General features: G+C 59.4%; 53 protein-coding genes (1 of these 53 running past the window's edge). 25 read left to right on the forward strand and 28 right to left on the reverse strand.

Features of this window, described 5'->3' with window-relative positions; all coding sequences use genetic code 11:
- Nucleotides 1-458: 458 nt before the first annotated feature.
- Complete coding sequence (locus tag AC0IW7_RS07690; RefSeq protein WP_471816864.1) at nt 459-752, forward strand: GIY-YIG nuclease family protein; 294 nt, start codon at nt 459-461, stop codon at nt 750-752.
- Here AC0IW7_RS07690 and AC0IW7_RS07695 read toward each other — a convergent pair whose 3' ends face one another.
- On the reverse strand, nt 753-2363 hold the full coding sequence (locus AC0IW7_RS07695) for a methyl-accepting chemotaxis protein (protein ID WP_471816866.1): 1611 nt from the start codon (nt 2361-2363) through the stop codon (nt 753-755).
- An 81-nt stretch (nt 2364-2444) separates the two neighbouring features.
- Complete coding sequence (locus AC0IW7_RS07700; RefSeq protein ID WP_471816868.1) at nt 2445-3677, reverse strand: nucleoside recognition domain-containing protein; 1233 nt, start codon at nt 3675-3677, stop codon at nt 2445-2447.
- Nucleotides 3678-3834: 157 nt separating this feature from the next.
- Between AC0IW7_RS07700 and AC0IW7_RS07705 the strand changes: the two genes are divergently transcribed.
- The gene (locus tag AC0IW7_RS07705) at nt 3835-4491 is read left to right on the forward strand and encodes a DUF3313 domain-containing protein (protein ID WP_471816870.1); all 657 of its coding nucleotides are present in this window, start codon (nt 3835-3837) and stop codon (nt 4489-4491) included.
- 77 nt (nt 4492-4568) lie between these two features.
- On the opposite strand, the gene AC0IW7_RS07710 is transcribed toward AC0IW7_RS07705, so the two are convergent.
- Both AC0IW7_RS07710 and AC0IW7_RS07715 read right to left on the reverse strand, forming a co-directional pair.
- A complete protein-coding gene (locus AC0IW7_RS07710) occupies nt 4569-4733 on the reverse strand; it encodes a DUF1328 family protein (RefSeq protein ID WP_110615871.1) in 165 nt (54 codons plus the stop codon).
- Between the two features lie 204 nt (nt 4734-4937).
- Complete coding sequence (locus tag AC0IW7_RS07715; RefSeq protein WP_122492087.1) at nt 4938-5372, reverse strand: PA2169 family four-helix-bundle protein; 435 nt, start codon at nt 5370-5372, stop codon at nt 4938-4940.
- Between the two features lie 232 nt (nt 5373-5604).
- Between AC0IW7_RS07715 and algB the strand changes: the two genes are divergently transcribed.
- On the forward strand, nt 5605-6951 hold the full coding sequence (gene algB / locus AC0IW7_RS07720; protein ID WP_122492088.1) for a sigma-54-dependent response regulator transcription factor AlgB: 1347 nt from the start codon (nt 5605-5607) through the stop codon (nt 6949-6951).
- A complete protein-coding gene (locus tag AC0IW7_RS07725) occupies nt 6948-8732 on the forward strand; it encodes a KinB sensor domain-containing domain (protein WP_471816873.1) in 1785 nt (594 codons plus the stop codon). Before algB ends, AC0IW7_RS07725 begins: the two co-directional genes overlap by 4 nt.
- 93 nt (nt 8733-8825) lie before the next feature.
- Here AC0IW7_RS07725 and AC0IW7_RS07730 read toward each other — a convergent pair whose 3' ends face one another.
- Entirely contained in the window at nt 8826-10130 is a 1305-nt protein-coding gene (locus AC0IW7_RS07730) for an OprD family porin (RefSeq protein WP_471816875.1), read from the reverse strand.
- 582 nt (nt 10131-10712) lie between these two features.
- On the opposite strand from AC0IW7_RS07730, the gene AC0IW7_RS07735 reads away from it, so the two are divergent.
- Nucleotides 10713-11432 carry a 16S rRNA (uracil(1498)-N(3))-methyltransferase gene (locus AC0IW7_RS07735; RefSeq protein ID WP_471816877.1) on the forward strand — a complete coding sequence of 240 codons (720 nt, stop codon included), beginning with the start codon at nt 10713-10715 and terminating at the stop codon, nt 11430-11432.
- Between the two features lie 135 nt (nt 11433-11567).
- On the opposite strand, the gene AC0IW7_RS07740 is transcribed toward AC0IW7_RS07735, so the two are convergent.
- The 9 genes from AC0IW7_RS07740 to pilG form a co-directional block, all read right to left on the reverse strand.
- Complete coding sequence (locus AC0IW7_RS07740) at nt 11568-12098, reverse strand: ferritin-like domain-containing protein (RefSeq protein ID WP_122492092.1); 531 nt, start codon at nt 12096-12098, stop codon at nt 11568-11570.
- Between the two features lie 153 nt (nt 12099-12251).
- Complete coding sequence (locus AC0IW7_RS07745; RefSeq protein ID WP_122492093.1) at nt 12252-12728, reverse strand: chemotaxis protein CheW; 477 nt, start codon at nt 12726-12728, stop codon at nt 12252-12254.
- A gap of 21 nt (nt 12729-12749) precedes the next feature.
- Nucleotides 12750-13769 (reverse strand): chemotaxis protein CheB, encoded by a 1020-nt coding sequence (locus AC0IW7_RS07750; RefSeq protein WP_471816880.1) that lies wholly within the window; start codon nt 13767-13769, stop codon nt 12750-12752.
- Entirely contained in the window at nt 13766-21574 is a 7809-nt protein-coding gene (locus AC0IW7_RS07755) for an Hpt domain-containing protein (RefSeq protein ID WP_471817014.1), read from the reverse strand. The genes AC0IW7_RS07750 and AC0IW7_RS07755 overlap by 4 nt, the downstream gene beginning before the upstream one ends.
- A 25-nt stretch (nt 21575-21599) precedes the next feature.
- A complete protein-coding gene (locus AC0IW7_RS07760) occupies nt 21600-22508 on the reverse strand; it encodes a CheR family methyltransferase (protein WP_471816882.1) in 909 nt (302 codons plus the stop codon).
- A 44-nt stretch (nt 22509-22552) separates the two neighbouring features.
- Nucleotides 22553-24601, reverse strand: coding sequence for a methyl-accepting chemotaxis protein (locus AC0IW7_RS07765; RefSeq protein ID WP_122452945.1), 2049 nt, complete (start codon nt 24599-24601; stop codon nt 22553-22555).
- Nucleotides 24602-24686: 85 nt separating this feature from the next.
- Complete coding sequence (locus AC0IW7_RS07770) at nt 24687-25223, reverse strand: chemotaxis protein CheW (protein WP_122492097.1); 537 nt, start codon at nt 25221-25223, stop codon at nt 24687-24689.
- A 42-nt stretch (nt 25224-25265) separates the two neighbouring features.
- Nucleotides 25266-25631, reverse strand: a complete 366-nt coding sequence (gene pilH / locus AC0IW7_RS07775) for a twitching motility response regulator PilH (RefSeq protein WP_108094980.1) — start codon at nt 25629-25631, stop codon at nt 25266-25268.
- A gap of 46 nt (nt 25632-25677) precedes the next feature.
- Entirely contained in the window at nt 25678-26085 is a 408-nt protein-coding gene (pilG, locus tag AC0IW7_RS07780) for a twitching motility response regulator PilG (protein ID WP_108094981.1), read from the reverse strand.
- A 245-nt stretch (nt 26086-26330) separates the two neighbouring features.
- Here pilG and gshB point away from each other — a divergent pair, with 245 nt between their 5' ends.
- From gshB to AC0IW7_RS07815, 7 genes are all read left to right on the forward strand, one after another.
- Complete coding sequence (gshB, locus tag AC0IW7_RS07785) at nt 26331-27284, forward strand: glutathione synthase (protein WP_471816886.1); 954 nt, start codon at nt 26331-26333, stop codon at nt 27282-27284.
- A 193-nt stretch (nt 27285-27477) separates the two neighbouring features.
- Nucleotides 27478-28371: an energy transducer TonB gene (locus AC0IW7_RS07790; RefSeq protein ID WP_122492099.1), complete on the forward strand. Its 894-nt coding sequence runs from the start codon at nt 27478-27480 to the stop codon at nt 28369-28371.
- A gap of 93 nt (nt 28372-28464) precedes the next feature.
- Entirely contained in the window at nt 28465-29034 is a 570-nt protein-coding gene (locus tag AC0IW7_RS07795) for a YqgE/AlgH family protein (RefSeq protein WP_463550903.1), read from the forward strand.
- Complete coding sequence (ruvX, locus tag AC0IW7_RS07800) at nt 29031-29468, forward strand: Holliday junction resolvase RuvX (RefSeq protein ID WP_471817016.1); 438 nt, start codon at nt 29031-29033, stop codon at nt 29466-29468. Before AC0IW7_RS07795 ends, ruvX begins: the two co-directional genes overlap by 4 nt.
- Before the next feature lie 33 nt (nt 29469-29501).
- Entirely contained in the window at nt 29502-30017 is a 516-nt protein-coding gene (gene pyrR / locus AC0IW7_RS07805; protein ID WP_122492102.1) for a bifunctional pyr operon transcriptional regulator/uracil phosphoribosyltransferase PyrR, read from the forward strand.
- Between the two features lie 11 nt (nt 30018-30028).
- Nucleotides 30029-31057 carry an aspartate carbamoyltransferase catalytic subunit gene (locus AC0IW7_RS07810; protein WP_463384178.1) on the forward strand — a complete coding sequence of 343 codons (1029 nt, stop codon included), beginning with the start codon at nt 30029-30031 and terminating at the stop codon, nt 31055-31057.
- Nucleotides 31057-32328 (forward strand): dihydroorotase, encoded by a 1272-nt coding sequence (locus tag AC0IW7_RS07815; protein WP_471816889.1) that lies wholly within the window; start codon nt 31057-31059, stop codon nt 32326-32328. The genes AC0IW7_RS07810 and AC0IW7_RS07815 overlap by 1 nt, the downstream gene beginning before the upstream one ends.
- Before the next feature lie 62 nt (nt 32329-32390).
- On the opposite strand, the gene AC0IW7_RS07820 is transcribed toward AC0IW7_RS07815, so the two are convergent.
- Nucleotides 32391-32795, reverse strand: coding sequence for an NINE protein (locus tag AC0IW7_RS07820; RefSeq protein WP_463536855.1), 405 nt, complete (start codon nt 32793-32795; stop codon nt 32391-32393).
- 331 nt (nt 32796-33126) lie between these two features.
- Between AC0IW7_RS07820 and AC0IW7_RS07825 the strand changes: the two genes are divergently transcribed.
- Nucleotides 33127-33726: a C40 family peptidase gene (locus tag AC0IW7_RS07825; RefSeq protein ID WP_471816891.1), complete on the forward strand. Its 600-nt coding sequence runs from the start codon at nt 33127-33129 to the stop codon at nt 33724-33726.
- Between the two features lie 39 nt (nt 33727-33765).
- On the opposite strand, the gene AC0IW7_RS07830 is transcribed toward AC0IW7_RS07825, so the two are convergent.
- Both AC0IW7_RS07830 and AC0IW7_RS07835 read right to left on the reverse strand, forming a co-directional pair.
- Nucleotides 33766-34911 (reverse strand): PilT/PilU family type 4a pilus ATPase, encoded by a 1146-nt coding sequence (locus AC0IW7_RS07830; protein WP_122492107.1) that lies wholly within the window; start codon nt 34909-34911, stop codon nt 33766-33768.
- A 164-nt stretch (nt 34912-35075) separates the two neighbouring features.
- Nucleotides 35076-36110, reverse strand: coding sequence for a type IV pilus twitching motility protein PilT (locus tag AC0IW7_RS07835; RefSeq protein ID WP_110615318.1), 1035 nt, complete (start codon nt 36108-36110; stop codon nt 35076-35078).
- A 92-nt stretch (nt 36111-36202) separates the two neighbouring features.
- Here AC0IW7_RS07835 and AC0IW7_RS07840 point away from each other — a divergent pair, with 92 nt between their 5' ends.
- From AC0IW7_RS07840 to AC0IW7_RS07890, 11 genes are all read left to right on the forward strand, one after another.
- Entirely contained in the window at nt 36203-36910 is a 708-nt protein-coding gene (locus AC0IW7_RS07840) for a YggS family pyridoxal phosphate-dependent enzyme (RefSeq protein ID WP_471816893.1), read from the forward strand.
- Between the two features lie 52 nt (nt 36911-36962).
- Nucleotides 36963-37796: a pyrroline-5-carboxylate reductase gene (proC, locus tag AC0IW7_RS07845; RefSeq protein WP_471816895.1), complete on the forward strand. Its 834-nt coding sequence runs from the start codon at nt 36963-36965 to the stop codon at nt 37794-37796.
- Nucleotides 37797-37806: 10 nt separating this feature from the next.
- Nucleotides 37807-38397, forward strand: coding sequence for a YggT family protein (locus tag AC0IW7_RS07850; RefSeq protein ID WP_471816897.1), 591 nt, complete (start codon nt 37807-37809; stop codon nt 38395-38397).
- Nucleotides 38398-38665: 268 nt separating this feature from the next.
- A complete protein-coding gene (locus AC0IW7_RS07855; protein ID WP_471816899.1) occupies nt 38666-40648 on the forward strand; it encodes a dynamin family protein in 1983 nt (660 codons plus the stop codon).
- 122 nt (nt 40649-40770) lie between these two features.
- Nucleotides 40771-41910 (forward strand): homoserine O-succinyltransferase MetX, encoded by a 1140-nt coding sequence (metX, locus tag AC0IW7_RS07860; protein WP_471816901.1) that lies wholly within the window; start codon nt 40771-40773, stop codon nt 41908-41910.
- 8 nt (nt 41911-41918) lie between these two features.
- Complete coding sequence (gene metW / locus AC0IW7_RS07865; RefSeq protein WP_122492114.1) at nt 41919-42539, forward strand: methionine biosynthesis protein MetW; 621 nt, start codon at nt 41919-41921, stop codon at nt 42537-42539.
- A 26-nt stretch (nt 42540-42565) separates the two neighbouring features.
- Complete coding sequence (locus tag AC0IW7_RS07870; RefSeq protein WP_463384185.1) at nt 42566-42988, forward strand: DUF4426 domain-containing protein; 423 nt, start codon at nt 42566-42568, stop codon at nt 42986-42988.
- Nucleotides 42985-43593 carry an RdgB/HAM1 family non-canonical purine NTP pyrophosphatase gene (gene rdgB, locus AC0IW7_RS07875; RefSeq protein ID WP_471816904.1) on the forward strand — a complete coding sequence of 203 codons (609 nt, stop codon included), beginning with the start codon at nt 42985-42987 and terminating at the stop codon, nt 43591-43593. Before AC0IW7_RS07870 ends, rdgB begins: the two co-directional genes overlap by 4 nt.
- On the forward strand, nt 43590-44798 hold the full coding sequence (gene hemW / locus AC0IW7_RS07880) for a radical SAM family heme chaperone HemW (RefSeq protein WP_471816906.1): 1209 nt from the start codon (nt 43590-43592) through the stop codon (nt 44796-44798). The genes rdgB and hemW overlap by 4 nt, the downstream gene beginning before the upstream one ends.
- Before the next feature lie 31 nt (nt 44799-44829).
- The gene (locus AC0IW7_RS07885) at nt 44830-45153 is read left to right on the forward strand and encodes a DUF3392 domain-containing protein (RefSeq protein ID WP_122492118.1); all 324 of its coding nucleotides are present in this window, start codon (nt 44830-44832) and stop codon (nt 45151-45153) included.
- A 52-nt stretch (nt 45154-45205) separates the two neighbouring features.
- On the forward strand, nt 45206-45460 hold the full coding sequence (locus AC0IW7_RS07890) for a hypothetical protein (protein WP_471816908.1): 255 nt from the start codon (nt 45206-45208) through the stop codon (nt 45458-45460).
- 125 nt (nt 45461-45585) lie between these two features.
- Here the strand turns inward: AC0IW7_RS07890 and AC0IW7_RS07895 are convergent, their stop codons facing one another.
- The 11 genes from AC0IW7_RS07895 to AC0IW7_RS07945 all read right to left on the reverse strand — a co-directional run bounded on the left by AC0IW7_RS07895 (nt 45586) and on the right by AC0IW7_RS07945 (nt 56625).
- Entirely contained in the window at nt 45586-46929 is a 1344-nt protein-coding gene (locus AC0IW7_RS07895; RefSeq protein WP_471816910.1) for a DUF1329 domain-containing protein, read from the reverse strand.
- 185 nt (nt 46930-47114) lie between these two features.
- Nucleotides 47115-47762 (reverse strand): tRNA (guanosine(46)-N7)-methyltransferase TrmB, encoded by a 648-nt coding sequence (gene trmB / locus AC0IW7_RS07900; RefSeq protein WP_471817018.1) that lies wholly within the window; start codon nt 47760-47762, stop codon nt 47115-47117.
- A 95-nt stretch (nt 47763-47857) separates the two neighbouring features.
- Nucleotides 47858-48652: a thiazole synthase gene (locus AC0IW7_RS07905; RefSeq protein WP_122452972.1), complete on the reverse strand. Its 795-nt coding sequence runs from the start codon at nt 48650-48652 to the stop codon at nt 47858-47860.
- Nucleotides 48653-48708: 56 nt separating this feature from the next.
- Nucleotides 48709-48909 carry a sulfur carrier protein ThiS gene (thiS, locus tag AC0IW7_RS07910; RefSeq protein WP_471816912.1) on the reverse strand — a complete coding sequence of 67 codons (201 nt, stop codon included), beginning with the start codon at nt 48907-48909 and terminating at the stop codon, nt 48709-48711.
- Between the two features lie 118 nt (nt 48910-49027).
- On the reverse strand, nt 49028-49402 hold the full coding sequence (locus AC0IW7_RS07915) for a DUF423 domain-containing protein (protein ID WP_471816914.1): 375 nt from the start codon (nt 49400-49402) through the stop codon (nt 49028-49030).
- Nucleotides 49403-49478: 76 nt separating this feature from the next.
- Entirely contained in the window at nt 49479-50642 is a 1164-nt protein-coding gene (locus AC0IW7_RS07920; RefSeq protein ID WP_471816916.1) for a hypothetical protein, read from the reverse strand.
- Nucleotides 50643-50823: 181 nt separating this feature from the next.
- The gene (locus AC0IW7_RS07925; RefSeq protein ID WP_471816918.1) at nt 50824-51930 is read right to left on the reverse strand and encodes a hypothetical protein; all 1107 of its coding nucleotides are present in this window, start codon (nt 51928-51930) and stop codon (nt 50824-50826) included.
- Between the two features lie 170 nt (nt 51931-52100).
- Nucleotides 52101-54680, reverse strand: coding sequence for a fimbria/pilus outer membrane usher protein (locus AC0IW7_RS07930; protein ID WP_471816920.1), 2580 nt, complete (start codon nt 54678-54680; stop codon nt 52101-52103).
- Nucleotides 54681-54698: 18 nt separating this feature from the next.
- A complete protein-coding gene (locus AC0IW7_RS07935) occupies nt 54699-55448 on the reverse strand; it encodes a fimbria/pilus periplasmic chaperone (RefSeq protein WP_471816922.1) in 750 nt (249 codons plus the stop codon).
- A gap of 30 nt (nt 55449-55478) precedes the next feature.
- Nucleotides 55479-56006 (reverse strand): fimbrial protein, encoded by a 528-nt coding sequence (locus tag AC0IW7_RS07940; RefSeq protein ID WP_471816924.1) that lies wholly within the window; start codon nt 56004-56006, stop codon nt 55479-55481.
- A 58-nt stretch (nt 56007-56064) separates the two neighbouring features.
- The gene (locus tag AC0IW7_RS07945) at nt 56065-56625 is read right to left on the reverse strand and encodes a fimbrial protein (protein ID WP_471816926.1); all 561 of its coding nucleotides are present in this window, start codon (nt 56623-56625) and stop codon (nt 56065-56067) included.
- A 371-nt stretch (nt 56626-56996) separates the two neighbouring features.
- Between AC0IW7_RS07945 and mtgA the strand changes: the two genes are divergently transcribed.
- Nucleotides 56997-57071: the start of a monofunctional biosynthetic peptidoglycan transglycosylase gene (gene mtgA, locus AC0IW7_RS07950; RefSeq protein ID WP_471816927.1), read on the forward strand. 636 nt of this gene lie beyond the right edge of the window; the window shows 75 of its 711 coding nt (coding positions 1-75); it begins with the start codon at nt 56997-56999; the stop codon falls past the right edge of the window.

Consider the following 57071-nt stretch of genomic DNA (forward strand, 5'->3'; position numbering starts at 1 on the left):
GGGTTAAAGAAGCCTTGCGTTCATGCCCTTCGCAAACTACCGCGAGCCGGACGCCGCACCCTCCTTCCAAAGACTGGATCCCCGCGTTCGCGAGGATGACGGAGGGTTAAAGAAGCCTTGCGTTCATGCCCTTCGCAAACTACCGCGAGCCGGACGCCGCACCCTCCTTCCAAAGACTGGATCCCCGCGTTCGCGAGGATGACGGAGGGTTAAAGAAGCCTTGCGTTCATGCCCTTCGCAAACTACCGCGAGCCGGACGCCGCACCCTCCTTCCAAAGACTGGATCCCCGCGTTCGCGAGGATGACGGAGGTGTTTGCCCCTTCACCGTCATCCTCGCGAAGGCGGCGGTCCGACGATTCGGGATCCAGAATCTTCCGCCGGACAAAGGGATCTAGCCGATTCCCCATCCCGCGCCGGGCGATAAACCTAAGCGCCCTTCCACACGCGAACAAACCTCATGGAACGGATTCCGACGGTCTATATACTCGCCAGCCAGAAAAACGGCACGCTTTACATCGGCGTCTCCTCAGATCCAGTCAAACGCATATGGCAGCATCGAACCGCAGCCATTCCCGGTTTCAGCAGCGCCTACAATGCTCACCGTCTGGTGTACTTCGAAGTATATGAAGACATGCTCACTGCCATAGCCCGCGAAAAGCAGCTCAAAAAATGGCGACGCGAGTGGAAAATTGAACTCATCGAATCCACCAACCCAACCTGGTCCGACCTCTGGCCCACCCTCCTCCCTTAGCTACAACCGAAACCGCTGCACCATCGCGTTCAAATCACTCGCCAACTTAGCCAGTTGATCACTGGCCACCGACGTCTCATGCGCGCCCGTGGCGTTCTGTTCGGCGATGTCGCGGATGGCGACCAGGTTGCGGTCCACTTCCCGGGCCACGCTGGCTTGTTCTTCTGCCGCGCTGGCGATCACCAGGTTCATGTCGTTGATCTGGTTGACGCGCTCGGCGATCAGTTGCAACGCGCTATCGGCCTGGCTGGCCATGATCTGGCTGCGGCTGGCGTATTCGCTGCTTTGTTCCATCGCACTCACCGACTGCTGGCTGGCGGTTTGGATGGCGCTGATCATGCGCTCAATTTCCTGGGTACTGGTTTGCGTGCGCTGGGCCAGCGCGCGCACTTCGTCTGCCACCACGGCAAAGCCGCGACCCTGATCACCGGCGCGCGCCGCCTCAATGGCAGCGTTCAAGGCCAGCAGGTTGGTTTGTTCAGCAATGGTGCGGATCACTTCCAGCACACGGCCGATGGCGATGGCCTCGTCGGCGAGCGTGGCGATGGTAGTGGAGGTGATGTTCAAGCGGTCTGTCAGTTGCTCGATGGTGTTTCGCGTACTGCTTACCTGCTCGCGCCCGGCCTGGGCGGTCTCCTGGGCTTCGCGTGAGGTGTCGGAGGTGTGGTTGGCGTTGCGCGCCACTTCGTCGACAGCGGCGGACATCTCGGTCACCGCCGTAGCAGCCATCTGAATTTCATCGTTCTGCCGGGTGATGCCGCGTGAAGAATCGTCGGTTACTGCATGCAGCTGCTCGGCCGCCGAGGCGAGCTGAGTGGCGGAGTTCTGGATGTTCAGCAGGGTTTCCCGCAGCGTGCCTTGCATGCCGCTGAGTGACCGCTGCACGTGGGTCACCTCATCGGCGCCTTCAGCCGGCACCGGCTGGCTGAGGTCGCCGGCGGCAATGCGCTCGGCCGATGCCGCCAGAACCGCCAGCGGCCGGGTGATGCTGCGGCTAAGTAGCACGGCGGCAATCACGGTGAAAATGACGCTGGCCAGCAGAATCAGGCTGAAGGTCACGGTGGCGTTGTTGGCACTGGCTTCGGCACGCGACCCCGCTTCAGCCGCGCCCCGGTTGTTGAGGGCGATCAGCGCGTCAAGCGAGGCAATCAAGGCATCGAAGGCTTGCTCGGATTGAGCTGCCACCGCTGGCGTCACACCGCCACTGGCCATGCCTGCCAGCACGGCGTCGAGGGCGTTTTCGTACGCGTCGCTTTTGGTTTCGTAGTCGCCGAACAGGCGCCGGTCTTCATCAAGAATAATCGTGCCTTCGTACTCTTTGTCGTAGCCGTGCACGCGGTCGGTGATGGTGCGGATTTCCGCGCCGAGTGACGTCAACTCGTTGGGCTGAGCGACGATTTCGTTTTCATCCAGGCGCATCAGTTGGCGGTCGGATTTGATCTTGGCCATCAAGTCCAGACCGCCCATCCAGACGTCTTTCACTTCCATCAAATCGGTACGCAGGCTCGACAACTCGGTGAGCGCGACGCCACCTGTGACCAACAAGCACAGCGTCAACACGCCAAAGCCGATGAAGTTACGCAGACCCACACTGACCGAACGTAGAGACATAACCCACTCCAAAGCGCGTTGGCGATGGGCTGAGTTTAGTCAGCGTGCCGTCGCCTGCATGGCGTCTCGTCGTGCGGCCCGTTAGCCGCCGAAAAACCAGTAGCACACCGAAATGGCCGCCACCACGCCGGCAAATTCCGCCAGCAGCGCACAGCCCACGGCGTGCCGCGCGCGCTGAATGCCGACGGCGCCGAAATACACGGCCAGCACGTAGAAGGTGGTTTCCGTACTGCCTTGAATCGTCGCCGCCACCAACGCGGGGAAGCTGTCGACGCCTTGGCTTTGCATGGTTTCAATCAGCATCGCGCGCGCCGCGCTGCCGGAGAACGGTTTCACCATCGCCGTGGGCAAGGCGTCGACAAAGCGGTTATCCCAGCCCAACTGTTCAACCAGCCAACGAATGCCGTCCAGGCCGAAATCCAACGCACCCGAGGCGCGCAACACGCCGACGGCGCAGAGCATGGCGACCAGATACGGCAGCAAGCTTTTGGCGACGTCGAAGCCTTCTTTGGCGCCTTCGACGAAGGTTTCGTACACCGGCACTTTGCGCAGCGCACCGACCAGCACGAACAGCAGAATCAAACCGAACAGCGTCAGGTTGCCCAGCAGCGACGACAAGCCGGCCAACGCCGTGGCCGACAAGCCGGCCAACAGCGCCATAAAGCCGCCAAGCAGCAAGGCGCCCGGAATCAGGTACGCGAGCACCACCGGATCCCACAGGCGCAGGCGCTGCATCACCGCCACCGAGAGCAAACCGACCAGCGTCGAGGCGCTGGTGGCCAACAGAATCGGCAGGAACACCAGGGTCGGGTCGGGCGCGCCTTGCTGGGCGCGGTACATAAAGATGGTCACGGGCAACAGGGTCAGCGACGAGGCGTTGAGGACCAGAAACAGAATCTGCGCATTGCTCGCGGTGGTGCTGCTGGGGTTGAGTTCCTGCAGGGCGCGCATGGCTTTAAGGCCAATGGGTGTGGCGGCGTTGTCCAGGCCCAGGGCGTTGGCGGCGAAGTTCATGGTGATCAGCCCCAAGGCCGGATGGCCCGGCGGCACTTCGGGCATCAGGCGGCGGAACAACGGGCCCAGCATGCGGGCCAGCCAATCGACGATGCCGGCCTTCTCGGCGATGCGCAGAAAGCCGAGCCACAGGGTCAGGGTGCCGAACAGCAACACCATCACCTCGACCGAGAGCTTGGCCATGGCGAACAGGCCTTCGACCATGGCCGCAAACACGCCGGCGTTGCCGCCCACCAACCACTGCGATAACGCCGCAATGGCGGCAACAATGAAAAAGCTCAGCCACAAGCCGTTGAGCATGGTTCGTCCTCTTGATGTGCCGCGGATGATAGCGGCGCCCTTTGCTGCATTGCCACCGACACCCGCACCAGCACGGTCATTTTTCTCAGCTAGGCTCACTTCGCCAGCAGTGCCCGCCGGTGCGCACCGGTTCACGTTTCGCTTAGGAGTTTCAAGGATGACTAAACGCTTGATCGCCAGTTTTGCCTTGAGCAGCGCTTTGCTCATGGCGGGTTGCTCCAGCTCCACCACCCAGCCTGAGCAGTACTCGGGCTTTTTGTCGGACTATTCCATTCTTAAACCGGCCACCTCGGCCAGTGGCGCGCCCGTGCTGCGCTGGATCAAGCCGGGCCTGGACCTCAACCACTACAGCTCCGTGCTGGTGGAAAAGCCGCAGTTCTACCCGGCGCCCAAGCCCAATGAGCAGGTCAGTCAGAAAGCGCTCAATGACATTGCCAACTACCTGCAACAGGCCATGCAACGCGAACTGGCAGGCCGTTTGCGCATCGTCAACCAAGCCGACGCCGACACCTTAGTGCTGCGTTCAGCCATTACCGCCGTCGACACCTCGGCCAAGGGTTTGCAGTTCTATGAAGTCATCCCGATCGCGCTGGCAGTCGCGGCCGCTACGGCGGCAGCGGGCACGCGCGATGAAGACACCACCATCTTTGTAGAAATGCAGGCGCTGGATGGCGCGACGGGCAAGCCGGTCGCCGAAGTGGTCCGCAAGGGCACCGGGCTGCGGCTGGAAAACGACACCACGCAACTGACGGTGAAAGACCTCGCCCCGGTGCTGGACGTCTGGGCCAAAGATGCACGCAACTTCAAGCCTTAAACGCAGGGCTGCGCGCTAAAACGCAGGCATAAAAAAACGCCCTCGAACGAGGGCGTTTTGGTGTGGCGCTGATGGCGTCAGACTCGACCGCGACGGCCGAAGATCAGCGAAACAACGAACATCACCAGGAACACGACAAAGAGAATTTTCGCGATGCCGGTTGCGGTGCCCGCAATACCACCAAAGCCCAACACTGCTGCGACGATGGCGATGATCAGAAAGGTAATGGCCCAACTCAACATGATGTCTCTCCTTACGTTTGGTTCGGGTTCGAAACCCTGTTTGTCAGGAACCCTTACTGGGTTGGAACCACGGCCTTCTGGCTTGGTTCAGGTTCCTTGTTTCGTCTTGCGTTAAAAAATTCGGTACAGCCTGGTTAAAACAAAACCTGCGGTGGCGGGCGGTTGGGCTTCGCTTGGCTCAGCCCAACGCACACGGAAACAGGCTTACTTCAGCGAATGCTTCAGCTCACGCATACGGTCGTGGCACGCACGCACTTTCGGCATTTCTACGGCCAGGGCGGCGCGCAGATCCGGGTCGGCATCTTCCATGGCGTCTTCGAAGGCATGCAGGATGCGGTCTTCGGTATCTTCCAGTTCGGCGACGTAAGCGGCGCCTTCATCTTTGGACATGCTGGCTTTGGTGTCGGCGTAAACCTGACGCAGCTTGCCCATCATGGTGCCGCCCTGAGCGGGGGTTTCATGGTTGGCGGCTACTTTCACGGCCAGGGCCTGAATCACCTGGATTTTGGCTTGCGACATGTCGCGAAACAGGGCCTGCAGCTGCGGGTCTTTGACCTCGGTGCGGGCGTGCTCGTAAAAGCGCTGACCGTCACGGGTGATTTCGATCAGTTCGTTCAGTTGGCTGGTGCGACTGCTCATGATGATTTCCTCTCGGTCTAGGGCCGTTCTTGGCCTGTTGCAAGGGATATCGCAAGCGCTGTGCCAGCTTTTTAAAACTTTTTATTTCGTTTAAAAACAACGGGTTAGTCAGTCCAAGCGAGACGCTCCGCCATGCAGCTTGCAGGATGGGTTTAAATCCACCGTGCAAGTTGCACGAACTTGCCCGTACTTTCCGTGACTAACGCTCACTGCAACCGATCTGAGAACACACATGGAAGCTCCCAGCCCGAAAAATGGCCGCATTTTATTGGTCGATGATGAGTCGGCAATTCTTCGTACGTTCCGCTATTGCCTGGAAGACGAGGGCTACACCGTAGCCACCGCGACCAGCGCCATGCAGGCTGACACCCTGCTGCAACGCCAGGTGTTCGACCTGTGCCTGCTGGACCTGCGCCTGGGTGAGGACAACGGCCTGGAAGTGCTGGCGCAGATGCGCCTGCAAGCGCCGTGGATGCGCGTGATCATCGTCACCGCGCACTCGGCCATCGACACCGCCGTGGACGCCATGCAAGCCGGCGCCAGCGACTACCTCGTCAAGCCGTGCAGCCCGGACCAACTGCGCATGGTCGCCGCCAAGCAGTTGGAAATCCGTTCCCTGGCCGCGCGCCTTGAACAGTTGGAAGGCCAAGCGCGCAAGCCAGGCGACGACCTCGACTCCCACAGCCCGGCAATGATGGCCGTGCTGGAAACCGCCCGGCAGGTGGCCGGCACCGACGCCAACATTCTGATCCTTGGCGAATCCGGTACCGGTAAAGGTGAATTGGCCCGCGCCATTCACGGCTGGAGCCAACGCTCGAAGAAAGGCTCGGTCACCATCAACTGCCCCTCGCTCACTGCCGAGTTAATGGAAAGCGAGCTGTTCGGTCACAGCCGTGGCGCGTTTACCGGCGCCAGCGAAAGCACCCTCGGCCGCGTCAGCCAGGCCGATGGCGGCACCCTGTTCCTGGACGAAATCGGCGACTTCCCCCTGAGCCTGCAACCCAAGTTGCTGCGCTTTATTCAGGACAAAGAATACGAACGGGTCGGCGACCCGGTGACCCGTCGCGCCGACGTGCGCATCGTCGCGGCCACCAACCTCGACCTCGACGCCATGGTGCGCGAAGGCAAGTTTCGTGAAGACCTGCTCTATCGCCTGAACGTCATCACCCTCAAGCTGCCGCCGCTGCGCGAGCGCGCCGACGACGTGCTGATGCTGGCCGAGCGGTTCCTCGCCCGCTTTGTGAAAGACTACGCGCGCCCTGCCCGCGCCTTTACCGAAGAAGCACGCAACGCCCTGCTCGACTATCAATGGCCGGGCAACATTCGCGAGCTGCGCAACGTCATCGAGCGGGCAAGCATCATCTGCCCGCAAGAGTTGGTGGATGTCAGCCACCTCGGCCTGGTCGCGCCCACCAGCAGCAACGCGCCACGGGTCGGCGCCGACCTGAGCCTGGAAGACCTGGAAAAAGCCCACATCGCCGCCGTGTTGGCCACCAGCGACACCCTTGACCAAGCCGCCAAAACCCTGGGCATCGACGCCTCGACGCTCTATCGCAAACGCAAACAGTACAACCTATGAAGCCAGCCATGACCCTGCGAACGCGGTTCTTCCTGAGCTTCTCAGCGTTGATCACCGTCGCGCTGTTGGGCTTGCTGCTGGGGGTGGTCAGCGTGTTGCGCATGGCCCAAACCCAGGAAGGCCTGATCCAGAACAGCTTCGCCACCATCGACCTCAGCCAACGCCTGCGCACCAGCTTTGGCGACCAGTTGACCATCATGCTCAGCGTTAAACCGGACATGAAGGCACTGCGCGCTTCTCAGGCTCAATTTCGCAATCTGCTGGAAGAAAGCCTGGACCTGGAAAACCGCCACGACCGTGAAGGGTTTGAGCGCATTGAGAAAGCCTACAGCGAGTTTCAGGTAACGCTCGACAAGGCCGACCCGGCCAACGGCGGCGTCAACGACGACAACACCGTCAGCCAGGCCTTCAACGACGTGCGCAAGCAAATGCTCGAAGTGCAGCAGGTCGCCATTAACAACGTGACCATGGCCGAAGCCCAGGCACGCGATCGGGCCAGGCTGATCGCCCTGCTCCTGAGCCTGTTGGGCGGTGCCGTGCTGCTCATTGGGCTGCTGACGGCACAAAGCATCGCCCGCCGTTTTGGCGGCCCCATCGAAGCGCTCGCCACTGCGGCCGACAAAATCAGCCAGGGCGATTTCGACGTGGCGTTACCGGTGTCTTCGGTCAGCGAAATGGCCCTGCTCAGCCGCCGTTTCGGGCTGATGGCGGATGCCCTGCGCCAGCTCAAGGAAACCAACGTCGAGGCCTTGCTAGCCAGCCAGAAACGCCTGCAAGCCGTGCTCGACAGCATCGACGACGGCCTGGTGATCATCGACGTCAACGGCGACATCGAGCACGCCAATCCGGTTGCTATCCGCCAGTTGTTCTGGGAGCACGACCTGCTGGGCAAAAGCTTCGGCTCGGTGATCAACCGCCCGGAGCTGGACGAAGCCGTAAGCCTGGTGCTTAGCGGCAAACAACTGGAGCAGGTGCCGGAAGATTTACTGATTGAAACCGCCGGTGAAAAACGCCTGCTGGCGTGGGCGCTGACCCCGGTGCATCACATCGACGGCCGAACCGTGGGCGCCGTGATGGTGCTGCGCGATGTCACCGAACAGCGCGCGTTCGAGCGCATTCGCATGGAGTTTGTGCTGCGTGCTTCCCACGAGCTGCGCACGCCGGTGACGGGCATGCACATGGCCTTCAGTCTGTTGCAGGAACGGTTGAAGTTCGGCGAGGAATCGCGCGAAGCAGACTTGATCCGCACCGTGGACGAAGAGATGGCGCGCCTGGTGCAGCTCATCACCGACTTGCTGAACTTCTCGCGCTACCAGAACGGCCTGCAAAAATTGGAGCGCGCCCCGTGCGACCTGCACGAGCTGATCGGCCAAACGCAACAACGCTTCGCCGCCAAAGCCAGCGAGCGCGACATCAATATCGTGGTGGAAGTGCTGGAACCGCTGACGCAGGTGAATATCGATCGCCAGCAGATCGAGCGCGTGCTCGATAACCTGATTGCCAACGCCCTGCGCCACAGCATCAGCGGCAGCGAAATTCAGGTGCAAGCGCGGCGTCACGGTGAACGCCTGATTATCAGCGTGCAGGACTTCGGCGAAGGCATCGACTTCAGCCAGCAGGCGCGAATTTTCGAGCCGTTTGTGCAGATCGGCAAACGCAAAGGCGGCGCCGGGTTGGGCTTGGCCTTGTGCAAGGAAATCGTGCAGTTGCATGGCGGGCGAATCAGCGTGTATTCGCGGCCCGGCAAAGGTTCGCAGTTTTATATGGCGTTGCCGATTTAAGCGCCATTCACCGTGGAAAGATCGAGGCTGAAGCCTCTCCTACAGAAAACGTGAACCTGTAGGAGAGGCTTCAGCCTCGATGCTTTTCAGCCCTTACAAAATGCTCAACGGGTACTCGATGATCAGCCGAACCTGATCGGAATCCACATCCGAAGTCCCGGAAATACGGTGCGTGGCTTGCCGCACGCGAAAGGACAAGTCTTTCGCCGGCCCGTCCTGCACCACGTATTTCACCGAGATATCCCGCTCCCAGTGCTTCTCGTTGTCGGCGTAGTAGTTGTAAGGACTGCTGGCATCCATGTGGCTGCCGTCAACATTGTCGCCACGGGTATAGCCGGCGTAGAAGGTCAGCCCCGGCACGCCGTAGGTGGCCATGTTCAGGTTGTACCCCAGGCGCCAGGACTCTTCGCGCGGGCCGTTGAAGTCGACCAGTTGCATGGAGTTGGCCAGGTAGATGGAGTCCTGGAAAATTCCGCCGCCCAGTACCAGATAATCGAACGGCTGATCGCCGTGGTTTTTCTGAAAGGCCAGCGTCACTGTGTGGGCGCCAATGGTGTAGCCGGTGGCGAACGACCAGGCGGTGGTATCGATGGTGCCCGCCAGCGATTTGCCCTCGTCGAGGGTGCGGTAAATGTTGAAGTCGAAGCTCAGCGACTGGTCGTCGCTCAGCGCCATCACGTAGTTGGCGTTGCCGTAGTACTGCTTCCACAGGTCTTCATATTCGGAGCCGTAGCCGGTGACGCTGAGGGTGTCGGTGATGCTGTACGTGGCGCCGAGAAAGGTGACATCGCCGCCTTCCTTGCCGGCATAGCCCGCATAGAAACCGTCGTGGCTGCCGGACTGATTGTTGTCTTTGGACGAGGTGAAGTGACCGGCGTCGACTTTCAGGCCTTTAACTTCGGCGCTGTCCAGTTGAAAGCCGGTTGCAGTGGCCGGGACCAAGCGCGCATCGGCCATGGCGATAACCGGGTTGTACGGGCGCAGGTCGCCGTATTTCAGCGTGGTGTTGGAGAGGCGAACTTTCACCGCGCCGCCCAGGGACGAGAAGTCGTCTTCGGAATTGCCGTCGGAATCCTGCGGGAACATTTTCGAGCCGGCACGGCCGCCGCCGCTGTCGAGCTTAATGCCGGCGTAGGCGCTCATGTCGACGCCAAAACCTACGGTGCCCTGGGTGAAGCCGGACACGTAGTCCAACTGAAAGCCTTGGCCCCACTCGCGGTTATCGCCGGTGCCCCGGTCGTGGCGGTCCATGTTCCAGTAGAGGTTGCGTGAAATCAGATCGAGCGTGCTGTCTTCCACGAATCCCTTGGAGTCGGCCTGCCCCGCCTGCGCTGCCGACAAGGTGAAAACGCTGGCGCTGGCCACAGCCAGTGCCACTGCGGTGTGTTTCAGTCTCATTGTGTTGTCCCCATGAAGTGAATGTGTCGGCATGCACCCGCACCAGCGCCCGGGCGTCATTCAAATGGGTTGAGCGTGGCGGCCACCTGATGCACCCAGCGATGGCCGCCCGCTCGCTCAGTCTTCGCGGTGGGAGATGCAATCCGCGCCGCTGGCCGAGTTACCCATGGGCCTAACAAAAGCCCCATTCATTGCCCCATGTTCGCGCGTTACGCCCTGTTCAATTCACGACACATTGACGTGCTATTACGCCAACGCTCGTGGCGCGGAAAGTTGACGACCGAGATGTAATTTGTCGGGTCGGACAAGTCATAAAACGGCACTTTTTAGCGCACCGAAAGCGATCTATACAGCTGATAAACAAGTGTTTTCCTATTAAATCGTGTGCACGCTTTCGACATTCAGTTAATCAACTTTCGTAGACTTCAAAACACTTACATTAGTTAGCGTTATCCGAAGTATTACCGGAGCATCGATGAACTTTTCCCGGCTATTTGAAGCGCGCACCGCGTGCGCGAACGAGAATTTCAAACACGCTCTGGGCTATGCTTGCCGCCCCTATCGCCGACTGCCGTTTTCGCCATGCGCCTCTCCCGATTCTTTATTGATGCCCCCCTTTCCATCGGCCAGCACGACCTGCCAGAAACCCAGGCGCACTACATCGGCCGCGTGCTGCGCCATGCCGTTGGCGATGCGGTGCAACTGTTTGACGGCAGCGGCCAGGAGTTTCTTGGCGAGCTGATTGAAGTAGGCAAGAAGAACGTGCGCGTGGAACTGCGCGAGGCGCTGCCGGGGCAAGCGCCATCGCCGCTGCATATTCATTTGGGTCAGGGGTTGTCTCGCGGCGAGCGCATGGACTGGGCGATTCAGAAAGCCACCGAATTGGGCGCCAACGAGATCACGCCCATCGTCAGCGAACGCTGCGAAGTGCGCCTTAAAGGCGAGCGCGAAGACAAACGCCTGGAGCACTGGCGGCAGGTGGCGATCAGTGCGTGCGAGCAGTGTGGGCGTTCGGTGTTGCCGGTGATTCATTCGCCGGTTGTTTTAGCGCAGTGGCTCGAGCAGGCCCAGGCCGACTTGAAACTCGTGCTGCACCCGGTGGCAGAGCCCCTGACCAGCCATGACAAACCGCAGTCACTGGCGTTTCTGATTGGGCCCGAAGGTGGGTTGTCGGATGCTGAAGTGGCGCAGGCGCAAGGGCGCGGATTTCACGCGGCGCGGTTAGGGCCAAGGGTGTTGCGCACGGAGACGGCGCCGGTGGTGGCGTTGAGTGTGGCGCAGCAGTTGTGGGGGGATTTTTAGTTCTACGTTTGCCCCGGCCCTCTCCCCTAGCCCCTCTCCCAAAGGGAGAGGGGAATCGAGCAGCGACTCGGTTAGCTCCCCTCGCCCGCTTGCGGGAGAGGGGCTGGGGGAGAGGGCCGGGCGAAACGCCTATCCTCAAGAATCCTTCAACAAATCCGCCAAATCATCGGCATGCTCTTCTTCCTGCGCCAGAATCTCTTCAAACAGGCGGCGCGAAGTCGGGTCGTCGTTGCCCAGGTAGTTGATGATTTCTCGGTAGCTGTCGATGGCGATACGTTCGGCCACCAGGTCTTCGGTAATCATCTCTTTCAGCGTCGCGCCTTCCACGTATTCGGCGTGGGAGCGCTCGGTCAGGCTTGCTGGGTTGAAGTCCGGCTCGCCGCCCAGCTGCATGATGCGTTCGGCCAACTGGTCCGAATGCGCCAGCTCTTGTTGAGCGTGCTCAAGGAACTCGGCGGCAGCGGCACTGGCTTTCAGGCCGGTTGCCATGAAGTAGTGGCGTTTGTAACGCAGGTAGCACACCAGCTCGGTGGCCAGCGCGGTGTTAAGCAGCTTGATCACTTCTTCGCGGTTGGCCGAGTAGCCCTCGGTAATCGCGCCTTCTTCAATGTGCTGGCGCGCGCGTTGACGCAGCGTGGCCACGTCGGTCATCAGAACAACAGTCATTTTTCACTCTCCATCAGCAGAACGGTCGGTAGCGCAGGCTCTAGCGGCCGGCGTCTCGGTGTACTGAGGTGTGAGTGGCGAGGCGGGGAAAAGTTTGAAGTTTTGTCAAAGGCAAGCGGTGGGCTTAGCGGCGCGAAGCCCAGCGAACGGGCATCAGATCAAACCGGCATCGGCAAGCATCTGCTCCAGGGCCAGCAGGTCGGGAATCTTGGCTACCGCTTCACCGAAGCTCACGGCATCCAGTTCCAGCGGCGCCAACGGCACGTCGGCGCGGGCCAGCTCGGTGCCCACTTTCAGCGAGCGCGGAATGCCTTGCACCAGCAGCGCAAGGAATTTCACGTTGGGGCGCCCGCCCAGGGCGTTGATTACCGCCACGCGTGCGCCGGGGCGAATCTGGGGTTGGCCGTCAGACGCCGCTTCAAACGACAGCAACGGCAAACTCAAGTCACGCCACGCCATTTGCCCGAGGAACCAGGCCGGCATGCCGGGCGTTACTTGCGGCGCGCGATAGGGAATCAGCTCGGCCACCGCCACGTTCGGCAGCAGCAAGGTGCGGTCGGCCAGGGGCACTAGCAACCCGGTGATGCTGGTGGCGGTTGAGGCGGTGGTTGGGGTGACGGCTTGGCTCATGGGGAAATCCTGTCGGCGCTATCAGGCGCACTGCGACGCTAAATGGTTGACCAGCGTTTCCGCCAGTTCGCGCGGGTCGCCACTGTAGGCGCTGTAGCCGCCCTCGCGCAGGCTGTCGGGCATGCTCGCGCAGGCGCAACTGTCGGCGCGCTGGGTCCAGATGGCGCCACCCTGGCGGCGCACATAGGCGGCGGCGGCACTGCCATCGCTGCCCATGCCGCTAAAGGCGATCACACCGCTCATGGCGCCGAAATGCTGGGCGAGGTTGAGCATCATCTGGTCAATCGACGGGCTGTACGGTTCCGGCCAGCCACGGTCGGCAATCTTCATGGCGCCGTCTTCGGCAAAGCCGAGTTCGTATTGAATGGGCGCCACCACCACTTCGCCACAGCGCACGGCATCGCCCTGGCGTGCAGGGTTAACGTGCCATTGGCTGTGTCGGCCGACGGCTTGCGGCAAGGTGGCTTCGAAACTGGCGTCGATATGCTGGGCGTAGACAAACCCAATCGGCAGCCCGCCTGGCAACGCGTCGAGGAAGGCTTTGACCGCCGCCGGACCGCCCAATGAAGCGGCCAGCAGCCACACCTGACGCGCCGGCGCACCCGCGGCCAGCGGCGTGTTAGCCAGCGCTGACGGCAGGTCCAGCCGCGCCGGGCGCTGCGATTCATCCAACAGGGCTTGCAGGCTCGGGCCGACCGCTTGCGTGGGGTCGCCCACCAGGCGCTTGAGCTTGCCGACCAGGCGGCGTTCCCAGCGTGGGTAATTCTCCGAATGCCGCTCCGGCGCATGACCTTCGCCAAACAGCACCGGCACGTCTGCATGCTCCAGCAGGGTGTCGATCAACGGCGAGTCTTCGGACTGAGCCAGGTCCACCAACCACAAATCCGCTTCGCAGGCGGCCAGCGCCTCGGCATCGAGCCGCGCGGGGTCGGTGTTGAGCACCACGTTATAGCCGCTGCCCGTCAGCGCCTGTTGCAGCACGTGGCGCTGCAACGAGGTGTCGGCGAGCACGGCGATGCGTGCGCTGTTTTTCTCGGTCATGTGCGTTTAACCGGGTGTTCGGCCACCAACTTGGTGATGGTCTCCAGCAACAACGACTCTTGGTACGGCTTGCCGAGGTAGTCGTTGACGCCGATGTTCATCGCCCGCTCCCGGTGTTTATCACCGGTACGCGAGGTGATCATGATGATCGGCAGGTCTTGCAGGTTCTGATCGTGACGCACCAGGTTGGCCACTTCGAAACCGTCCATGCGCGGCATTTCGATGTCCAGCAGCATGATGTCCGGCTTGTGCTCTTGCAGCAGCGAGATGGCGTCCACACCGTCTTTGGCGGTGAGCACGTTCATGCCGTTACGCTCCAGCAGACGGCTGGTGACCTTACGCACGGTAACCGAGTCGTCGACTACCATAACCAGCGTCGGACGTTCCACTTCCACCTCGGCGGGCAGCGCGGTACGGCTGACGGTGCGGGTTTGCAGCTGGTTGAGCAGATGCGCGTGACGCACCCGAATGGTCGCCAGCAGGTCGAGAATCACCACCACGCGACCGTCCCCGAGAATGGTCGCACCGGAAATGCCATGCACGCCGGCGAACTGCGGGCCGAGGCTCTTCACCACGATCTCGCGCGAACCGGCCAGCGAGTCCACTTGCACGGCGACGGCGTGGTCGCTGGAGCGCACCAGAATCACCGGCAGTGGCAGGCTCTGGCCCACCAGTTTCGGTTGCTGGCCGTTGTTCAACAGGTCGCCCAGGTAGCGCAGTTCGTAGGCTTGGCCGGCGTATTCGAAACGCGGCGCGTCCGGTGCGTAATAGGCTTCCAGCTCGTACGGCGAAACCCGCACGATACCTTCGATGGTGTTCAACGGAATGGCGTACAGGTCTTCACCGGAAAGCACCATCAACGCGCGGTTTACCGACACGGTGAATGGCAGACGGATGCGGAAGGTGGTGCCCTCGCCCGGTACCGAGTCAATGCTCATGGAACCGCCGAGTTGTTTCACCTCGGAGTGCACCACGTCCATGCCCACGCCCCGGCCGGAGATCTGTGTGACCTTCTCGGCGGTGGAGAAACCGGCTTCCAGAATGAATTGCAGGATTTCGTAATCGGTCAGGTCCGAGGCGCTGTCCATCATGCCGCGCTCAAGCGCTTTGCGGCGCACGGCTTCCAGCTTGATGCCGCCACCGTCGTCGGCCAGGGTCAACACGATGTCGCCACCCTCGCGGCCGAGGCTCAGGCGAATGGTGCCCTGCTCGCTCTTGCCGGCCGCGCGACGTACATCGCTCGGTTCAATACCGTGGTCGACGGCGTTGCGCAGCATGTGTTCCAGCGGCGCGACGATACGCTCCAGAACCGTACGGTCCATCTCGCCGTCGGCGTTGCCGACGATGAAGTCGACCTGTTTGCCCAGCTCGCTCGCCACCTGGCGAACGATTCGGCGCAGACGCGGCACCAAGCGGTCGAACGGCACCATGCGCGTACGCATCAGGCCTTCTTGCAGCTCGGTGTTGACCCGCGCTTGTTGCAGCAACAGGGTTTCAGCATCGCGGTTACGCGCGGCCAGGGTTTCTTTCAGTTCCAGCAAGTCGGAGGCCGACTCGAACAGCGCGCGGGAAAGCTGCTGCAGCTGCGAGTGTCGGTCCATTTCCAGCGGGTCGAAATCTTCGTAGCCCACGCGCTCGGCTTCGGCCTGGAAGCGGCTGATGATTTGCGACTGGGTTTCGATGTCGAGGCGGCGCAACTGGTCGCGCACCCGGTCAATGGTCGCTTCCATCTCGCCGAGGGTGAAACCGAAGTCGCTCACCTGCTGTTCGACGCGACCCCGGAAAATGGAAGTTTCACCGGCCAGGTTAACCAGGCCTTCCAGCAACTCGGCCGGTACTTTCACCAGTTCTTGCGGGGCGCGGCGCGCGGCGGCGTCCAGCGCTGCCTCTTGGGCGCGGCGTACAAACGGCAGCACCTTGGAAGCCACCGGCGCCGACGAGAACTCGCTGGCAGCCACGATCGGATTGGCCAACGTATGCACGGCTGGCAAGGTGCTCGGCTGCGGCGCCGGCACGTGCGGTTCGGCAGGCTCGTGACTGGCTTGGGCCAGGTCGGCCGCCATGCTGTCGTTGACGCGCTGACGCAGTTGATCGAGTTCGCCTTGCAGCGCTTCGAAGCCTGATTGCACATCGAGGAACAGACTCTCTGGCCACGGCGCGCCTTGCTGCTGCGCCTCGGTCAGGTGCTGTTCGAGGTTGTGGGTCAGGTCGCCAAGGGCTTTCTGACCGGCCAGGCGCGCACCGCCTTTAAGGGTGTGCAGAATGCGCAGCATGTCGTCGACGGCATCGCTGTCGTCACGCTTCTCTTCCCAACGGCCGATGGCGCTTTCCATGCTTTCCAGCAGGTCGTCGGCCTCTTCGAGGAAGATGTCGAGGATGTCGTCATCTTCGGCATCGTCCGCGGTGGGCTCCTCGACGGCGGCAACCAGGTGCACGCTCGACGGCATGCTCAGTTGTTCGTCGGGGTTGGCGCGAAAGCGTTTGATGGTTTCGATCAGGTCGTCGCCCTTGGGCACGTGACGCTTGTCGCGCACGGCTTCGAGCATCTCGGCCAGACGGTCGTGGCAGCTTTGCAGCAGCACGAACAACCCTGGGCTGGCGCGCAAACGGCCATCGCCCAAGCCTTCGTAAAGGAATTCCAGTTCGTGGGCCAGGTCGCCAATTTCGCGAATCTCGGCCATGCGTGCGCCACCCTTGAGGGTGTGCAAATCGCGCTGCAACGATTCCAGCTCAAGGCTGTTATCGAGGTCATCTTTCCAACGCTGCAAGGCGGCGCTGGAGCTGTCGATGATGTCGAAACCTTCCTCAAGGAAGATTTCCACCAGTTCCGGATCGCGCTCGTCATCGAAGGCGGTCGGGGCTGGCGCTTCGTACGCGACAGGCTGCGGTGCGGGCGCGGGCGCGGGCTCAGGCAGCTCAGAAACCTCGGCAACCGGGGCGAGGTCTTCAACGCGTGGCTCGTCAATCGCCAGCGCTTCTGGCTCAAGCTCAACGAGCTCGGGCTCAGGCAGCACGTCGTGCAGTTCTTCAGCGCTCAGCTCGGTGGTGGCTGTCACGTCGTCGAAGTCGATAGCGTCCGGCTCAAGCTCAGCGTCCACCGGCTCCACCAGCGGCAGCTCTTCCAGCTCGTCTTCGGCAGCAACCAATTGCGCTTCTGGGCTCGGCAGCTCGACGTCCATGATCGGATCGACCAGCGCCGGGTCAATGTCGCTCAGCTCGACCGGTTCAGCGAGGTCCTGCTCATCGAGCATGACGGCTGCGGCGGAGAGGCTCTGCCCGCCACCTTGGCGAAAGCTGCGGATGTCGTGTACCAAGTCTGCCGGATCGTGCAGCGGCTGGTTAGCCTGCAACTGATCCAACAGCACGGCGAGTTTGTCGTGACTGCGTTGCAGCAGGCCGGCTAGCGCAGGCGAATAGCTGTAACGGCGGTCGACCAATCCTTCGTAAAGGGTTTCCAGCTCGTGGGCCAGGTCGCCAATTGGGCGAATGGCCGCCATGCGCGCGCCACCCTTAAGGGTGTGCAAGTCGCGCAACAGGGAAGACAAGGCCAAGTGGTTGTCTGGCTCGCCGAGCCAACGGTCCAGGGCCTGGCCCGAGCTTTCGAGAATATCCACCGCCTCTTCGAGGAAAATTTCCACCATCTCGGCGTCGAGCGGGTCGGCCTCGGCAACCACTGCCGGAGCGGGCGCCAACGGTTCTGGCGCAGGCTCAATCAATGCCAACTCTTCAACGGCTGGCATCACATCTGCGGTGGGCAGTATTTCTACGGTCGACGGCTGCTCCGGCACATCATCTACAACCGGCTCGGCCGCGAGCGCTTCGACATCCGGCAACGCGTCGAACGCCGACAGGTCGTATTCCTGCACCGGTTCTTCGCTGGTGTCGTTACTCCACTCGGCCATTTGCAGGTCGGCGGTGGCTTCGTCCAACTCGACAATATTCAGCCCCGCTTCACCGCCGGGGCTCAACAGCGCCAGGGTCTGGGGGTCGAGTGCCTCGCCCAGCAACTGACGCAAGGCTTCGACGCGTTGCGGCTCGGCGCTTACCTGCAGGCCGGCAGCCACCTGATCCATCATGCTGATCAGCGCTTCGTGGGCGCTTTCCGCTTCACTGAAGAAGCGCTCGCTCACCGCCAGGCTGCCTTCTTCGACGGCACCGTAGAGGTCCAACAGGGCCTCGCACAGCTCATCGATTTGCGGCAGTTCGGCCATCTCGGCGCCACGGCCTAGGGTGGTCAGCTCGTCAAGCAGCGCACTCAGTTCCTGACGCTCGGAAGGATGCTCGCGCCATTTGCGCAGCAGATCCTCGGCGTCCAGCAGAATGTCCATGCCTTCGGAGAGGAAAATGCCGATCAGTTGCGGGTCGCGCTTGTCGCTGCCTTGCAGGTCTTCGCGGGCCGCCTGGGCGGTTTCCAGGCGTTCCTGGTGCAGCTTGGCAACGCGTTCGAGGAACTCGGGAGCCCCTTCGATTGGCGCCAGCGGATGGGTTTCGAGCTGTTCCAGACCCTGACGGAACAGCTGTTCGGCGGTGTGCAGCAATTCCGCTTCGGCCAGGTCCATGGGGATCAGGTTGGTTTTGAATTCTTTGGCCAGCTTTTCCAGCGGCGTGGCAATTTCTGCAATCGGCAGAATGCCAGCCATGTGCGCGCTGCCCTTGAGGGTGTGCAAGGCGCGTTGCAGGTTATCGGTGATTTCCTGCGGCAACTGCTGGGCGCAATCGGCGAGGAAGCCCACCAACGTGTCGAGGTGGGTTTCCGCTTCATTACGGAAAATCTCGATCAGCTGCGGGTCCAGCGCTTCGATTTCTGGCGAGGTGACAGCCGCCGTTTCGCCCACGGCGTCGGCTGCCTGCACGGGCGCCGGGGCTTCAGGTTTTGGGCGGCGCTGCCCCCGGGCCAAGGCGTGGGCGGTGGCGGCCAGTGCATCGACGTCGTCGCGCTGGCGCTGGGCCTTGGCGGCAAACTCATCGACCAGCGCGGGCATCAGCGCAACCACGTCGGCAATCACTTGCTGCACGTCTTCGTCAGGCTGAATGCTGCGGTCGAGCACGCGGTTAAGCAGGTTTTCGATGGACCAGCCCAGCTCGCCGATAATCAGCGCACGCACCATGCGACCACTGCCCTTAAGGGTATGGAAGGCGCGGCGCACTTCGGTGAGCGCGGTTTTGTTGTCGGTGTCAGCACGCCACTGCGGCAGGTATTCGGCGATGGTTTCCAGCACCTCGCCGACTTCTTCGATAAAGACTTCAAGCAAGTCTTCATCAATCGGCTCTTCGCCTTCGGGCGGCGGCAGCAGGCTCGGCGGTACGTCTTGCGCAGGCGGGTTGATGGCCTGCACCGGGGTGGCCATGACGTCGGCCATCGACATCGGCTTTTCAGCCGGTGCTGCCGCCACAGGCACTTGCGGCTCGGCAACTGGCAGCTCGACTTCGGGCAGATCCAGTTCAGCCAGTTCGGCTTCGTTCCAGTCGGCCGGATTGTCGTCCAGCGCGTCCAGGCTCAACTCTTCCAGACCGCCATCTTCCAACGAGAACACCGGCGCCTCGGGGGCATCGAGTTCGAGGTCGCGGTGCTCAAGGCTGTCGCTGTTCCATTCGCTCGACACGTCGCCAAGGGTCAGCGGTTCGTCGTTGAGGTCCAGCGTTGGCAGCTCTTCAAACGAACTCAGCTCAACCACTTCGCCCGGCGCGGCGGGAAGGTCTTCGAGGGTCCAGCTGTCTTCGAGCGGCAGCAGGTCCGGCTCGGCGATTTCCAGATCAGTGCTTTCCAGTTCGCTGCTTTGCAGTTCACTGAAGTCCAGGCTCAGCTCGTCGTCGTCCAACTGTGCAGTCGGCTCCGGCGCTTGCAGATCTTCCAGAGAGAATTCGATACCGCCGGCGTCGCCGCTGGCGGGTGCACTCGCCGTCTCGACAACCGGCAGGTCTTCGAGGCTGAAGCTTTCTTCGATAACGCCAAAGTCCGATTCAAACGACGACGGTTCAGCCTCAAACGGCGCGGGAGCCGGCTCGGCTTCTTCGGCAAACTCAGGCGCTTGCTCCAGCACGTCGATGTCGTGCATCGGGTCGGCCAGGGGCGCGAATGTTTCCGGCGCAGGCTCAACGCGATCAAGGATCGACGGCTTCTCTTTAAGCGGATAGCCCAGGGCTTCCAGGCTTTCCTCGGCGACATCGAGAATCAGGTCGCCTTGGGCGGCATGGTCTTCGCTCAAGCGTTCGAGGTAGTACTCAACGCTGGTGATGGCGTCGGCCAGCGTGTCGAGGCTCTGCCAGTTCGGCACGGCTTTGCGCGCCAGCAGTTGCTCCTGGATATAACGGTTGCACGCCTGCAGCAACGCGGCGGCACGCTCCAGCGGAATCATGGCCAGGCCGCCACGGGCCTGGGTCAGCAGCTCTGGCACACGGGCCAGGTGCTCGTGGTTCCACTGCGAGGCGATGAATTCGATGATCGCGTCTTTCGCCTGTTCCAGGCCGTTGCGCGCTTCCTTAATCACCAACTGGTGAATCTGGCCAACGTCGGTGGTGGGCAGATGGCTTTCTTCGCGGCGGCCGTCTTCGGCGGGGCCGACCATGCCGGCCAGGGTCGCTTCCACGTACAGCAGTGCCCCGGCGACATCCATCAACACCGCATCGCTAGGTTCACGCTGGCCGAGGGACAGGCCATGCACCACATCGATCTGGTCGAGAATGACTTTGCGCGGCTGGCCGAAACCCAATACAGCCAAGGTGTCGGCGATTTGCTTGAGCGGCGCCAACTGGCCGTCCAGCTCGGCGACCTTGCTGCGGTCGCTGCGCACGAACAGGTCGAGGCTGTCTTTGACCCGCACCAGTTCTTCGCACAGCGCGGCGACCACCGAGCGCATGGCGTCACGGTCCGGGCCGGCGAGGCGGGCGCGCTCTTCGTCGACGATGTCGTCGTCGGGCAGCGCTTCGTCGAGGCGGTACTGTTCTTTGAGCTGGCGAATGCGCGGCGATTGCGGGCTGGACTTGGCGACGTAGAACAGCAGGTTCTTGGTCAGTTCGTCCGGGGCCGGCTGGTTGATGCCGTCGGCACCTTGCTCCAGCAGACGCTTGAGTTCTTTGTCGACCTGGCGCAGCAAGGTGCGCACGGAGCTGCCGTTGAGCACGCTGCCGTTGGACAGACCTTCGACGATGCCCGAGGCGATTTGCCAGAGCGGGCCCAGCGGCGCGTCTTTGCACAGCACTTCGAGGCGCGCGAAAACGCGGGCCATATAGCCGAGGTTGGTGCCCAGGTCTTGATTGCGGATGACGCCAATCAGCGCCATTTGCAGCATTTGGCGCAGTTTGCGCAGCAGCACCGGCAAGTCGGCGGTGCGCAGCTGGGCCAGCGAATCTGCCGAGAGCGCCGGTTGGCGCACGGTCATGTCAGGGGAGAACAGGCTGGTTTCGGACAGCAGCTTTTCGCCACGGGCCGAGCGCAGATCGTTCAGCAGCGGCAGCACGACCATCGGCAGGTCGCGGCGAGCGGTTTGAATGCGGTCGAGGTAAACCGGCAGTTGCAGGATGGCCTGCATCAGCACTTCCAGGGCTTCACCCTGGTTGCTGACGCGGTTTTCCATCAGGGCCTGGGCGAGGTGCTCCATCTCTTCGGCGAGCAAGGCTGCGCCGTAGAACTCCACCATTTGCAGAGTGCCGTGAACCTGGTGCGCATAGGTCAGGCAGAACCGCATGCGCGTCGAGTCCTCGGGGTTCTCTACGAACGCCTCAAGGGCCTGCCGTGCCTGTTTCAGGGTTTCTGCGATCTCGCCTTTAACCCACTCCAGGGCGACATAATCGTGCCGATCACCCATAGCAACTCCACTCATAAACCGCTCGTTACCCCTTTCGGGTAAAAGCCAGAACTCGCTCGTCGGCCACCGGCTCCAGGTCCGGGTGCTGCCAACCGACCACTTCACCAACGCCGACTACCAACAGACCACCTGGCGCAAGGCGTTCAGCCAGGCGGTTGAGGATCTCGCGGCGACGCCAGCGACGAAAATAGATCAGCAAGTTCTGACAGAAAATGACATCCATGCCGGTCATCGGCGCTTTCGCCAACTCCAGCACGTTGAGCCTTGCACAACACACGCGTGCGGCCAGGCTCGGTATTACCTTCAAACGACCATCGTCCTGCACGTCGAAGTAGCGTTCGCACAGGTCTATATCCATCTGCTCGAACTTGCGCGCGGCGTATTCCCCGTCACGCGCCTTGCTCAAGGCGTTCATGCTGATATCGGTGCCCGTTACGCCAAAGTGGTCGGGCATCTCGCTATCACGCAGCACCTCCGCAGCGCTAATCGCCATGGAGTACGGTTCTTCTCCGCTGGAGCAACCCACGCTCCATAACGCCCATGGCTGTTGCCCCGGCTGGGCCTGCGCCAGGCGCAACGCCAGGTATTGCTCAAGCACTTCAAACGAAGGGCGATGGCGGAAAAAACGGGTTTCTTGAACGGTCAGGCGGTCCAGCAGGGTTGACCATTCCACGGCGCCACGCGGACCCGCCGTGACTTGCCGGTAGTAGCTGGCGTAGTCGGGCACATCCAGCTCACGCATGCGCGCGCTGAGGTTGGTCTGCAGAAATGCCTGGCGCTGTTCGTTGATCACCACACCGGTGCGCTCTTCTAGCAGCGCTTGCCAGTCGTGGAATTCGGCAGGCGTCATGTCGACCAGGGGTTTGAGAACCCAGGTTCCACTTGACGCCCCGCCCGGCGCCCCGCTCGGTTGCATGCCGTCTCCCTCGCTCATGGCCCAGTGACGATGACCTTTTCAGGTCATCGCGCTTTCCTCGATCAGGCCTGGTCCGCTGCTTCTGGCAGGGTAAAACCAGAAACCGAACGACGCATCTCACTGGCCATTTTGGCCAAGTTACCAATGCTCTTGGCAGTAGCGGTGGTACCCGAGGAGGTCTGCGAGGTGATCTCCTGAATCACGTTCATGGTGTTGGAGATGTGGCCCGCAGAGGACGCTTGCTGACGGGCGGCGTTGGAGATGTTCTGGATCAAGGCCGCGAGGGTCTTGGATACCTTTTCAATCTCTTCCAGTGCCACACCGGCGTCTTGCGCCAGACGCGCACCGCGTACTACTTCGGAAGTGGTTTGCTCCATGGAGATAACCGCTTCGTTGGTGTCGGTCTGAATCGTTTTAACCAGCGCCTCGATCTGCTTGGTTGCAGCGGAGGAACGTTCAGCGAGGCGTTGTACCTCGTCCGCTACCACGGCGAAGCCTCGACCGGCGTCACCGGCCATGGAGGCCTGGATCGCGGCGTTTAGTGCGAGGATGTTGGTCTGGTCGGCAATGTCGTTAATCAGGCTAACGATGTCACCAATCTCCTGGGACGATTCACCCAGACGTTTAATACGTTTGGAGGTGTCCTGGATCTGCTCACGGATGTTATCCATGCCGGTGATGGTGTTATGCACCACCTCGTTGCCTTTGTTGGCGATGGCTACGGACCGTTCCGCTACCGCGGACGATTCCGAGGCGTTCGCCGATACCTGGTCAATGGACACGGCCATTTCGTTGATCGCCGCCGATGCACCGGCAATTTCTTGCGCTTGGTGTTCGGATGCTTCGGCCAGGTGCATTGCCGTTGCCTGGGTTTCCTGGGCGGCGGCGGCCACCTGTACGGCTGTCAGGTTGATCGTGGCAACGAGGTCGCGCAGCTGGTCGATCGAGTAGTTGATCGAGTCCGCGATGGCGCCGGTGAAGTCTTCGGTTACGGTCGCCGCTACGGTCAAGTCACCGTCCGCGAGGTCGGCAATTTCATCGAGCAGTCGCAGAATCGCCGCCTGGTTACGTTCGTTTTTCTCGGCGGTTTCAGCCAGTCGGCTGCGGGTGCTCTGAACCATTACCAGACCGATCAATACGATCGAGGCGATAGCCAGCAGACCCAGCACGTAGCCGGCCAGGGTGTTCATGGAACGCGCGCCCACCAGGTTTTCAAAGCCGCCGGCGAGTTTCGAGGCTTTATCCAACAGGGTTTGCGACACGGTAAAGATGCTGCTCGCCGATTCACGAACCTGGAACAGTTCAGGCGAGGTTTCGAGAATTTCGTCTACCGAACCGGATACGAACTCGAAGAGCTCAGAAATCTCGGACAGACGCTCCAGGGCTTCCTGGTCGCTGACCTTGGTGATCTTCATGGCGGCGTTGCCTTCGATCATCGCCTTGAGTACGCGACCGAACAGGCTGGCATCGCGACCGAACATGTCGGCGGCTTGTACCGAGTCTTCGTCACCGGCCAGTACCTTGTTCACCGAACCAAGGATACGTTCGGCCAACAGCGACTGACGCTGGGCAACCGATACCTGGGCAGCGGTCGCGCCGCTTTCCAGCAGGATGTCGACCACTTCTTCGTACTCGACCTGCAGCTGCGGAATGGTTTCGGCCAAGGTGGCAGCAACCTGGTGCAGAGACAGTACGGTTTGTTCGCTGGCGAGAATGGCGTCGGCGTTTTTACGCAGGCTGTCCCAGTCTTGCTGCACCGCGTCCATTTCTGGCTTCACGATGGCAGGCGCTGGCGGCAGGCCGGTGTTGTTGTCACCGGAAACCAGGAAGCTCCAACGCTTTTCGAAGTCGTTGCGCGCGTCTTTCAACAGGGCGAAGGCCTCTGTCTTACCGGCCGCAGCTTCCGTAGCGTTTTTCGCGATACGTTGGGAAAGCACACGCAGCTCACCGGAGTGGCTGATGTATTCCTTGTCGTAGTTCGACTGGGTGTTGATGTAGGCGAAGTTGGCGAAGAGCAGCACGATCGATACGATCAGGACGATAAACAGTCCCGCGATCAACGAGCTACTACGCACTCCAGCCAATAGATTGCCTGCGTTAAGTTTTTTCATTGTATGGCCCCCGCCTGGACCCACCGCACTACGTTTTCCCGTGTAACGCCAAAGGGCCGGCAAACGCCGACCCAACCTGATTTATTCAATACGCAACGTCGAGAAAGCCCGGATGCTGTGCCAGCGCGTGAGGGCTGAACACAAGCCATGGCTGTTCGCGTTGAAAAACCCCATGTATGAAGGGCTCAATAGCCGCTTCGAGCGCTGGCAACTGCTCGGTAAAGCTGTCCACCGGGAAGTGCTGCATACCAAACACTTCGTCGACGGTCAGGCCAGCGAAAACATCTTGGTGGTCTACGACCAACACCCGGCGTTGCTTGCGCAGCGCAGAGAGCTCGGTACCGAAGTAGCCACACATATCCATTACCGGCAGCAAGCGCCCACGCACGTTGGCCACACCTTTCACCCAGCTTTTAACGCCGGGCAACAAGGTGAACCGTGGCTCGTGAAGCACTTCGCCGATTTCGCCCATCGGTGCTACAAACAGGCGGTCGCCCATGCGAAAGCCGATTCCACTCCAGGTCTGCACCACGGCCCGCTGCGACGGCAAGCCGGCAGCCAGCAGTCGACAACGCTGGTCGATTTCGAGGAGAAGTTGAAAGGGAGTCTGCACGTCCGACATGTCGGCCTTAACCTTCTAGTTTTTATAGGTGTGGTGGCGGTGTTAGCCCGCCAGCACCGCATTCAAGGTTTTCAGCAGCGTGTCTTCGTCCACCGGTTTGGTCAGGTAGTCACGCGCGCCTTGGCGCTTGCCCCAGACCTTATCGGTTTCCTGGTCTTTGGTGGTGACGATAATTACCGGAATGTGATTGGTATCAGCATCTTTGGTCAGTTGACGGGTGGCCTGGAAGCCATTGAGGCCCGGCATCACGATATCCATCAACACGGCGTCGGGCTTTTCCTGACGGGCAAGCGCCACGCCATCAGCACCGTTTTCCGCCTTGAGTACCTGGTGACCATGCTTTTCGAGCATGGCGGTCAGCTTGTACATCTCGGTGGGAGAGTCATCAACAATCAGAATTCGAGCCATGGTGTTTCCCTATGGAAGGTTGCGTCACCGCCCTAGCGGTCGAACGTCAAGATGCTTGTTCCACCGGGGTGAAATCTGGGACATGTGCCTTGATGGCGCCGAGCAACTCTTCCTTACTGAAAGGCTTGGTGAGGTACTGATCGGAACCCACGATTCGGCCTTTGGCCTTATCGAACAGACCGTCCTTGGAGGACAACATGATTACCGGGGTGGACTTGAAAGCACTGTTATTTTTGATCAGGGCGCAGGTCTGATAGCCATCTAACCGCGGCATCATGATGTCGACAAAAATGATATTGGGGTGTGTGTCAGCGATTTTGGCCAACGCATCGAAACCATCGACGGCGGTAATCACCTCACAACCCACTTTTTTCAGCAGGGTCTCAGCGGTGCGACGAATCGTTTTCGAATCGTCGATGACCATGACCCTTAATCCTTCGGAATGCTGTTCCATGTTCGCCCTACCATCGCCTCGATGAGTCGTTATTTTTCTACGTTTTCAGTGCGCCTGAGGCCTACCAGCTACGGGCTGCGACCCAATCGTAGGCCTTTTTAGCACACTCTCTAGAAGCAATCTATAAGCCCCAGAAGCGTAAGGTTTTTCCTTGACCGAAGTGGTCGCCATCGCCACTCTGGCGCCACACAGTCTAGTCGCGACACATTTCAACTGTCGCATTCGTTTCGCGGAGGATTCACCCCATGAGCGTTCGCCTCGGCATAGTCATGGATCCAATTTCGGGCATCTCCTATAAGAAGGACAGCTCGCTGGCCATGCTACTGGCCGCTCAGGCCCGTGGTTGGTCATTGTTCTATATGGAACAGCACGACCTTTATCAGGTGGCCGGAGAAGCCAAGGCGCGCATGCGTGCCCTTAAAGTCTTCGCCGATCCGCAGCATTGGTTCGAGCTGGGCGATGAAACCGACGCGCCTCTGAGTGAGCTGGATGTGATCCTGATGCGCAAGGATCCGCCCTTCGACATGGAGTTCGTCTACAGCACCTACCTGCTGGAGCAAGCCGAGCGGGCCGGGGTGCTGGTGGTTAACCGCCCTCAGAGCCTGCGCGACTGCAACGAAAAGTTGTTTGCCACGCAATTCCCACACTGCACGCCACCGACACTGGTCAGCCGCCGCGCCGACATTCTGCGCGAGTTTGCCGTCGAGCACCGTGACATCATTCTCAAACCCTTGGATGGCATGGGCGGCGCCTCGATCTTTCGCCACCGCGAAGACGACCCGAATCTATCGGTAATTCTCGAAACCCTCACCCAGCACGGCCAGCAGCAGATCATGGCGCAGGCGTACCTGCCGGCGATCAAGGACGGCGACAAACGCATCCTGATGATCAACGGCGAGCCGGTGCCGTACTGCCTGGCGCGCATTCCGGCGGCCGGCGAAACGCGCGGCAACCTGGCCGCTGGCGGCCGGGGCGAAGCGCGACCACTGAGCGAGCGCGACCGCTGGATTGCCGCCCAGGTGGGCCCGACGTTGCGCGAGAAAGGCTTGCTGTTCGTGGGCCTGGACGTGATTGGTGACTACCTCACCGAAATCAACGTCACCAGCCCGACCTGCATCCGCGAAATCGACAACGCCTTCAACACCGGCATTGGCGAGCAGTTGATGGCCGCCATTCAGGCTCAGCTGGACGCGCGCTGACCACTCGCGGAAGAAATGTGCTACCGCGCGCCGATTTGTCCTCAGCATTAGGGGAACAGAGCGACGCGTCGGTGCGACACGAGACCCACAGCGCATAAATGCCCAGTGCTTCACCAAGCCGCGCAGTGCTTCATGGACTTTTCACCGAGCCCTCGGCAGACTGCGCGGCAACCTGAATTGACCCCGTTGCGCGATGAAATCACCCGCCCTGCTGCCCGAACTTCCTGACTACGGCGTCCGCCCTGCGGACCGGCTGGGCTTTACCTTGTTTCTCGCGGTGGCGCTGCACGCGGCGTTGATCCTTGGCGTCAGCTTCACCCTGGCGCCGCCTAGCCAGATCAGCAAAACCCTGGAAATCACCCTGTCCACCTTCAAGAGCAAGGAAAAGCCCAAAGAGGCTGATTTCCTCGCTCAGGACAACCAACAGGGCAGCGGCACGCTGGATAAAAAAGCGGCACCCAAGACCACGGAACAAGCGCTGTTCCAAGACAAAGAAATCAAGCGCATCACGCTGCCCACTGCGCCAGCGCCGGCCACCAAGCAACAAGCGCCGAAAGCCGCCGTGGCCACCACAGCGCCCAAACAAGCGAAAACTCCGGTCAAGCGTGAAGAGGCCAAGCCACAGCCCGACGCCCGCAAAGCGCCCGCTTTTGACACCGAGCAGCTGTCTGCCGAAATCGCCGGGCTGGAAGCGGAGCTGGCCAAAGAACAACAGCTGTATGCCAAACGCCCGAAAATCCATCGCCTGAACGCCGCATCGACCATGCGTGACAAGGGCGCTTGGTATAAGGACGACTGGCGCAAAAAGGTCGAACGCGTCGGCAACCTCAACTACCCCGAAGAAGCCCGCAAGCAACGGGTTTACGGCAGCCTCCGGCTGCTGGTGTCGATCAACCGGGACGGCAGCCTCTACGAAGTCCAGGTACTGGAATCGTCGGGCCAGCCGCTGCTGGACCAGGCGGCGCTGCGCATCGTGCGGCTGTCGGCACCCTTCGCACCCTTCACCGGCGATCTGGCTGACATTGACCGCCTGGAAATCATCCGCACCTGGCGCTTCGAGCGCGGCGACAAGCTTTCCAGCAAGTAATACGGTCCTGCGCCGACCAGCGACGACTCGTCGCCCGAGCAAATCGCCCCCTCAGCTTGTCATCGCCACCAGCCAGCGGCGACACTACGCGCCATGAAAGCAGCCAACCCCAGCTACCTCAAAAATCATCTTCTGATCGCCATGCCGCACATGGCCGATCCGAATTTCGCGCACACCGTCACCTACTTGGTGGAACACAACGAACAGGGCGCCATGGGCTTGGTGATCAACCGCCCCAACGGCCTAAACCTCGCCGACGTGCTCGAACAATTGCGCCCCGAAACCCTGCCGCCCGCCATTTGCCAAAGCCTGCCGATTTTTTCCGGCGGTCCGGTGCAAACCGATCGGGGTTTCGTGCTGCACCCCAGCGGCCCGCAGTTTCAGGCCACCGTCGAATTGGGCGAGCTGGCGCTGACCACTTCGCAAGATGTGTTGTTCGCCATCGCCGACGGTTTCGGGCCGGACAAACACATCATCGTGCTCGGTTACGCGGGCTGGGAAGCCGGGCAGTTGGAAAGCGAGCTGATCGGCAACACCTGGCTAACGTGTGCGGCCGATCCGAACATCCTGTTCGATGTGCCTTACGACAAACGCCTGGAAGCCGCAGCCGCTCGCTTGGGCATCAACCTGAACCTCCTCACTTCTCAAGCCGGGCACGCCTGATGGCCGACAAGCCCCTACGCCTGCTGCTCGGCTTCGACTACGGTACTAAGCAGATCGGCGTCGCCGTCGGCCAGGTGATTACCGGCCAGGCGCGCGAGCTCTGCGTGCTAAAAGCTCAAAACGGTGTGCCGGACTGGCAGAAAGTCGAAGCGCTGGTGCGCGAGTGGCAGCCAGACGCCATTGTGGTTGGCCTGCCCCTGAACATGGACGGCACGCCAAGCGACATGAGCGAGCGAGCCGAGAAGTTCGCCCGCCGCCTCAATGGCCGTTTCAATTTGCCGGTGCACACCCACGACGAGCGCCTGACCACCTACGCTGCCAAAGGCGAGCGACTTCAACAGGGCCAGCGCGGCGGTTATCGCGACAACCCGGTCGACGCCCTCGCCGCCGCCTTGCTGCTTGAGGGCTGGCTGGCCGAACACAGCGGCGCCTGAAGCTCTGCGTTTTTTGCGATTCAAGGAGAGACCATGAAGCTACCCAACCCCGCCGAGCTGCTGCCGCAAATGGCCAGCGCGCTCACCGATCACCTGCTCAAGCGAAACATCACCGAGCCGCGCTTTATCGGCATTCACACCGGTGGCGTGTGGGTGGCGCAGGCGCTGCTGCAAGCAATGGGGCGCGACACCGAGCTGGGCATTCTCGACGTGTCGTTCTACCGCGATGACTTCACCCAGAATGGCCTGCATCCGCAGGTGCGCCCCTCGGCGCTGCCGTTCGAAATTGAAGGTCAGCACCTGGTCCTGGTGGACGACGTATTGATGAGCGGACGCACCATTCGTGCGGCGCTCAACGAGCTGTTCGACTACGGCCGCCCGGCCAGCGTAACGCTGGTCAACCTGCTGGACCTCAACTCTCGCGAACTGCCGATTCGCCCTGACGTGGTCGGCGCCACCTTGTCGCTGGCACCCAACGAGCGCGTAAAAGTGCTCGGCCCCGCCCCGCTCACCCTCGAGCACCAGGCTCCCGCCTCCGCCGCCCACTGAGACTTCTTCCGATGACGCCAACAGACGCCAAGCGCCCGCTGCAGCTCAACGACTTGGGCCAGCTGCGCCACTTCCTCTCGCTCGACGGCTTGCCTCGCGAGTTGCTAACCGAAATTCTCGACACCGCCGACTCCTTCCTCGAAGTCGGCGCACGCGCGGTCAAAAAGGTGCCGCTGTTACGCGGCAAGACCGTGTGCAACGTGTTCTTCGAAAACTCCACCCGCACGCGCACCACCTTTGAACTGGCGGCGCAGCGATTGTCGGCAGATGTGATCACCCTGAACGTGTCGACATCGTCGACCAGCAAGGGCGAAACCCTGCTCGATACCCTGCGCAACCTTGAAGCCATGGCGGCCGATATCTTCGTGGTACGCCACGCCGACTCGGGCGCCGCGCACTTTATTGCCGAGCACGTGTGCCCGGACATGGCGATCATCAACGGTGGCGACGGCCGCCATTCGCACCCGACCCAGGGCATGCTCGACATGCTCACCATTCGCCGGCACAAGGGCAGCTTTGAAAACCTGTCCGTGGCAATCGTCGGCGACATCCTGCACTCGCGCGTCGCCCGCTCGAACATGTTGGCTTTGAAGACGTTGGGCTGCCCGGACATCCGCGTCATCGGCCCGAAAACCTTGCTGCCCGTTGGCATCGAACAGTACGGCGTGAATATTTACACCGACCTGGCCGAAGGCCTGAAAGACGTCGATGTGGTGATCATGTTGCGCCTGCAGCGCGAGCGCATGACCGGCGGCCTGTTGCCCAGCGAAGGCGAGTTTTACCGCCTGTACGGCCTGACCAGCGAACGCTTGAAGTTGGCCAAGCCCGATGCGTTGGTGATGCACCCCGGCCCCATTAACCGAGGCGTCGAAATCGAATCGGCAGTGGCCGACGGCCCGCAATCGGTGATCCTCAACCAGGTCACCTACGGCATCGCCATTCGCATGGCCGTGCTGTCCATGGCCATGAGCGGACAAACCACGCAGCGACTGCTCAATCAGGAAGCCCAAGCCAACCCAGCAACTGAGGAGCACAACTGATGCGTATTGAAATCCTCGGTGCTCGCGTAATCGATCCGAACAGCGGTCTGGATAAAGTCGCCGACCTGTTTATTGCCGACGGCAAGATTGCCGGCATCGGCGCTCAGCCGGCCGGTTTCAAAGCGGATAAAAGCATCGACGCCACGGGCCTTATCGCCAGCCCCGGACTGGTTGATCTGAACGTCGCCCTGCGCGAGCCGGGCTACAGCCGCAAAGGCAGCATCGCCAGCGAAACCCTCGCGGCGGCGGCCGGCGGTGTCACCAGCCTGTGCTGCCCGCCGTTCACCAAACCGATTCTCGACACCCCGGCAGTGGCCGAGCTGATCCTCGATCGCGCCCGCAGTGCCGGGCACACCAAAGTGTTTCCAATCGGCGCCTTGAGTAAAGGCCTGGCGGGCGAGCAGTTGGCCGAACTGGTTGCCCTGCGCGATGCAGGCTGCGTCGCGTTCGGCAACGGCCTGGATAGCTTTCGCAACAACCGCACGCTGCGCCGTGCGCTGGAATATGCGGCCACGTTCGATTTGACTGTCGTGTTCCATTCGCAAGATCACGACTTGGCCGAAGGCGGCCTCGCCCACGAAGGCGCCACGGCCAGCTTCCTCGGCCTGCCGGGTATTCCGGAAACGGCGGAAACCGTCGCGCTGGCGCGGGATTTGTTGCTGGTCGAACAGACTGGCGTGCGCGCGCACTTCAGCCAGCTCACCAGTGCCCGTGGCGCCCATCTGATCGCCGACGCCCAGGCGCGCGGCCTGCCGGTGACGGCGGACGTGGCGCTGTATCAGCTGATTCTCACTGACGAGGCGCTGATCGACTTCTCCAGCCTTTACCACGTGCAACCGCCGCTGCGCACCAGCGCCGACCGCGACGGCCTGCGTGCCGCCGTGAAGGCCGGCGTGATCCAAGCGATCGCCAGCCACCACCAACCACACGAAGCCGACGCCAAGCTGGCGCCGTTTGGTGCTACCGAACCGGGCATCAGCAGCGTTGAATTGCTGCTGCCGCTGGCGATGAGCTTGGTGCAAGACGGCCTGTTGGATGTGCCGACCTTGCTTGCGCGACTGAGCGCTGGCCCTGCTGCGGCACTGCGACTGCCTGCCGGTGGGCTGGCAGTGGGCAGCCCGGCCGACGTGCTGCTGTTTGACCCGCAAGCCTCGACCGTTGCAGGCGAGCGCTGGTTTTCCAAAGGTCAGAACAGTCCGTTCATGGGCCATTGCCTGCCTGGCGCCGTGCGGTACACGCTAGTGGATGGGCATATCAGCTATCAGGCCTAACGGGTGCGCCCAACAAAACAAAAAGCCCGCCAATTTGGCGGGCTTTTTTGTGCGCGGTCCAACTAGAGGCGCTGCGCCACATTGCGCACCGACACCTGGTCGTTGAGCGTCCAGAAGTCGTACAGCACGCCCACAAAAAACAAACCGCCGGTGCACAGGTAGATCAGCCCGGTAATCCATTTGCCTTGGTACATGCGGTGCACGCCGAACACACCGAGAAACGTCAGCAGAATCCAGGCGACGTTGTAGTCCAGCCCGCCCGCGTTGAAACGCAGGTCCGCTTCCCGGTCCATCGAGGGAATCAGAAAAAAATCGATGATCCAGCCAATGAAAAACAAACCGAAGGTGAAAAACCAGATCGTGCCGGTGACCGGCTTGCCGTAATAAAAGCGGTGGGCGCCGAGAAAGCCAAAAATCCACAGCAGATAGCCAATAACTTTGCTGTGGGTGTCTCGCTGCATGTTCATGTATGGGTTCCTCAAGTGAGTCGCGACGTTGGACCTAGGCTACGGCAAAGGGTTGCGGATTCAACTGCTGCGCTCGCGTGTATACGAAGAACGAGGTGCCCGGGATGTTTCCAGCAGTTTCTGGATCCCCGCTTTCGCAAGGATGACGGTGCGTGCATAGGGATATGGACCTGGTGAGAGGTCCAGGATTTGTCCCTAGAAACTAAAAAAAAGCAGGGTTTAATCACTACCTTTCGCGCGAAGGACCAGAGTTCCAATCGACCAATGGTTAAAAAATGAGCAAAAAAGCTGTTATAAAGTTGCGCTTCCGTGAAACCAAGAGCTTTGCCGTATGCGTTTTTTCCATCAAACCTGGCTATCTGTCTGCCTGTGTTTCCCGCTTGCTGCTGCCCTGAACCCTGCCGAGGCCAGCAACCGGTATCAACCGTTACCCGCCCATTCCACCGGGCACACCGCGACGACTTCTTCACCGTCCACCCAGACCACCAGCACCTCTCCTGCCGCCACTGAGGCCGCTAAAAACAGCAGCTCGGTATTGGGGCGCGCCGTAAACACGCTGGGCGTTCGTTATCGCTGGGGCGGCAGTTCTCCGGAGAAAGGTTTCGATTGCAGCGGCCTGGTGCGCTATGCCTTTAACGATATCGACTCGGTAGACCTGCCCCGAACCTCCAACGCCATGGCCCGCGCCGAAGGCAAGAAAGTGGCGCGCAATGACCTGAAACCTGGCGACCTGCTGTTTTTCAATCTGCGCGGTGCTCGGGTCAATCACGTCGCTATCTATTTAGGCAACGACCGCTTTATTCATGCGCCACGACGCGGCAAGGCCGTCACCATCGACACCTTGAACAAACCGTATTGGAAGAATCGCTACGCCCTGGCTAAGCGCGTGCTGCCGAGCAGCGAGCCGCAGCTGCGGGTTACGTCGAGATAAAAAGCGAAGCCCCGGAAGGGGCTTCACTCTATGGGCCAATCAGCGGAAGCGGCGCCCGCTGTCTTCGTCGCTGGTTTCCAGCGACAGGCCTTGCGACATGGTGGTCAGGTGATCGCCATCGGTTTCCGACCCCAGCTTGATCATCAAGCGCAGGTCGTTCGCCGAGTCGGCATAGGCCAACGCGTCTTCGTAGGTAATTTCGCCCTGGCTGTAGAGCTGATACAGCGCCTGGTCGAATGTCTGCATGCCCTGCTCGGTCGAGCGCTTCATCAGCGCTTTGAGCTCGTGCACTTCCCCTTTACGAATCAGGTCGGCGGCAAGCGGGGTGTTGATCAACACCTCGATCACCGCGCGGCGACCTTTGCCGTCCGGGGTTGGGATCAGTTGCTGGGCGACGATGGCCTTGAGGTTCAAGGACAAGTCCATCCACACCTGTTGCTGACGGTCGGCGGGGAAGAAGTTGATGATGCGGTCCAACGCCTGGTTGGCGTTGTTGGCGTGCAGTGTGGCCAGGCACAAGTGACCGGTTTCAGCGAAGGCCACGGCGTGGTCCATGGTTTCGCGGGTTCGCACCTCACCAATCAGAATCACGTCCGGCGCCTGGCGCAGGGTGTTTTTCAGGGCCACCTCGAACGACTCGGTATCGATGCCCACTTCGCGCTGCGTGACGATGCAGCTCTGGTGCTGGTGGATGTACTCGATGGGGTCTTCGATGGAAATGATGTGGCCGCTGCTGTTCTTGTTGCGGTAGCCAATCATGGCCGCCAGCGACGTCGACTTACCGGTACCAGTGGCGCCCACGAACAGCACCAGCCCACGCTTGGTCAGTGCCAACTTCTTCAGCACTTCAGGAAGCTTGAGGTCTTCAAGCGTCGGAATATTGGTCTCGATGCGACGCAGCACCATGCCCGCCAGGTTGCGCTGGTAGAAGGCACTGACGCGGAAACGGCCGATGCCCCGGGCGCTGATGGCGAAGTTGCATTCGTGGTTTTCGGCGAAATCGCGGCGCTGCTGCTCGTTCATCACCGCGTGCACGGTTTCGCGGGCTTGCTCCGGCGACATGGGCGTTTTGGTGATCGGCATGATCTTGCCGTTGACCTTCATCGACGGCGGCACGCCGGCGGTAATAAAGAGGTCAGAACCGCCCTTTTCGACCATCAAACGCAGCAGCTTTTCAAATTCCATCGAGGTTCTCGCCTATCACGCAGCTGGGCGACGGCGATTGCCGTCAGCCAATAGGACGAATCGGCAGCGCGCGTGTACCGCCACCGAGACAAATAAAGATCCACGCATAGTCTGCTGTCTGGCCCACAGTTCCAAGACAGCAGTGACGCAGGATGGGATATGCGTCAGAAATTTTCCGGGGTTTTCGCTTTTTCTTTTGCTGCATCTCGGGAAACCAGGCCTTTGGCGACCAGGCCCTTGAGGCACGAGTCGAGGGTCTGCATGCCCAGCGCGCCGCCGGTCTGAATGGCCGAATACATTTGCGCCACTTTGTCTTCACGGATCAGGTTTCGAATCGCCGGGGTGCCGATCATGATTTCGTGCGCGGCTACCCGACCGCCGCCGATTTTCTTCAGCAGGGTTTGCGAGATAACCGATTGCAGCGACTCGGATAGCATCGAACGCACCATCGACTTCTCTTCCGCCGGGAACACGTCGACCACGCGGTCGATGGTTTTTGCCGCGGATGTGGTGTGCAGCGTACCGAATACCAAGTGACCAGTTTCCGCAGCGGTCAGCGCCAGGCGGATGGTTTCAAGGTCGCGCATCTCGCCGACCAGAATGATGTCCGGGTCTTCCCGCAAAGCCGAGCGCAATGCTTCGCTGAAGCCGAGCGTATCGCGGTGCACTTCACGCTGGTTGATCAGGCATTTCTTCGACTCGTGAACGAATTCGATCGGGTCTTCCACGGTCAGGATGTGGTGATATTTGTTGCTGTTGATGTAGTCGAGCATGGCCGCCAGGGTGGTGGATTTGCCCGAACCGGTCGGCCCGGTTACCAACACCAGACCGCGCGGCACATCGGAAATCTTCTTGAAGATTTCGCCCATGCCCAGATCTTCCATGGACAAAACCTTGGAGGGAATGGTCCGGAATACCGCACCGGCACCACGGTTCTGGTTAAAGGCGTTTACCCGGAAACGCGCCACGCCCGGCACTTCGAACGAGAAGTCGGTCTCCAGGAATTCTTCGAAATCTTTGCGCTGCTTGTCGTTCATGATGTCGTAAATCAGCGCATGCACTTGCTTGTGGTCCAGCGCCGGCAAATTGATGCGGCGGACATCGCCGTCAACCCGGATCATCGGCGGCAAACCCGCCGAGAGGTGCAGGTCCGAAGCGCCCTGTTTCGCGCTGAAGGCGAGCAGCTCAGTGATATCCATGGAATTCCCTAATTAAGTGCGTCTAATGACGAGCATCAAATGACAAGCAAGCAGGTAGAATGCCGCTGAACCACTGGCGGCTGGTGTAGGTAATGTCCACGATAGCAGAGAATATTGCAAAGCTCGGTGAGCGTATCCGTGAGGCGGCGCAAGCCTCGCAGCGAGATTTTTCACAGGTCGGCCTGCTGGCCGTGAGCAAAACCAAACCCGCAGACGCCATTCGCGAAGCACACGCCGCCGGCCTTCGCGATTTCGGCGAAAACTACCTGCAAGAAGCCCTGAGCAAACAGGCCGAGTTGACCGATTTACCCTTGATTTGGCACTTCATCGGCCCCATCCAGTCGAACAAGACCAAAGCCATAGCCGAGCATTTCGACTGGGTACATTCGGTGGACCGCCTGAAAATCGCTCAACGCCTCTCTGAACAACGCCCCGTGCACCTGCCGCCGCTGAATATCTGCCTACAGGTAAATGTCAGCGGCGAAGCGAGCAAGTCGGGCTGCACGCCGCAAGACCTTTCCGCCCTCGCCGCCGCCGTCGCGCAATTGCCGCGATTGAAACTGCGCGGGCTGATGGCCATCCCCGAGCCGACCGACGACTACTGCGCCCAGCACGAAGCCTTCGCCACGGTGCGCACCTTGCAAGCCGCCTTGAACATGCCCGCGCTGAACACCTTGTCGATGGGCATGAGCCACGACCTGGAAGCCGCCGTCGCCGAAGGCGCCACCTGGGTGCGTATCGGCACCGCGCTGTTTGGCGCGCGCGACTACGGTCAGGCCGCCGGCACCGCCACTCCATGAATCTGACCGGCATGAACGGTCACAACCCATGCCTCTATAAAGGAAGCGTTTTATGAGCAACCCCCGTATTGCCTTTATTGGTGCCGGCAACATGGCCGCCAGTTTGATTGGCGGCTTGCGCGCCCAGGGCATGGACAGCAAGCAGCTCTGTGCCAGCGACCCGGGCGCCGAGCAGCGCAGCAAAATTGCCGGCGAGCACGGCATCGATGTGTTCGCCGACAACGCCGACGCGGTGAAAGGCGCCAATGTGGTGGTGTTGTCGATCAAACCGCAGGCCATGAAGAGCGTGTGCCTGGCCTTGGCGCCGCACCTTAAGAGCGAGCAATTGGTCGTCTCGATTGCCGCCGGCATCACCTGCGCGAGCATGCAAACCTGGTTGAGCACGCCGACAATCCCGACGCGACCTATCGTGCGCTGCATGCCCAACACCCCGGCGCTGCTGCGCCAAGGCGTGAGCGGCCTGTTCGCCAACCCCGACGTTTCCGGCGACCAACGCGCCCAGGCCGAGCAACTGCTGTCGGCAGTCGGCGTAGCGTTGTGGCTGGATGAAGAGCACCTGATTGACGCCGTGACCGCCGTGTCGGGCAGCGGCCCCGCCTATTTCTTCCTGCTGATCGAAGCGATGACCGCCGCCGGTGAAAAACTCGGCCTGCCCGCCGCGACTGCCGCTCAACTGACGCTACAGACTGCGTTGGGCGCCGCGCGCATGGCAGTGGCCAGCGACGTGGACGCCGCCGAACTGCGCCGCCGCGTGACCTCGCCCGCCGGCACCACCGAAGCGGCGATCAAAAGTTTCCAGGCCGGCGGCTTTGAAGCGCTGGTCGAACAAGCACTCAACGCCGCGGCGCATCGCTCGGCGGAACTGGCCGAGCAATTGGGCCAATAAGGAGCTGACGATGATTGGATTGAACACCGCTGCCGTTTACATCCTGCAAACGCTGGGCAGCCTGTACCTGTTGATCGTGCTGTTGCGCTTCATTCTGCAACTGGTGCGCGCCAACTTTTATAACCCGCTGTGCCAGTTCATTGTTCGCGCCACCCAGCCGCTGCTTAAACCGCTGCGAAAGATCATTCCAGGCTTCGGCGGGCTGGATATCGCCTCGCTGGTGCTGGCAATCGTGCTGCAGTTCATCCTGATCGCGCTGACCTTGCTGCTGACCTACGGCATCATCGCCAACCCGCTGCAAATGCTGATCTGGTCGTTGATTGGCATCACCGCGCTGTTCCTCAAAGTGTTCTTCTTCGCCCTGATTATCAGCGTGATTCTGTCGTGGGTCGCCCAAGGCAGCCACAACCCAGGCGTGGAGCTGGTGAACCAGATTTGCGAGCCGGTGCTGTCGCCGATCCGCCGCATCATGCCGAACCTGGGCGGTCTGGATATTTCGCCCATCTTTGCGTTCCTGGCGTTGAAGCTGCTCGACATGCTGGTCATTCAAAACCTGATGATCATGAGCGGCATGCCGGACGTGCTGCGCATGTTGCTGTAATGCGTACGTGGGCGCTGGGTGGCAAACCCAGCGCCCATGCACCCCGGCCGGCACGACCGCTCGGTCACGCTCGTCGACCTTAAGGCGGGCTGCCATCCAAGGCCGATTGACGCGTAGGATGCTTCCCGCATAATGCCCCGCAGTGGCAACCTGCCACTCTAGCGTGCACCCGTCACAGCGTGCCGCCTGGGCGCTTGCCGCCACTGCTGACCACGCCGATCATCGCTAAAAACCAGTCGCAGGATGCGTTGCCCACAGGAGTGCAGGAATGAGCATGGAACGTCTCAGCCAACAAGTCAGTGCATACGTAGGCTGGAAGCGCGAACTGGTTCGGGAAATCACCCGCTACCGCAGTTGGCTCGCCACTAACCGCCTCATCACCGACGCCGTTGAAGCCAAGCTCGACCGCGCCCTGCGCACACTGCGCACCGATCACATCACCCTGGCCTTTGTCGGCGAGTTTTCGCGCGGCAAAACCGAGCTGATCAACAGCCTGTTTTTCTCCGAATACGGCCAGCGCATGCTGCCGTCTCACGCCGGGCGCACCACCATGTGCCCGACCGAGTTGTTCTTTGACCCACGCTCGGAGCGTTCTTACATCCGCCTGCTGCCGATTGAAACGCGCATGACGGATGCCAGCGTCGCGCAGTTCAAGCGCATCCCACGGCATTGGGTAAATATTCCGCTAGACATCACCGACCCCGACAACATGGTGCAAGCCTTCACCCAAGTGGCGAAGACCAAACCCATGGCGGTCGAGCAGGCCATTCAGTTGGGCTTCCACCCGGACATGCTCGAAAGCGCCGGCAAACCCGGCCAGGTTCTGGTGCCGGCCTGGCGCCACGCCATCGTCAACTTCGACCATCCGCTGCTGCGCCAGGGCCTGCGCATTCTCGACACGCCTGGGCTCAACGCCTTGGGCAGCGAGCCCGAACTGACCCTGTCGATGCTGCCGAGCGCGCAGGCGATCATCTTCCTGCTCTCGGCAGACACCGGCGTCACCGCCAGCGACATGGCCGTGTGGCAAACCCACATCCGCCAGCTCGACGAAGAAACTCAAAGCAGCCTGTTCGCCGTGCTGAACAAAATTGATGTGCTGTGGGATGACCTCGCCGGTGAGGCGTTTGTGCAGAACGCCATCAGCCAGATTCAGAGCGCCACGGCCAAACAACTCGGCATCGGCATAGAAGATGTGCTGCCGCTGTCGGCCAAGCAGGCACTGCTGGCCAAAGTGCGCAAAGACCAACCGCTGCTGGAACGCAGCCAGTTGGGCCACTTGGAAAACCTGCTGTGCGAACGCATCGTGGCGCAGAAAGAGCGGCTGCTTGAAGATCGCGTGGTCAACCAGGTGCTGGCCCTGCTGCAAAACAGCCAACACGTGCTCAACCTGCGTTTGGAGAAAGTGCGCGAGCAGCAAGCGCTGCTGGCCAACCATCAGCACGACAACGGCCAATTACTGTTCGAACTGACGGCCAAAACCAAAGACGACCACAGTCAACACCACCGTCGCCTGCTCGGGTTGAAAACCAACCAGCGCTTGCTCAAGCGCCAAGGCGACCTGCTGCGCAACGCGGCCCGCTCCGAGCGCCTGGAAGAGCACCTGAACAAGGTGCGCACCAACCTCACCGGAAGCTGGACCACGCTGGGCATCAACCAGGCGATTTTGCATTTCTTCCGCTCCGTGGACCACGACCTCGCCAACCTCGGCCAGGAAGTTGAGATGGCCAACAAGATGGTCTCGGCCATCTACCGTCGCCATAACGAAGAGAACCCGCTGAACGGCGTGGACGCACCGCAGTTCAACGTGAAGCGTTACCAACGCGAGCTCAAAGGACTACAAGGCAAAGCCGACCAGTTCCGCCTTCACCTGCGCACCCTGCTCACCGAACAACGCACCCTGACCCGCCGCTTCTTCGCTACCTTGGTACAGGAAGTGATCGGCCTGCACCAACGCCTGCGCCGCGATGTGGAACAGTGGGCCGCCGATGCACTGATGCCGCTGATGCAGCACACGCTGGAACACAAACAGCTGCTGGAAACCCACATGCTGCGGCTTAAATCGTTGGCCCAGAACACCCAACAGGCCCGCGCCCGCAGCCAGCAAATGCTGAGCTATATGAAAGGGCTGGAGGTGCAACTGAGTCAGGCCAACGAAATGCTGCGCACCCTGCGCCGGCCCGCGCCGATTTCGCGCCAAGGCAAAGTGGTGACGCTGCCCTCCTCGGCTCGTCAGGCGCAGACGAGCGAGTAATCACCGGCGCTCAGCCGCCGGTTTTGCCATGACAATTCAGGGGCTTAGCCGGCCGCCACGCTGCTTGCCGCACGGGACGGTGCTCTTTAGACTGGCGCCTCCTTTTTGCGAGAGCAGGGTCGATGCCCACCGCCTTTCCCGAAGACTCCGTTGGTTTGGTTACGCCGCAAGTCGAGCACTTTGCCGAGCCCTTGGCCTTGGCGTGCGGGCGCAGCCTGGGTCAGTACCAATTGGTGTACGAGACCTACGGCGAACTGAACGCAGCCCGCAGCAATGCCGTGCTTATTTGTCATGCCTTGTCGGGGCACCACCACGCCGCCGGCTACCACAACGTCGATGAGCGCAAGCCCGGCTGGTGGGACAGCTGCATCGGCCCAGGCAAGGCCATCGACACCAACCGTTTTTTTGTCGTCAGCCTCAACAACCTCGGCGGTTGCAACGGCTCTACCGGCCCATCGAGCATTAACCCGGCCACCGACAAGCCTTACGGTGCCGACTTTCCCGTATTAACAGTGGAAGACTGGGTCAACAGCCAGGCGCTGCTGGCAGATCGGCTCGGCATCGCGCAGTGGGCAGCAGTGGTGGGCGGCAGCCTCGGCGGCATGCAGGCGATGCAATGGGCTATCAGCTACCCGGATCGCATTCGTCACTGCCTGGCCATTGCCTCGGCGCCCAAGCTCTCGGCACAAAACATCGCCTTTAACGAAGTGGCGCGTCAGGCCATTTTGTCCGACCCGGAATTCCACGGCGGACATTTCCAGGAGCACAGCGTCATCCCCAAACGCGGGCTGATGCTGGCACGCATGGTCGGCCACATCACCTACCTGTCCGATGACGCCATGGGCGAAAAATTCGGCCGTGGGCTCAAAAGCGAAAAGCTCAATTACGACTTCCACAGCGTTGAGTTTCAGGTGGAAAGCTACCTGCGCTATCAGGGCGAAGAGTTCTCTGGACGCTTCGACGCCAACACGTATTTGCTAATGACCAAGGCGCTGGACTATTTCGACCCTGCCGCCGTACACGATGGCGATCTGGCAAAAACCCTGGCCGGCGTCAAAGCAGACTTCTGCGTGATTTCCTTCACCACCGACTGGCGCTTCTCGCCAGCCCGCTCGCGGGAAATCGTCGATGCGCTGATGGCGGCACGCAAAAACGTTTGCTACCTGGAAGTGGACGCGCCGCAAGGCCATGACGCCTTCCTGATGCCCATCCCGCGTTACCTGCAAGCATTCAGCGGTTACATGAACCGCATCAGCCTCTGAGGATTGTCGTGAGAGCCGATCTTGAAATCATCCAGGACTGGATACCCGCCGGTAGCCGCGTGCTCGACCTGGGCTGCGGTAACGGCGAACTGCTGGCCTGGCTGCGCGACCATAAACAGGTAACAGGCTACGGCCTGGAGATCGACCCCGACAACATCGCTCAGTGCGTAACCAAGGGCGTGAACGTCATTGAGCAAAACCTCGACCTGGGGCTGGGCAACTTTGCCAGCAACAGCTTCGATGTGGTGGTCATGACCCAGGCGCTGCAAGCGGTGCAGTACCCGGACAAAATTCTGGAAGAAATGCTGCGCGTCGGTCGCCAATGCATCATCACCTTCCCGAACTTCGGCCACTGGCGCTGCCGCTATTACCTGGCGCGCAACGGTCGCATGCCGGTGTCGGACTTCATGCCGTACACCTGGTACAACACGCCGAACATTCACTTCTGCACGTTTAAAGACTTCGAGGCTTTGTGCCTGGAGCGCAGCGTCAAGGTGCTCGACCGCCTGGCCGTCGACCACTTACATCGACACAGCTGGGCCAGCCGTATGTGGCCTAATCTATTGGGTGAAATCGGCATCTATCGCGTCAGCGGGCCTGGCGTTCAGGAACACCGCATCGCCGTTTGATCCGCCCTCGTTTCAGGAGAATTCCCATGCGTCGTCTCGCCCTTTTTCTTCTCAGTATCTGCCTGGCCTTGCCGGTGCTGGCCGAGCGTAAAGTCAGCTTTGGTGAGCTGGATGTGCACTACAACGCCTTCAACTCCGGCTTTTTGCAGCCCGACATCGCCGCCGCCGCTGGCCTGACCCGCAGCAAAACCCTGGGCGTGCTCAACGTCGCCGTACTGAAGGCTGGCAAAGCCAGCGCCGCCAACGTCACCGGTACGGTCACCGACCTGCTGGGCAAAGCGCGGCCGCTGGAGTTCAAGCAGGTTACTGAGAGCGGTGCCATTTACTACCTGGCGCAATTCCCCTTTGAACAACGGGAAGTGCTGCGTTTCAAACTGACGGTACAAGTCGGCGAAGGCGCGGCGAACAGCCTCGATTTCAACCAAGAATTTTTCCCGGACGACAAATGAGCAACGCCACGTTTGACCTCAGCCAACTGGTTCTGGCCAGCCACAACGCCGGCAAGCTGAAGGAACTGCAAGCTATGCTCGGCGACGCCGTACAGGTGCGCTCGGTGGGCGAATTCAGTGAAATCGAGCCGGAAGAAACCGGCTTGTCGTTTATCGAAAACGCCATCCTCAAGGCCCGCAACGCCGCGCGAGTTTCCGGCCTGCCGGCATTGGCCGACGACTCCGGCCTGGCGGTGGATGCCCTGGGCGGTGCGCCGGGCATTTACTCGGCACGCTATGCCGACGGCCAGGGCGATGCGGCGAACAACGCCAAATTGCTACTCGCCCTTCAAGGCCTGCCGGCCGAAAAACGAACCGCGCAGTTCGTGTGCTGCCTGGCATTGGTACGCCACGCCGACGACCCGTTGCCGATCATCTGCGAAGGACTCTGGCACGGGCGCATTCTTGAGCAAGCCGAGGGCGAACATGGCTTCGGCTATGACCCGCTGTTCTGGGTGCCGGAGCGCAACTGCTCTAGCGCCGTGCTGAGCCCTGCCGAGAAAAACCAATTGAGCCATCGCGCCCGCGCCATGGCGTTGCTACGCGAGCGTCTGGGTCTGAAATGAACGACACCAAAGGCGGGCTGATCTTTCCGCGCGCCGCTGCTCAGGGCTTGGTAGGCGAAGGCAATTTGCTGCAACTGCCGCCCCTGGCGTTGTACATCCACATTCCCTGGTGCGTGCGCAAATGCCCGTATTGCGACTTCAACTCTCACATGGCGAGCCCGGATTTGCCGGAAGTCGCCTACGTCGACGCGCTGCTGGCAGACCTGGAGCGTGATTTACCGCTGGCCCACGGCCGTGAGCTGACCTCGATTTTCTTCGGCGGCGGTACGCCCAGTTTGTTTAGCGCCGAGGCGCTAGGGCGATTGTTGGAAGGCGTCGAGCGACGCATCCGCTTTGCCAGCGACATTGAAATCACCCTGGAAGCCAACCCTGGCACGTTCGAACAGAACAAGTTTCGCGCCTATCGCCAGCTCGGTATCAACCGGCTCTCCATCGGCGTGCAAAGCTTCCAGCAGACCAAGTTGCAAGCGCTCGGCCGTATCCACAACGGCGATGAAGCCATGCGCGCCGCCGACATGGCGCGCGATGCCGGCTTCGATAACTTCAACCTCGACTTGATGCACGGCTTGCCCGATCAGTCTCTGGACGATGCCTTGGGCGATCTGCGCCAGGCCATTGCGCTGTCGCCGACGCATTTGTCCTGGTACCAGCTAACGCTGGAGCCGAACACGGTGTTTTGGAATCAGCCGCCAACGCTCCCCGAAGACGACACGCTGTGGGATATCCAGGAAGCCGGCCTGGCGCTGCTGGCCGAACATGGCTTCGCGCAGTACGAAGTGTCGGCGTATGCCCGAGACGGCAAGCGTGCGCGGCACAACCTGAACTACTGGAGCTTTGGCGATTTCCTCGGCATCGGTGCGGGCGCCCACGCCAAACTGAGCAGCCCGGACGGGCAAATTTTGCGCACCTGGAAAACACGATTGCCCAAGGATTACCTCGACCCGACAAAAAATTTCCAGGCCGGTGCCAAGGCGCTAACCGCCGAGGAACTGCCGTTCGAGTTCTTGATGAACGCACTGCGCCTGACCGATGGCGTAGCGGCAGAGCTGTTCAGCCAGCGCACCGGTTTGCCGCTGGCTGCATTAGCGCGCGCCCGTGAACAAGCGCAACAGCGCGGCTTGCTAGTGGCCGATCCAGATCGGCTGGTGGCGACGCCTGAAGGCCAGTTGTTTCTCAATGACCTGCTGCAGTATTTTTTGCCCTGACTTCGATGCCCGGCTGGGCTAAGGACACCAGATGGACCTGATTCTCGACCTGATCGCCACCGTCTCGCGCTGGACTCGTGGCCATCTTTACGACATTTCGCTGGCGATTATGGCCACCGTCTTGGTGCTGTTTGGTCCAGGGATCAACACCTGGATTCAACAACGTATCGGCGGCCTAAATTTTATTTTCCGTACGTTGCTGTTCGTGCTCATCTGCGCGGTCGGTTACGGCCTGGCGATGATCTTCCTCACGCCGTGGGTGGCCAAGGGTCTTGGCTACTTCAATAACTACACCCTGGCGCCGGTTCTGCTACTAGTCTTCTTCCTGATCGGCGTGATCGCCGACCGCAACTAAGCCGCGGCTTCCGCCTGGCGGCCCATGCGGCAGCCAGCAGAGGAGCAGGGCTATGAAAGCGCTCAAACATCTTTATCTGTACTTCCAGGACGGCCAGCGCTTGATCATGCGCTTCCCCGAACAAAGCGACGATCCGGTGGTGATTGCTCGCGCCTTGCGGAAGCAACTTGAATCACCGTTCCTGAGCATCGCCGTTAACGGCGACCTGTTGATGATTCCGCGTGAGAGCATCAAGTACCTGCAAATCAGCCCGGCGCCGTCGTCGCTGCCGGAGCCAACCCTGGTGGGCGCGGTCCTGGTGGATTAACGGTCACCCATAAAAAATCGCGGCTGACCCCGCCCCCACACAATCCAGCCTCGGTGGGAGCGGTTTCAGCCGCGATTCTTTTCAACGTCACGCTATTTCAGAGCGGGCTGCGAGCAGCCCATCAATCAATTCCCTTCGCGGCGCAGCGCCTGCGGCGTGAAGTCACCTGGGCCCAGCTTGGCGTTGAAGTCGTACATGATTTCGTTGTTATCCAGACCATCGGCGAAGTAGCGCTTGCCGGCGAAGTCGTAGATGGTTTCCAACGTGCTGCCGAACATTGGCACATCGTAATAGCTGATGGGGTGGCTTTCCTGCAGGCCGACCAACTTGTCGTCCTTGTCGTACAGGTCTACCGCCAGGATCTGCCAGCTATCTTCATCGAGGTAGAAGCGACGTTTGGCGTACGGGTGGCTGAAGCCTTTGCGCAGCGACGCTTCGACGATCCACACGCGGTGTAGCTCGTAGCGCAACAGCTCAGGGTTGACGCTCTTGGCTTGCAGAATGGTGTCGTACGGAATGCCTTTCTGGTGCACGGCATAGCTGTTGTACGGCACGAGCATTTCTTTCTTGCCCACCAGCGTCCAGTCGTAGCGGTCCGGCGCGCCGTTGTAGGAGTCGACCATGTCGGCGGTGGCCATGCCGTTGGTGTCTGGCTGCAACGTGTCGAAGGCCAGCATCGGCAGACGACGCACGCGGCGCTCGCCCCGGTTGAAACGCCACGCTTTACGGATGGACAACACCTGATCAAGGGTTTCCTGCACTACCAGCGCCGAACCGGCGAGCTTGGCCGGGGCGACCACGCTGTATTTGTAGAAGAACAACGTGTTGTCCAAGTCCGACGGGGTCACGCCTTCACGGCCGTAGCGGAAGTAGATGTCACGGTCGAGCTTGAGCAGGTTGTACGCACCGTTGGACAGCACCGCTGCCTGGTTGGTGACGAAGTGGATTTGCTCGCCCCGGTAACGCATCACGTGGTTCCAGATCGCTTCCTGGCCGGTTTGTGGCAACGGGAAAGGGATGCCAGAGGCCGCGCCTTGAACGCCGTTACCGCCAGAGATCAGGTCGGCGTTTGTAGCGTTATAGCGAGTCGCGTCGTAGATGCGTTGCGGCGCCGCAGCACTGCGGTGGGTCGGGAAAACGCGCAGGTAATAATCCGGATTGGTTTCCAGCAACGTCTTCAGGCCGATTGGCAGTTGCGCCTGGTATTGCGCGACGTTTTTGCTGTTAACCGTGTACTGCACAGACTCGTTGGCATAGGGGTCTGGGTGGTGCATGCCGGGCTTATAGCCAGGGATCGGCTGCGCTATACCGCCGTCCCACTCGGGAATCGTGCCGGCGGCATTACCTTTGCGTTCGCCGCCCAGCGGAGTGAGGTCGCCATTCAGCCGGTTGGCCTGAACCGCGTCGACTTTGGCGTATGCATTCACTGCACACATCGCGAGCAGCAGTACTCCAATACTTCTCAACACAGACTTTCTCCTTGGGGCGAGTCGGTAACGCGCCACCTTTATTATTTATCCAGCCAGTCATGCGTATTGCTGTGGTGAGGTAGCCGGCTTGAGCCGGTCTGATTTAGTAACGGTGCAGCACGCTTTCAACATGTTCCAGGCCGTCCGGACAGCGTTGACTGCCAACGGCCATGGGCATTTATCGATCAGTCTAGACGCTCAAATTTAAGATCCCACACGCCGTGGCCCAAACGCTCGCCGCGGCGCTCGAACTTGGTGATCGGACGCTCTTCGGGACGCGGCACATAGGTGCCGTCTGCAGCCTGGTTGCGATAACCCGGAGCTGCCTGCATCACTTCCAACATCACTTCAGCGTAAGGCTGCCAATCGGTGGCCATGTGCAACACGCCGCCGACCTTCAGCTTTTGACGTACCAACTCAGCAAACTCGGGCTGCACGATACGGCGCTTATGGTGACGCGCCTTGTGCCAGGGATCCGGGAAGAACAGCAGCAGGCGGTCCAGGCTGGCATCGGCGACACAGCGCTTGAGCACCTCGATCGCGTCGCAGTCATACACGCGCAGGTTTTTCAGATCCTGGGTCAGCACGCCGTTGAGCAGCGCGCCAACACCCGGTCGATGTACTTCAACACCAATAAAGTCTTGCTCGGGCGCAGCGGCGGCCATCTCCAGCAGCGAGTGGCCCATGCCAAAACCGATTTCCAGAGTGCGCGGCGCCGAACGGCCAAACACTTGGTCGAAGTCCACGAACTCCTCCGCAAGCGGCAGCACGAACAACGGCTTGCCAATGTCCAGGCCGCGCTGCTGTCCTTCCGTCATGCGTCCGGCGCGCATCACGAAACTTTTAATCGCGCGGTGCTTGCGGGTGTCGGTGCGGGTTTCGTCCTGGGCGTCAGCCTGGATATCTAGCGGTTCAGTCATGGTGGCTCTTACTTGATCAGACCATCCAGCGGCGAGGACGCGCTGGCATACAGTTTTTTCGGCATGCGCCCGGCGAGATACGCCATGCGCCCAGCCACAATGGCGTGCTTCATGGCTTCAGCCATTAGCACCGGGTTTTGCGCGTGAGCGATGGCGCTGTTCATCAGCACGGCTTCGCAACCGAGCTCCATGGCAATGGTGGCGTCTGAAGCCGTACCAACGCCGGCATCTACCAGCACCGGAACCTTCGCTTCTTCAAGGATAATGCGCAGGTTGTAGGGGTTGCAGATACCCAGCCCCGTGCCAATCAGCCCCGCGAGCGGCATGACCGCGATGCAGCCCATCTCAGCCAACTGGCGCGCAATGATCGGGTCGTCGCTGGTGTAAACCATCACGTCAAAACCATCTTTAACGAGCACTTCAGCGGCTTTAAGCGTTTCGATGACATTGGGGAACAGCGTTTTCTGATCAGCCAATACTTCGAGCTTTACCAGCTTGTGGCCGTCCAACAGCTCGCGCGCCAGGCGGCAGGTGCGCACGGCCTCCGCGGCGTCGTAGCAGCCGGCGGTGTTGGGAAGAATGGTGTAACGATCTGGCGGAATGACATCGAGCAGATTCGGCTCATCCGGATTCTGGCCAATGTTGGTGCGGCGCACGGCCACAGTCACGATCTCGGCGCCTGAAGCTTCGATGGCGCGGCGGGTTTCGTCGAGGTCTTGATACTTGCCAGTGCCCACCAACAGGCGAGACTGATAAGTGCGTCCGGCCAGGGTAAACGGCTTATCGGTGCGAGATTGGCTCATCGAAAATCCTCATGCAGTAACGCTAATCGGGTGGGCGACAGTCGGATGCGAACGTGTTAACCGCCGCCTATGGCGTGCACGACTTCCAGCGTGTCGCCTTCGTGCAGAACAGTTTCGCCGTGCTGACTACGGGGCACGATGTCGAGATTGAGCTCGACCGCGACGCGCCGACCGGTAAGGTCCAAGCGTACCAGCAGGTCCGCAACGGTCTGGCCGTCAGCCATTTCGAAAGGTTCACCGTTCAACTGAATGCGCATAACAGGCAATCACAAAAGTGAGGGGGCCGGCATTCTAGCCTCAACGCAAGCGCCGACCAAGGCAAAGGCGCGCCATTCGTCTCACAATTGACGCCGCGGTCAGGTTGTTTCGTTTTCCTCAATGACCCGGTTTGCGCCAGGCCGAGAGCCCGAGGCAAAGCCAGCCCGCTAGAAAAGCAATGCCGCCAAACGGAGTAATAATGCCCAGCTTCGTCATCCCGGTCAGGGTCAATAAATACAGGCTTCCGGAAAACAACACGATGCCCGTTGCAAATAACCAGCCTGCCGCACTCAGAAAGCGACTCGGGAGATGCGGCGCCAAAAGGGCCACTGCTACCAACCCAAGGGCGTGCAACATTTGATAATGGGTGCCTGTCTGGAAGATCGCTAAGTACTCGGGGGAGAGGGTGGCCTTGAGACCGTGCGCGGCAAAGGCTCCTAACGCGACGCCCGTAAACCCAAAAAATGCTGCCAGCAATAAGAATCGACGCACTGTAAACCTCTGGAGTAGGTGACCGCAGAAGACCGTCCAAATGTGAGTTGGGCCGAACAGCAAGGACCTGGCTCATCTAATGCACATCCATGCTGATAGTAAACGGTACGGAAAACTGTTGCGCAGCCGGAGTGTCTGCGGTGGTTTGGTAGTACCTGAAGGTCAAAGACGCGCCGCCAATACCTCGATTACTTCCCCAAGCCGGTCCACCGTCGAGCCAGTTCGCACCGGCCATCTGTTCGCCGCAATCGGCCCGGCAATAATAACCATGCGAGGAGTAAACGGTGCCTGAAGCCGGATCTACATAGCCTCGTCCTAGCCCGTCATAACTGACAGGAGCCCAAGGCAGTGCGGAAGATTTTTGTCCGAAAGCAACTGGCGAATCGTTGAGAAGGATCTGCACGCCGACGTCGCTCGTTGCGGACGGCATGCCTACACCTTCGACGCCATTGTTGAGTGGAAAAGCGGCGTCAAACGATACAGAAACAACGCTATCCAAAGCAGCTTCACAACTGAACAAGAGCGGCCGCCGGTGCAGTGCTATTTCCGTTGCGCCCGGACCAACGAAGGAGGTCGCAGGTAGCGACGCCAACTGAATCGTAGACAGAGTGTTCACGCCAGTCCGGGTTGGATCGTGTGCTTGGCATGCAGGACTTTTAGCGTTGGCGAGACGGCTAGCGTCGTTAGCAACCGCGGGATTTAGCAATGCAGAGAGGACGAGTTGGTTATCAGCCGCCGACATATCCACCTGGCCGGCGGCGAAGTATTTGATGAAACCGACGCCCTGAGGAAACTGAACGATCGCGTTAGCTGTATCGCCGGAGAATGGCGCCGTCTTCACCAAGCTCAGGCGCATGGGAACTGGCGGAATGCCTGTTCGGTTTAGCAGTAGCTGCCCGCCCGGACGAACCGTTTCACTGCTGGTCGCCAACAGGACGGCACCGGCTCGGACACTTCCGGATGGAAATTCGACAAACATCGAGACGCCATCGGCACTGCTCGGCACCATAAACCCCGAGCCGCGGGGACTGGAGTTCGCTGGAGGGTAATAGATGACATCGAGAAGTTTGCCACTTAGCTCGTACAGGTCGCTGCACATTCGTGCACTTAGCGTTAGCGTTTCAAGCGCGAGTAAGGAACCAACAGGAAACCGGGAATTCTCACGCCACGAACGATTGAATAACATTCGATAGCTGGCCGCCTCTAACACTATCTGCCGCGAGGCTATAGAGCTGTTCACTCCACCACTTGCGCTCAACCAATCGCAGGCCGCAAAGGAGCTAGGCGAATGGGAGATAGAACATATACAAACAAAGCAGGTCAATATTCCGACCGAGTTACATGATGAGCCAAGATCCATCTTCGCTACTCCAGCAAATCCATTTGCAAAGCAAACCTAAAAATTCCAATAAAATTTAGACCTAAAGCACATCTAATGTCACGGTAAAAGGGACCGAAAAATCGCGGGGCTGAGGTGAAGCTGTGGTCGTTTGATAATACTTAAATGTAACCGTAGCGCCCAGACCATCATTATTACCCGAAGCAGCACCACCGTTTTCCCAGTTAGGCCCTGTCATGTCTTCATCACAGTTTTTCCGACAAATCCAACCCTGCTGCTTAAGAACGCCATAAAACTGGTCGGTGAGATCGTTATCTAAAGCGTTGACGTTCCAGGATAACGCCTTAGATAAAACGTCAAACCTTACTGGGACGTCATCCAGTAATAGCTGTATACCAATATCGCTACCCAATTCAGGCAAACCGACACCCTCCACCCCAGTATTAAGTGGGTACGTTGCACTGAAATAAATGGCAGGCTTGGTATCCGCCACCCCTTTGCAGGAAAACCTGAACTGATGAGACTTGGAGGACGCATCAACTGGCCCGAGCCCCTGAAAGGCAGATGTGCTGACCGGAGACATAGAAATAACTTTGGACCCTGAGTTTAGGGGAATTTTGTCGAAGCCGAGAATTTCGCAACTTGGTGCGCTGGCAAATCCGTTGTATGTAACATTATTCCCGCCTGCGTTATAACGCGCCGGCATCAGCAGTTGATCTTGAGCGCCTGCGATTAAAGTGGGATCTTGCACTCCTCGGTAGGTGAACCAACCCAGTCCGCCGGGAACGGTTATCTCGCCTTTAGTGGAGTCGTTGGTAGTAACCGAAAATGAGCCAGTTTTAACCAACGACAGCTTTACAGGAACGGGGGCGAATTTCGCGGAGGCTTGCGTGAGCCCACCGGATGCGCTGACCTTCCCTGCGCTCGCGGTAAGGTAGATCCCCCCGTTTTGAGCAGTCCCATTTGGAAATTCTATTTCAATCGCAACCCCCGCTGCATTGGTCGGAATACGAAAACCTGATCCAGACGGGATTGCATTCGATGGAGGAGCGTAAACAACCGCCGCTTGTTGGCCTTTTAGCTCTCGGAGATTGGTACATAGGGTTCCCGTTAGCGTTGTCAAAGACATGCCCAAATACGTTCCAACCGAATGACGGGAATCGTCATACCAGCGCTTGTTAGCCAGCATTTTAAAACCCGCCGTCTGGAAGACGATGGGCGTGCTGAAGGAGTTCGGTAACGACGCGCCCCCCCAAGTACAAGAGGCCGACGCCATCGACGACGAGAACGTAGCAACCCCCGCACAGGTAAGAATAATTACCCGTCGGATAAAGAGCCTAGCTAACGCAAGCATGAACATTACTCGTATTTACATATCGTGAAATTGCTGTCCTTACCTGAAGCGCGCGTGCCCAAGTTCGCAGCGCTGTCCTGTTTGTTAAACTTATAAGCCATCATGCAACTGCGGCCGTCCAATTTCACTAAAAGCTTGCCTTGGGCGTCCACACCTCGAGCAAAAATGCTGCCCGCTTGTCCAACATAGCCAACGACGTTTCCCGACGCGTTGTTAAACACTTCCGCCCCAAATGGCAAGGCACTGCCATCTTCGAACATGCCATTAATAATAATCGTGTTTTCGCGCAATGTTTCAAACTTGACTTTAACAATTGATCCTGCGACTGGGACCGATTCACTGCTTGTATCGGCAATAGAAATATCTGACGACAATCCCTCCGAGTCGATTTCAACTCGATTACGCGAATAGGCGGAGAGATATGGAACGACTCCGTATCCCCTGCCATCTACCACCGCGCCGCTGGAATTGGTGATACGAGCACCGTCGGCATCTTTTGCTTCTATTAATGCTACGGTTTCGCCCAAGGTTTGCCCTAAGGTCACGCCCCCATCATGGACAAGTACTGAGCCAGACACGCCTAGAGAAGCCTGCTGATAATCGTCCCCCTTGGTATAGCCACTAGTCACAAACCCTTTCGAGCCCTGATAGGTGCCATTGAGACCGTAGTTCGCAGAAGCATTCTGGCTGTCTAAGCCTTGAGTGGTTGAGATACCGTAGGTGTACTCTTGGTCATTGCCCGCTATACCACCTAGTTGAACCTGCCCGTAACTGCCCGACTCTGAATTGCGCGTCGTACTTGCGGATACATAATTGCGACCGTAATCAGTAGCGAAAATCGGCATGCTGAAATTCAGCCGAAATTCGTTATATCGCCTGTCGTCCTTATCTTTGACACGTGACAGAGCGACGTCATAACTAAGATCTCGGAAGCGATTTGCGTACGAGAGCTGGAATTGTGTGTCTGACCCTTTGCGATTCCAAAAATTACGCGTAGAGCCGCTGATGGATGCAGCGCCGAAATCGTAAGGAAGTCTTTGGCGCAAGTTCATATCAAAACGACCTTTCTGCTTCGCCCGATAATCGTATTGCAGATTGCTCTCCGAGAGGTCGCTCCGAAACCGCGAATCTTGGCTACTTACAAATTCACTAAACGACCAGAATCCGCGACTGGAGAATCTGTAACTGGATAGCGTGAGGTTAGTACCCGTTGGCTCATACAGTGTTGAGTAGACAAATCTAATGCTATCGCCATTGATAGCATCCGCCCGTCCTAGACTCGCGCTTGAGTAAGTATAGTCCGCAGAAATACCGCCGATATACGTACTAACAGCACTACCTAGCGCGACAGCCTGATAGTCTTCGCTTCCGACGACACCACCGAACGCGGTAACATAATTATTCACGCCATGTTGAAAGTTGACCTGTCCAACCACGGGCTTGAAATCTCTGGACGATGGAGCCCATGCCTCCCCGAGGCTCGCTGAGTATTTAGACTGACCAGGACGGAGCAATTGCACTAATGGTGAATACGGCACAGTAAAGCTTTTAATCGAGCCATCCGCCTCCGTAACGGTAACCTCTAGATCATTACCGTAACCACTCAGCATTAGGTTCTTAATTTCAAACGGACCTGGCGGTACTGCCCGCTCATAGATAATCACGCTCCCCTGTTTGATCGTTAACTTAGCGTTTGAGTCCGCCGCTCCGGTTACGACCGGCGCATAACTTCTCAGCGACGAAGGTAACATACGCATATCTGTTGAAATGAACGCACCTTGCAGGCCATAGGCGTCAAACAGTTGGCCATCGGTATAATTCTGTCCCACCGTAAGTGTGCTGCTCAACCGCTCCACATCGGTTTGCGCATAGGTACGCTGGTTTTGGTAAGAACGATTTTCGCCGTCAACTGCTAAAGAGGAAATATTTCGTATTCGCCATCCCTCAAGGTTCACTCCACTTTCAAAATAAGCGAAGCCTTGTGTGGACGTGTTGCCATAACTGCTTGCATTGAACGCATCTAGGGAATAATTCAACCGCGCGGCGGTTATCCCCCTGTCCCATTCAAGTGGACTTATATAATCTTTTGGCCGCTCTGTTAAATAGGCCTGAGGAATGAACGTTTCAAGGCGCTGTTCGGAAAAATCGAAGTTCACCGAGGCACCAGGCACCACGCTGTCTATTAGGCGGCATTCCCCAGTGACTGCGCCCTCAGAAACCCACTTCGCTTCCGGCTCCGGCAACTTGGAAACGTCGATACCGAGCAAAGAAAAATCTTTTGCGGTAAAGCAAGCTATTGCCGACGTTTTGTTTGCCACGGAGACAAACTTTACCGAGCTTGATCTTTGCATCTCGTCGTTCAAATAGAGATCTACCTTAAAATTCCCAGGGGGCGCCGGATTCCCCTCGGTAAACCTTGATAAATCCGCATTATTCTTTTCGCCAGGCGTTCCCCACAACATACGATTGTCGAACTCTACGACGGCATATTTATCCGCCGCGGCCATTGCTGGATTAGCGAAGATCAAAGCAAAAGGCGCGCAAATTATTGAAAACGCTTTCAGGTTCCGGCTTTTAGTTTTCATAATTATAACCAGAAGATATTAGAACGTGGCGGTAGGTTTTTCCCAAACAGGAGACCCGCCATAATCGTTTACAGACTTATACTTAACCGATGGCGATTTTTGAGAACTACGCACTCTTTTTAAATCAAACGTTTTTGTCGTGTAGGGAGATATCATTTCCGCCTCTACAACGCCCCCATCAGCGTTAGATCCAACGCCCAACGTGCTTATGTTCACGTGGTAAGGAGTCGGGTTTTCCAACATCACCTTGCCCGGCTGGTATTTGACAATCAACTTCCCCGGAGCATCATTGGCGATGCCTTCCAACCCCTTAGGCCGCAAGAATATTTTCACCCGCGTGCGAAAACGAAACTGAAGATAATTAGCATCATCTTCTTTCACGGTAGGCTTGCCAGGTATTTCCAGCACGTTCAACCAATACACCGACTCTCGATCCGACGGAACTGGAAGGCTCCGTGTGTACTGTATTTTCGCGATCTGGCCCTTTTTAGGATCAATTCGAAAGATGGGCGTCGTTACCACAAATGGAACCCTAATATTCTCTGGACTGGCTTTTTTATCACCATCGTCAATCCACACTTGCACGAGCTTCGGCTCGCCACCTTCATTTGTCATGCGGATAGAAACTTCGTTCTTTTCTTCAGGGTATATCACACGCGTTCCATCCAGAACCACGGAGGCATGTGCTGGACCGGACAATATAAAAAATATAAAAAATGGAAATGTTTTAAAAGTTGACTGTAAATATTTAAGCATGGTGGTACGCATGTTTTCACCTGACACTGAAAACTAAAAATATTAAATAGACTCGACTAAGAAGGTAACAGTGCTAGTCACTTTTCCAGCTGTGGCTGAACCGGTAGCATAATATTGAACAAAAAAATCGAATTTCATTTTATTTTCGCCCACCGCTCCTACAGGGGCGCCAGCGCTACTAACTTGCTGGCCTTTCACTGCATTAATATTCACCGCATTACCATCTGAATTCAGTATCTGCAGCTGGACATGTTGCGCTCCGTTAACCGCGGTGTTCGGCAGTCGACCTTTAGTACCAACTATAATTGAAGCTAGTGGATGAGCCTCAAAGTAAATTAACGAGTCTGCTGGGCAGCCGCTAATTTCGATTGAAAACGGTGTCTGACCAAACGTATCGCCAGGGTTCGCGAGAGAGGTCTTCGGCGCGATTGGCAGGTTAACTCGCTGATCTTTACTCACAACGGAACATGTTGCGGCCGTAACCCTGCCTTCGACTGTAAAACTCGAAGTTGCCGCATTGCAATAATTAGAGAGCAAAAACAAGAGTGCATAAACAGTTGATTTTTGCATGCCGCATTCCGAGATATTAAAAATGTGCCTGGCAAGGCCAGGCACTTAATTTTAGGCTTTACTCATAGTCAATTTCATAGTCGACACTCGAGGTCAAACCGCCAGCGGTGGCATTGCCTTTCGAAATGTATTGAACAAAGTGACGAATATAAGCTGAGCCTTTACCACTCGCATCGACAATGTTTTCCGCAATAGCGCCCTGCGCACCCGTACCCAGAGAAAGATCCATTACATCGCCGTCTTTATTCAGTATCTGAAGCTCCACGTTTGTAGTTGCGTTGGTTTGCGCGGTATTCTCCAGATGGCCTTCTCGTGTAATGTTATCCCCTGCGACAAAGAATACGGACGCCTTACTTGCTAAGGTCGACGCCGACGAGCAGTCGGAAAGTTCGAAGTTCAAGAAAGTGCGCCCGGCAGTAGAGTCCTTCGCAGCGAGAAGCTTGGAGGAAACAATGGGAAGTTTCACCGTTGCGTTATTGGTTTGCTTATTTACAACCACAGTGCAGGTTGTGTCAGAAACACCGCCTTCAAAGTCGATTTTCCCTTCGTTCGCAGTCGCCACTTGGGCCAAACTAGCTAAAACGAGGCTAGAGCTGAGCACAGCCAATTTGTATTTCATAAAAGACCCGTAGAGTTTTGTGGAACGTCATAAAGTATTGATATCTAAAGCCCAGCCAATTTTAGTTAAATTGATATTTGAAACTGCAATCAGTCTCCGGCGGAGATGTGGGAATAATCCGTAGCATTTAGAATTTCCTGACCTGAAAAAGGGAGTTATGTTCTAGGTCTCGTGGAACTAAAGTGCCCGCCCCGCCGGACTTCGGGAGGTGAGACTCAGAAATATCACGCCCAGACAGGCCTGAAAGGCGTGTGCAGCGCTCAAGGGTCCTGTAGCGGTGGGACGTATGAGCTAACAGCTTCTAAATGTGCGCCAGGCTGTTCGTACGAGCAGCGCTATAATCGTCACCTACTTTTAAGGCCCCGCTACGCATGGTTCGCAAACTTTTCGGACGTCTGTTTAGGTTCTTGCTCTGGTTCGCCACGGTCTCAGTGCTGGTGGTGCTT

It is taken from the genome of Pseudomonas sp. AC229 (assembly GCF_979254655.1).

What these genes read in the sequence shown, in the direction of transcription:
- AC0IW7_RS07835 (WP_110615318.1), bottom strand. Translation starts at nt 36,110, where the DNA reads ATGGATATCACTGAGCTGCTCGCCTTCAGCGCGAAACAGGGCGCTTCG.
- AC0IW7_RS07850 (WP_471816897.1), top strand. Translation starts at nt 37,807, where the DNA reads ATGATTGGATTGAACACCGCTGCCGTTTACATCCTGCAAACGCTGGGC.
- AC0IW7_RS07715 (WP_122492087.1), bottom strand. Translation starts at nt 5,372, where the DNA reads ATGAGCAGTCGCACCAGCCAACTGAACGAACTGATCGAAATCACCCGT.
- AC0IW7_RS07810 (WP_463384178.1), top strand. Translation starts at nt 30,029, where the DNA reads ATGACGCCAACAGACGCCAAGCGCCCGCTGCAGCTCAACGACTTGGGC.
- AC0IW7_RS07735 (WP_471816877.1), top strand. Translation starts at nt 10,713, where the DNA reads ATGCGCCTCTCCCGATTCTTTATTGATGCCCCCCTTTCCATCGGCCAG.
- AC0IW7_RS07890 (WP_471816908.1), top strand. Translation starts at nt 45,206, where the DNA reads ATGAAAGCGCTCAAACATCTTTATCTGTACTTCCAGGACGGCCAGCGC.
- AC0IW7_RS07700 (WP_471816868.1), bottom strand. Translation starts at nt 3,677, where the DNA reads ATGCTCAACGGCTTGTGGCTGAGCTTTTTCATTGTTGCCGCCATTGCG.
- AC0IW7_RS07690 (WP_471816864.1), top strand. Translation starts at nt 459, where the DNA reads ATGGAACGGATTCCGACGGTCTATATACTCGCCAGCCAGAAAAACGGC.
- AC0IW7_RS07790 (WP_122492099.1), top strand. Translation starts at nt 27,478, where the DNA reads ATGAAATCACCCGCCCTGCTGCCCGAACTTCCTGACTACGGCGTCCGC.
- AC0IW7_RS07935 (WP_471816922.1), bottom strand. Translation starts at nt 55,448, where the DNA reads ATGCGTACCACCATGCTTAAATATTTACAGTCAACTTTTAAAACATTT.
- trmB (WP_471817018.1), bottom strand. Translation starts at nt 47,762, where the DNA reads ATGCGCGCCGGACGCATGACGGAAGGACAGCAGCGCGGCCTGGACATT.
- metX (WP_471816901.1), top strand. Translation starts at nt 40,771, where the DNA reads ATGCCCACCGCCTTTCCCGAAGACTCCGTTGGTTTGGTTACGCCGCAA.
- hemW (WP_471816906.1), top strand. Translation starts at nt 43,590, where the DNA reads ATGAACGACACCAAAGGCGGGCTGATCTTTCCGCGCGCCGCTGCTCAG.
- proC (WP_471816895.1), top strand. Translation starts at nt 36,963, where the DNA reads ATGAGCAACCCCCGTATTGCCTTTATTGGTGCCGGCAACATGGCCGCC.
- thiS (WP_471816912.1), bottom strand. Translation starts at nt 48,909, where the DNA reads ATGCGCATTCAGTTGAACGGTGAACCTTTCGAAATGGCTGACGGCCAG.
- pilH (WP_108094980.1), bottom strand. Translation starts at nt 25,631, where the DNA reads ATGGCTCGAATTCTGATTGTTGATGACTCTCCCACCGAGATGTACAAG.
- AC0IW7_RS07765 (WP_122452945.1), bottom strand. Translation starts at nt 24,601, where the DNA reads ATGAAAAAACTTAACGCAGGCAATCTATTGGCTGGAGTGCGTAGTAGC.
- AC0IW7_RS07885 (WP_122492118.1), top strand. Translation starts at nt 44,830, where the DNA reads ATGGACCTGATTCTCGACCTGATCGCCACCGTCTCGCGCTGGACTCGT.
- AC0IW7_RS07870 (WP_463384185.1), top strand. Translation starts at nt 42,566, where the DNA reads ATGCGTCGTCTCGCCCTTTTTCTTCTCAGTATCTGCCTGGCCTTGCCG.
- AC0IW7_RS07855 (WP_471816899.1), top strand. Translation starts at nt 38,666, where the DNA reads ATGAGCATGGAACGTCTCAGCCAACAAGTCAGTGCATACGTAGGCTGG.
- AC0IW7_RS07745 (WP_122492093.1), bottom strand. Translation starts at nt 12,728, where the DNA reads ATGAGCCAAGCCGTCACCCCAACCACCGCCTCAACCGCCACCAGCATC.
- AC0IW7_RS07750 (WP_471816880.1), bottom strand. Translation starts at nt 13,769, where the DNA reads ATGACCGAGAAAAACAGCGCACGCATCGCCGTGCTCGCCGACACCTCG.
- AC0IW7_RS07770 (WP_122492097.1), bottom strand. Translation starts at nt 25,223, where the DNA reads ATGTCGGACGTGCAGACTCCCTTTCAACTTCTCCTCGAAATCGACCAG.
- AC0IW7_RS07795 (WP_463550903.1), top strand. Translation starts at nt 28,465, where the DNA reads ATGAAAGCAGCCAACCCCAGCTACCTCAAAAATCATCTTCTGATCGCC.
- gshB (WP_471816886.1), top strand. Translation starts at nt 26,331, where the DNA reads ATGAGCGTTCGCCTCGGCATAGTCATGGATCCAATTTCGGGCATCTCC.
- pyrR (WP_122492102.1), top strand. Translation starts at nt 29,502, where the DNA reads ATGAAGCTACCCAACCCCGCCGAGCTGCTGCCGCAAATGGCCAGCGCG.
- AC0IW7_RS07820 (WP_463536855.1), bottom strand. Translation starts at nt 32,795, where the DNA reads ATGAACATGCAGCGAGACACCCACAGCAAAGTTATTGGCTATCTGCTG.
- AC0IW7_RS07710 (WP_110615871.1), bottom strand. Translation starts at nt 4,733, where the DNA reads ATGTTGAGTTGGGCCATTACCTTTCTGATCATCGCCATCGTCGCAGCA.
- AC0IW7_RS07730 (WP_471816875.1), bottom strand. Translation starts at nt 10,130, where the DNA reads ATGAGACTGAAACACACCGCAGTGGCACTGGCTGTGGCCAGCGCCAGC.
- AC0IW7_RS07705 (WP_471816870.1), top strand. Translation starts at nt 3,835, where the DNA reads ATGACTAAACGCTTGATCGCCAGTTTTGCCTTGAGCAGCGCTTTGCTC.
- AC0IW7_RS07725 (WP_471816873.1), top strand. Translation starts at nt 6,948, where the DNA reads ATGAAGCCAGCCATGACCCTGCGAACGCGGTTCTTCCTGAGCTTCTCA.
- AC0IW7_RS07695 (WP_471816866.1), bottom strand. Translation starts at nt 2,363, where the DNA reads ATGTCTCTACGTTCGGTCAGTGTGGGTCTGCGTAACTTCATCGGCTTT.
- AC0IW7_RS07905 (WP_122452972.1), bottom strand. Translation starts at nt 48,652, where the DNA reads ATGAGCCAATCTCGCACCGATAAGCCGTTTACCCTGGCCGGACGCACT.
- AC0IW7_RS07815 (WP_471816889.1), top strand. Translation starts at nt 31,057, where the DNA reads ATGCGTATTGAAATCCTCGGTGCTCGCGTAATCGATCCGAACAGCGGT.
- AC0IW7_RS07760 (WP_471816882.1), bottom strand. Translation starts at nt 22,508, where the DNA reads ATGAGCGAGGGAGACGGCATGCAACCGAGCGGGGCGCCGGGCGGGGCG.
- rdgB (WP_471816904.1), top strand. Translation starts at nt 42,985, where the DNA reads ATGAGCAACGCCACGTTTGACCTCAGCCAACTGGTTCTGGCCAGCCAC.
- AC0IW7_RS07740 (WP_122492092.1), bottom strand. Translation starts at nt 12,098, where the DNA reads ATGACTGTTGTTCTGATGACCGACGTGGCCACGCTGCGTCAACGCGCG.
- AC0IW7_RS07945 (WP_471816926.1), bottom strand. Translation starts at nt 56,625, where the DNA reads ATGAAATACAAATTGGCTGTGCTCAGCTCTAGCCTCGTTTTAGCTAGT.
- AC0IW7_RS07840 (WP_471816893.1), top strand. Translation starts at nt 36,203, where the DNA reads ATGTCCACGATAGCAGAGAATATTGCAAAGCTCGGTGAGCGTATCCGT.
- AC0IW7_RS07825 (WP_471816891.1), top strand. Translation starts at nt 33,127, where the DNA reads ATGCGTTTTTTCCATCAAACCTGGCTATCTGTCTGCCTGTGTTTCCCG.
- algB (WP_122492088.1), top strand. Translation starts at nt 5,605, where the DNA reads ATGGAAGCTCCCAGCCCGAAAAATGGCCGCATTTTATTGGTCGATGAT.
- AC0IW7_RS07830 (WP_122492107.1), bottom strand. Translation starts at nt 34,911, where the DNA reads ATGGAATTTGAAAAGCTGCTGCGTTTGATGGTCGAAAAGGGCGGTTCT.
- AC0IW7_RS07930 (WP_471816920.1), bottom strand. Translation starts at nt 54,680, where the DNA reads ATGAAAACTAAAAGCCGGAACCTGAAAGCGTTTTCAATAATTTGCGCG.
- AC0IW7_RS07925 (WP_471816918.1), bottom strand. Translation starts at nt 51,930, where the DNA reads ATGCTGGCTAACAAGCGCTGGTATGACGATTCCCGTCATTCGGTTGGA.
- AC0IW7_RS07755 (WP_471817014.1), bottom strand. Translation starts at nt 21,574, where the DNA reads ATGGGTGATCGGCACGATTATGTCGCCCTGGAGTGGGTTAAAGGCGAG.
- pilG (WP_108094981.1), bottom strand. Translation starts at nt 26,085, where the DNA reads ATGGAACAGCATTCCGAAGGATTAAGGGTCATGGTCATCGACGATTCG.
- AC0IW7_RS07940 (WP_471816924.1), bottom strand. Translation starts at nt 56,006, where the DNA reads ATGCAAAAATCAACTGTTTATGCACTCTTGTTTTTGCTCTCTAATTAT.